Origin of the sequence: Kitasatospora albolonga, assembly GCF_039535905.1 — a bacterium.
Classification (GTDB): Bacteria; Actinomycetota; Actinomycetes; order Streptomycetales; family Streptomycetaceae; genus Kitasatospora; species Kitasatospora albolonga.
This window is the reverse complement of sequence record NZ_BAAAYB010000026.1, coordinates 1-57,213: the sequence shown is the minus strand read 5'-3', so window position 1 is coordinate 57,213 and position 57,213 is coordinate 1. Positions and strand designations below refer to the sequence as shown.

General features: G+C 71.2%; 49 protein-coding genes, 1 tRNA gene, 2 pseudogenes and 1 CRISPR repeat array (1 of these 53 only partly in view). Of the genes and pseudogenes, 25 read left to right on the top strand and 27 right to left on the bottom strand.

All coding sequences use genetic code 11. From position 1 onward, the window contains the following. On the bottom strand, positions 1-236 hold the 5' portion of the coding sequence (locus ABD946_RS06885; RefSeq protein WP_345281109.1) for a hypothetical protein. Its footprint begins 121 nt before the window's first position; 236 of the gene's 357 nt are visible here — the first part of the coding sequence; the start codon lies at positions 234-236; its stop codon lies off the left edge, out of view. A gap of 566 nt (positions 237-802) precedes the next feature. On the opposite strand from ABD946_RS06885, the gene ABD946_RS06880 reads away from it, so the two are divergent. After that, positions 803-1,339 carry a hypothetical protein gene (locus tag ABD946_RS06880; RefSeq protein WP_345281107.1) on the top strand — a complete coding sequence of 179 codons (537 nt, stop codon included), beginning with the start codon at positions 803-805 and terminating at the stop codon, positions 1,337-1,339. 162 nt (positions 1,340-1,501) lie between these two features. After that, positions 1,502-1,696: a YegP family protein gene (locus ABD946_RS06875; protein WP_345281106.1), complete on the top strand. Its 195-nt coding sequence runs from the start codon at positions 1,502-1,504 to the stop codon at positions 1,694-1,696. Between the two features lie 70 nt (positions 1,697-1,766). On the opposite strand, the gene ABD946_RS06870 is transcribed toward ABD946_RS06875, so the two are convergent. Both ABD946_RS06870 and ABD946_RS06865 read right to left on the bottom strand, forming a co-directional pair. Beyond that, positions 1,767-2,819 carry a S1 family peptidase gene (locus tag ABD946_RS06870; RefSeq protein ID WP_345281104.1) on the bottom strand — a complete coding sequence of 351 codons (1,053 nt, stop codon included), beginning with the start codon at positions 2,817-2,819 and terminating at the stop codon, positions 1,767-1,769. A 144-nt stretch (positions 2,820-2,963) separates the two neighbouring features. After that, the gene (locus ABD946_RS06865; RefSeq protein ID WP_345281102.1) at positions 2,964-3,647 is read right to left on the bottom strand and encodes a Type 1 glutamine amidotransferase-like domain-containing protein; all 684 of its coding nucleotides are present in this window, start codon (positions 3,645-3,647) and stop codon (positions 2,964-2,966) included. A 320-nt stretch (positions 3,648-3,967) separates the two neighbouring features. On the opposite strand from ABD946_RS06865, the gene ABD946_RS06860 reads away from it, so the two are divergent. Beyond that, on the top strand, positions 3,968-4,474 hold the full coding sequence (locus ABD946_RS06860; protein ID WP_345281100.1) for an SgcJ/EcaC family oxidoreductase: 507 nt from the start codon (positions 3,968-3,970) through the stop codon (positions 4,472-4,474). Positions 4,475-4,523: 49 nt separating this feature from the next. Here ABD946_RS06860 and ABD946_RS06855 read toward each other — a convergent pair whose 3' ends face one another. After that, complete coding sequence (locus ABD946_RS06855; RefSeq protein WP_345281098.1) at positions 4,524-5,342, bottom strand: hypothetical protein; 819 nt, start codon at positions 5,340-5,342, stop codon at positions 4,524-4,526. Between the two features lie 97 nt (positions 5,343-5,439). On the opposite strand from ABD946_RS06855, the gene ABD946_RS06850 reads away from it, so the two are divergent. After that, positions 5,440-5,511, top strand: a tRNA-Lys gene (locus ABD946_RS06850). 28 nt (positions 5,512-5,539) lie between these two features. On the opposite strand, the gene ABD946_RS06845 is transcribed toward ABD946_RS06850, so the two are convergent. The 3 genes from ABD946_RS06845 to ABD946_RS06835 all read right to left on the bottom strand — a co-directional run bounded on the left by ABD946_RS06845 (position 5,540) and on the right by ABD946_RS06835 (position 8,442). Next, positions 5,540-5,890 carry a hypothetical protein gene (locus tag ABD946_RS06845; protein WP_345281096.1) on the bottom strand — a complete coding sequence of 117 codons (351 nt, stop codon included), beginning with the start codon at positions 5,888-5,890 and terminating at the stop codon, positions 5,540-5,542. After that, positions 5,872-6,921: a terpene synthase family protein gene (locus tag ABD946_RS06840; RefSeq protein ID WP_345281094.1), complete on the bottom strand. Its 1,050-nt coding sequence runs from the start codon at positions 6,919-6,921 to the stop codon at positions 5,872-5,874. The genes ABD946_RS06845 and ABD946_RS06840 overlap by 19 nt, the downstream gene beginning before the upstream one ends. 102 nt (positions 6,922-7,023) lie before the next feature. Next, the gene (locus ABD946_RS06835) at positions 7,024-8,442 is read right to left on the bottom strand and encodes an NsdA family TPR-like regulatory protein (protein ID WP_345281093.1); all 1,419 of its coding nucleotides are present in this window, start codon (positions 8,440-8,442) and stop codon (positions 7,024-7,026) included. A gap of 304 nt (positions 8,443-8,746) precedes the next feature. Between ABD946_RS06835 and ABD946_RS06830 the strand changes: the two genes are divergently transcribed. Further along, entirely contained in the window at positions 8,747-10,072 is a 1,326-nt protein-coding gene (locus ABD946_RS06830) for a UDP-glucose dehydrogenase family protein (protein ID WP_345281092.1), read from the top strand. A 51-nt stretch (positions 10,073-10,123) separates the two neighbouring features. Here the strand turns inward: ABD946_RS06830 and ABD946_RS06825 are convergent, their stop codons facing one another. After that, a complete protein-coding gene (locus ABD946_RS06825) occupies positions 10,124-10,900 on the bottom strand; it encodes a hypothetical protein (protein WP_345281091.1) in 777 nt (258 codons plus the stop codon). A 239-nt stretch (positions 10,901-11,139) separates the two neighbouring features. On the opposite strand from ABD946_RS06825, the gene ABD946_RS06820 reads away from it, so the two are divergent. From ABD946_RS06820 to ABD946_RS06805, 4 genes are all read left to right on the top strand, one after another. Next, complete coding sequence (locus ABD946_RS06820; protein ID WP_345281089.1) at positions 11,140-12,546, top strand: NAD(P)/FAD-dependent oxidoreductase; 1,407 nt, start codon at positions 11,140-11,142, stop codon at positions 12,544-12,546. A 160-nt stretch (positions 12,547-12,706) separates the two neighbouring features. Continuing rightward, positions 12,707-13,180, top strand: a complete 474-nt coding sequence (locus ABD946_RS06815; protein WP_345281087.1) for a GNAT family N-acetyltransferase — start codon at positions 12,707-12,709, stop codon at positions 13,178-13,180. Between the two features lie 128 nt (positions 13,181-13,308). Next, the gene (locus ABD946_RS06810; RefSeq protein ID WP_345281085.1) at positions 13,309-13,677 is read left to right on the top strand and encodes a DUF6188 family protein; all 369 of its coding nucleotides are present in this window, start codon (positions 13,309-13,311) and stop codon (positions 13,675-13,677) included. A gap of 50 nt (positions 13,678-13,727) precedes the next feature. Next, complete coding sequence (locus ABD946_RS06805; RefSeq protein ID WP_345281083.1) at positions 13,728-14,879, top strand: DUF5685 family protein; 1,152 nt, start codon at positions 13,728-13,730, stop codon at positions 14,877-14,879. Between the two features lie 35 nt (positions 14,880-14,914). Here ABD946_RS06805 and ABD946_RS06800 read toward each other — a convergent pair whose 3' ends face one another. Both ABD946_RS06800 and ABD946_RS06795 read right to left on the bottom strand, forming a co-directional pair. Beyond that, positions 14,915-16,213 (bottom strand): YhgE/Pip domain-containing protein, encoded by a 1,299-nt coding sequence (locus ABD946_RS06800; RefSeq protein ID WP_345281082.1) that lies wholly within the window; start codon positions 16,211-16,213, stop codon positions 14,915-14,917. A 150-nt stretch (positions 16,214-16,363) separates the two neighbouring features. Further along, on the bottom strand, positions 16,364-18,934 hold the full coding sequence (locus ABD946_RS06795; RefSeq protein ID WP_345281080.1) for a collagenase: 2,571 nt from the start codon (positions 18,932-18,934) through the stop codon (positions 16,364-16,366). A 220-nt stretch (positions 18,935-19,154) separates the two neighbouring features. Here ABD946_RS06795 and ABD946_RS06790 point away from each other — a divergent pair, with 220 nt between their 5' ends. Beyond that, positions 19,155-20,042, top strand: coding sequence for an ATP-grasp domain-containing protein (locus ABD946_RS06790; protein ID WP_345281078.1), 888 nt, complete (start codon positions 19,155-19,157; stop codon positions 20,040-20,042). 60 nt (positions 20,043-20,102) lie between these two features. Here the strand turns inward: ABD946_RS06790 and ABD946_RS06785 are convergent, their stop codons facing one another. The 3 genes and pseudogenes from ABD946_RS06785 to ABD946_RS06775 all read right to left on the bottom strand — a co-directional run. After that, positions 20,103-21,629: a DUF2207 family protein gene (locus tag ABD946_RS06785; RefSeq protein WP_345281076.1), complete on the bottom strand. Its 1,527-nt coding sequence runs from the start codon at positions 21,627-21,629 to the stop codon at positions 20,103-20,105. Further along, on the bottom strand, positions 21,626-22,198 hold the full coding sequence (locus tag ABD946_RS06780; protein WP_345281074.1) for a LemA family protein: 573 nt from the start codon (positions 22,196-22,198) through the stop codon (positions 21,626-21,628). The genes ABD946_RS06785 and ABD946_RS06780 overlap by 4 nt, the downstream gene beginning before the upstream one ends. A 119-nt stretch (positions 22,199-22,317) precedes the next feature. Then, positions 22,318-22,845 (bottom strand): annotated as a pseudogene (locus ABD946_RS06775) (glycoside hydrolase family 18 protein); the annotation flags it as partial. A gap of 286 nt (positions 22,846-23,131) precedes the next feature. On the opposite strand from ABD946_RS06775, the gene ABD946_RS06770 reads away from it, so the two are divergent. Next, positions 23,132-23,284, top strand: coding sequence for a hypothetical protein (locus ABD946_RS06770; protein WP_345281072.1), 153 nt, complete (start codon positions 23,132-23,134; stop codon positions 23,282-23,284). Positions 23,285-23,310: 26 nt separating this feature from the next. Continuing rightward, positions 23,311-24,597, top strand: coding sequence for an IS256 family transposase (locus ABD946_RS06765; RefSeq protein WP_380148677.1), 1,287 nt, complete (start codon positions 23,311-23,313; stop codon positions 24,595-24,597). A 1,158-nt stretch (positions 24,598-25,755) separates the two neighbouring features. On the opposite strand, the gene ABD946_RS06760 is transcribed toward ABD946_RS06765, so the two are convergent. Then, a complete protein-coding gene (locus tag ABD946_RS06760; protein ID WP_345281068.1) occupies positions 25,756-25,947 on the bottom strand; it encodes a hypothetical protein in 192 nt (63 codons plus the stop codon). A 2,561-nt stretch (positions 25,948-28,508) separates the two neighbouring features. On the opposite strand from ABD946_RS06760, the gene cas6 reads away from it, so the two are divergent. The 8 genes from cas6 to cas2 are packed head-to-tail and all read left to right on the top strand — an operon-like array spanning position 28,509 to position 36,470. Beyond that, the gene (cas6, locus tag ABD946_RS06755; RefSeq protein ID WP_345281067.1) at positions 28,509-29,129 is read left to right on the top strand and encodes a CRISPR-associated endoribonuclease Cas6; all 621 of its coding nucleotides are present in this window, start codon (positions 28,509-28,511) and stop codon (positions 29,127-29,129) included. Next, positions 29,126-30,550, top strand: coding sequence for a hypothetical protein (locus ABD946_RS06750; RefSeq protein ID WP_345281065.1), 1,425 nt, complete (start codon positions 29,126-29,128; stop codon positions 30,548-30,550). The genes cas6 and ABD946_RS06750 overlap by 4 nt, the downstream gene beginning before the upstream one ends. A gap of 1 nt (position 30,551) precedes the next feature. After that, positions 30,552-31,613: a type I-B CRISPR-associated protein Cas7/Cst2/DevR gene (gene cas7i, locus ABD946_RS06745; protein ID WP_345281063.1), complete on the top strand. Its 1,062-nt coding sequence runs from the start codon at positions 30,552-30,554 to the stop codon at positions 31,611-31,613. After that, on the top strand, positions 31,610-32,320 hold the full coding sequence (gene cas5, locus ABD946_RS06740) for a CRISPR-associated protein Cas5 (protein WP_345281061.1): 711 nt from the start codon (positions 31,610-31,612) through the stop codon (positions 32,318-32,320). Before cas7i ends, cas5 begins: the two co-directional genes overlap by 4 nt. Further along, complete coding sequence (gene cas3 / locus ABD946_RS06735; RefSeq protein ID WP_345281059.1) at positions 32,302-34,698, top strand: CRISPR-associated helicase Cas3'; 2,397 nt, start codon at positions 32,302-32,304, stop codon at positions 34,696-34,698. The genes cas5 and cas3 overlap by 19 nt, the downstream gene beginning before the upstream one ends. Continuing rightward, the gene (locus ABD946_RS06730; RefSeq protein ID WP_345281057.1) at positions 34,695-35,216 is read left to right on the top strand and encodes a CRISPR-associated protein Cas4; all 522 of its coding nucleotides are present in this window, start codon (positions 34,695-34,697) and stop codon (positions 35,214-35,216) included. Before cas3 ends, ABD946_RS06730 begins: the two co-directional genes overlap by 4 nt. Further along, positions 35,216-36,196: a type I-B CRISPR-associated endonuclease Cas1b gene (gene cas1b, locus ABD946_RS06725; RefSeq protein ID WP_345281055.1), complete on the top strand. Its 981-nt coding sequence runs from the start codon at positions 35,216-35,218 to the stop codon at positions 36,194-36,196. The genes ABD946_RS06730 and cas1b overlap by 1 nt, the downstream gene beginning before the upstream one ends. Before the next feature lie 10 nt (positions 36,197-36,206). Next, positions 36,207-36,470 carry a CRISPR-associated endonuclease Cas2 gene (cas2, locus tag ABD946_RS06720; RefSeq protein WP_345281054.1) on the top strand — a complete coding sequence of 88 codons (264 nt, stop codon included), beginning with the start codon at positions 36,207-36,209 and terminating at the stop codon, positions 36,468-36,470. 89 nt (positions 36,471-36,559) lie between these two features. After that, positions 36,560-37,557: a CRISPR direct-repeat array (repeat unit 29 nt; unit sequence GTCGCCATCAGCCCAGGAGGGTTGGGAAC). Positions 37,558-38,833: 1,276 nt separating this feature from the next. Here the strand turns inward: cas2 and ABD946_RS06715 are convergent. The 7 genes and pseudogenes from ABD946_RS06715 to ABD946_RS06685 form a co-directional block, all read right to left on the bottom strand. Continuing rightward, complete coding sequence (locus tag ABD946_RS06715) at positions 38,834-40,846, bottom strand: hypothetical protein (RefSeq protein WP_345281052.1); 2,013 nt, start codon at positions 40,844-40,846, stop codon at positions 38,834-38,836. A gap of 36 nt (positions 40,847-40,882) precedes the next feature. After that, positions 40,883-41,167, bottom strand: coding sequence for a hypothetical protein (locus tag ABD946_RS06710; protein ID WP_345281050.1), 285 nt, complete (start codon positions 41,165-41,167; stop codon positions 40,883-40,885). 379 nt (positions 41,168-41,546) lie between these two features. Continuing rightward, positions 41,547-41,912 carry a hypothetical protein gene (locus tag ABD946_RS06705; RefSeq protein WP_345281048.1) on the bottom strand — a complete coding sequence of 122 codons (366 nt, stop codon included), beginning with the start codon at positions 41,910-41,912 and terminating at the stop codon, positions 41,547-41,549. A gap of 73 nt (positions 41,913-41,985) precedes the next feature. Then, complete coding sequence (locus tag ABD946_RS06700; RefSeq protein ID WP_345281046.1) at positions 41,986-42,297, bottom strand: hypothetical protein; 312 nt, start codon at positions 42,295-42,297, stop codon at positions 41,986-41,988. A gap of 71 nt (positions 42,298-42,368) precedes the next feature. Then, the gene (locus tag ABD946_RS06695; RefSeq protein WP_345281044.1) at positions 42,369-43,904 is read right to left on the bottom strand and encodes a terminase large subunit domain-containing protein; all 1,536 of its coding nucleotides are present in this window, start codon (positions 43,902-43,904) and stop codon (positions 42,369-42,371) included. After that, entirely contained in the window at positions 43,904-44,440 is a 537-nt protein-coding gene (locus tag ABD946_RS06690) for a hypothetical protein (RefSeq protein ID WP_345281042.1), read from the bottom strand. The genes ABD946_RS06695 and ABD946_RS06690 overlap by 1 nt, the downstream gene beginning before the upstream one ends. A gap of 1,238 nt (positions 44,441-45,678) precedes the next feature. Next, a pseudogene (locus ABD946_RS06685) lies at positions 45,679-47,448 on the bottom strand (glycosyl hydrolase family 18 protein); the annotation flags it as partial. A 251-nt stretch (positions 47,449-47,699) separates the two neighbouring features. Here ABD946_RS06685 and ABD946_RS06680 point away from each other — a divergent pair. Beyond that, complete coding sequence (locus ABD946_RS06680) at positions 47,700-49,364, top strand: carbohydrate binding domain-containing protein (RefSeq protein WP_380148402.1); 1,665 nt, start codon at positions 47,700-47,702, stop codon at positions 49,362-49,364. Positions 49,365-49,398: 34 nt separating this feature from the next. Here ABD946_RS06680 and ABD946_RS06675 read toward each other — a convergent pair whose 3' ends face one another. After that, complete coding sequence (locus ABD946_RS06675; RefSeq protein ID WP_345281040.1) at positions 49,399-50,058, bottom strand: 4'-phosphopantetheinyl transferase family protein; 660 nt, start codon at positions 50,056-50,058, stop codon at positions 49,399-49,401. Positions 50,059-50,089: 31 nt separating this feature from the next. Then, positions 50,090-50,932 (bottom strand): CGNR zinc finger domain-containing protein, encoded by an 843-nt coding sequence (locus ABD946_RS06670; protein WP_345281039.1) that lies wholly within the window; start codon positions 50,930-50,932, stop codon positions 50,090-50,092. Between the two features lie 176 nt (positions 50,933-51,108). On the opposite strand from ABD946_RS06670, the gene ABD946_RS06665 reads away from it, so the two are divergent. Then, positions 51,109-51,900, top strand: a complete 792-nt coding sequence (locus tag ABD946_RS06665; RefSeq protein WP_345281037.1) for an alpha/beta fold hydrolase — start codon at positions 51,109-51,111, stop codon at positions 51,898-51,900. 7 nt (positions 51,901-51,907) lie between these two features. Here the strand turns inward: ABD946_RS06665 and ABD946_RS06660 are convergent, their stop codons facing one another. Further along, a complete protein-coding gene (locus tag ABD946_RS06660) occupies positions 51,908-52,348 on the bottom strand; it encodes a GNAT family N-acetyltransferase (RefSeq protein WP_345281035.1) in 441 nt (146 codons plus the stop codon). Between the two features lie 229 nt (positions 52,349-52,577). Here ABD946_RS06660 and ABD946_RS06655 point away from each other — a divergent pair, with 229 nt between their 5' ends. Beyond that, positions 52,578-52,748, top strand: a complete 171-nt coding sequence (locus ABD946_RS06655; RefSeq protein WP_345281033.1) for a hypothetical protein — start codon at positions 52,578-52,580, stop codon at positions 52,746-52,748. Positions 52,749-52,846: 98 nt separating this feature from the next. Next, positions 52,847-54,316 carry an MFS transporter gene (locus ABD946_RS06650; protein ID WP_345281031.1) on the top strand — a complete coding sequence of 490 codons (1,470 nt, stop codon included), beginning with the start codon at positions 52,847-52,849 and terminating at the stop codon, positions 54,314-54,316. Positions 54,317-54,342: 26 nt separating this feature from the next. On the opposite strand, the gene ABD946_RS06645 is transcribed toward ABD946_RS06650, so the two are convergent. Next, positions 54,343-54,867 (bottom strand): NAD(P)H-binding protein, encoded by a 525-nt coding sequence (locus ABD946_RS06645; protein WP_345281029.1) that lies wholly within the window; start codon positions 54,865-54,867, stop codon positions 54,343-54,345. Positions 54,868-55,118: 251 nt separating this feature from the next. Then, positions 55,119-55,685: a DJ-1/PfpI family protein gene (locus tag ABD946_RS06640; protein WP_345280624.1), complete on the bottom strand. Its 567-nt coding sequence runs from the start codon at positions 55,683-55,685 to the stop codon at positions 55,119-55,121. Between the two features lie 327 nt (positions 55,686-56,012). On the opposite strand from ABD946_RS06640, the gene ABD946_RS06635 reads away from it, so the two are divergent. After that, positions 56,013-56,708 carry a tyrosine-protein phosphatase gene (locus ABD946_RS06635; protein WP_345281027.1) on the top strand — a complete coding sequence of 232 codons (696 nt, stop codon included), beginning with the start codon at positions 56,013-56,015 and terminating at the stop codon, positions 56,706-56,708. A gap of 185 nt (positions 56,709-56,893) precedes the next feature. Here the strand turns inward: ABD946_RS06635 and ABD946_RS06630 are convergent. Beyond that, positions 56,894-57,213 (bottom strand): VIT1/CCC1 transporter family protein (locus tag ABD946_RS06630; protein ID WP_345281024.1); only part of this gene is annotated, 320 nt, incomplete at its 5' end.

The window sequence follows — 57,213 nt, the reverse complement described above, 5'->3', positions numbered from 1 at the left end:
GCGAGCACCCACACGAACTCCAGCACGCCTCGATACGCGGAGAGGGCCATGGCCCCGGCCACCCCCACCGCCCCGACGTGCGCCCACCCGAGGTCGAGCGGCGCCGCGAGCCGCGCCGCCCTCCGCTCCTCCCTGACCGCGGCCCGCCTCTCCCGCGCCGCCACCTTCGCCGCCGCCCGCTCCCCGGCGAGCCGCCGCTCCCGCACGCCCTGCGGTTCGTCCTGGTCGAACTTCACGTGTCCCCCGATGGCTCTACAACTCACGACTCATCCGACTGCGGAGACTAACCCCCCTGACGCCCCGTCATCCGGGCGGGGCACCTCAGTCTCGCCGCCACGTGACATCCTGGCCGTCATCAACAGAGCGAGGAGGAAAACCTCACTTCATGCACAAGCCAACTGCAGCCCTGCGTACTCTTTCCGAGATCGTCATCAGCGCGAATGTGGGAGTGATTCACCTGAGGCGAGTCGGCGAACTACTGGTGGCGAGGGCCGAGCTGAGCAACCGGATTCTCTACTCAGACCGAAAAATCAATGTCCTGATGAATTCCTCGCTGATCTCATGTTCGGAACCGCTGCCGTCGAGCAATCCTATGTGAGCGCCTGGGAGGCGTGCGAATCAGGCACCGACGAATGGCGCACGAGCGAAGGGCTTCCAACCCTGGACAGTGCATTGCACCGCGCCGCCGAGTACTAGCTCGAGATCGCCGGGCAAGCATGGTCGACCCCTGAGGTGCAGTCTCGACCTTCTGTACGAAATCCAGCCATGGCCACGAAGGACGCTGTCAAGGGAGGGCTGACCAATGCTAAAAGGCATCCACGCAGTTCGATGGCATGAGCTCCAGGATGCCTGCGGCCCCGCCCGGGACGTTCCCGACCTGCTCTCACGGGCAGCCTGGGGCGACGCTCCGAGCTCTCGGGATGCAATCGATCGCCTCAAGGACCACATCTGCGAACTCGGCTTCGTCGTGAGAGAGGCGACCGCTCCGACCATTCCTTTCCTGGTGGAATTGGCCGAAGCGCCACACATCCAGTGCAGGCCGGAGATCCTTGATCTGCTGCTGAGCATCGCACGGGCCAACCAATGGAGCAACGCAGCGGCAGCCATGCCGTCGGATCGCGCCGGCGACTACGCGGAACCGTTGGACTGGGAACGTGCATGCCGCTCTGCGCTCCACGACGCCGCGCCCTCCCTGCAAAAGCTGGCGTCATCCCTGGAAAGCGACGTAGCACAACCGGCCCGTGAAATTATTCAGCTCCTGAAAGGGTCCGACGATTCGGGCCGACAATCTCATGAACATGCGCCTCGGCAACGGATGGATCCATGGATGTCGCAATAAGCGGACGGTCTGCGCAGAGCCTCGGCCGGGGTTCTCCAACCGAGCCTCCGGCAGGCCCTCCTGACGACCCGCCACCCGATCGGAGCGCTGCGGGTGCGGCGCGCCGACGGGCCGTCCTACGGTGCCGGGGTGGGGGCGGACCTACGAGAGGTGAGCAGTTCCATGGCAGCGAAGTTCGAGCTCTACACCGATGAGTCGGGTGTGCACCGGTTCCGTCTCAAGGCCAGCACGGGCGCCGTGATCATCACCAGCGAACCGTACGAGACCCAGGAACAGTGCATGAAGAGCATCGAGTCGATCCGCAAGGCCGCGCCGTACGCGAAGGTCTCCGAGGCCGGCGCGGCGGCACCGGCGTAGCCCGCCGCACCGGAGGCCGGCCCACGACGACGAGGTGGGCCGGCCTCCGGTGCGCGTGCGCGACCGTCCGTCAGTAGACGCTGACGCCGTAGGCGGCGAGCGCCTCGGTGACGGGCTGGAAGAAGGTGGTGCCGCCGCCGCTGCAGTTGCCGGAGCCGCCGGAGGTGAGGCCGTGGGCGGTGTTGCCGGAGAAGAGGGCGCCGCCGCTGTCGCCGGGCTCGGCGCAGACGGTGGTCTTGATCAGGCCGCGGACGCTGCCCTCGGCGTAGTTGACGGTGGCGTTGAGGGCGGTGACCTTGCCGCTGTGCACCTTGGTGGTGCTGCCGCTGCGGGTGACGGTGGTGTTGACCGTCGGGGTGGAGGCGGCGGTGATCCGGCGGGTGGTGCCGTTGTAGAGGTCCACGCTGGAGGGCGGCACCGAGCCGTTGGTGTACTTGACGATGGCGAAGTCGTCGCCCGGGAAACGGGAGTTGGTGGTGTCGCCCAGCTTGGTGGTGTGCCCGGAGGTGGTGTACCAGGACGGGGCGTCGTTGCCGCAGTGACCGGCCGTCAGGAAGTAGTAGGTGGTGCCCTTGCGCACGTTGAAGCCGAGCGAGCAGCGGAAGTTGCCGCCGTAGATGGCGTCACCCCCGGCCAGCTTGATGCTCAGGGTCCCGGGCACCCGCTCGACCCGCACCGCCCCGCCGAGCTGCTCCGCCACTCCGGCGACCTGGGCCAGCCGCTCCCCGCCCACGCTGTCGTCCACCGTCAGCACCACCTGGTTGCTCACCGGATCGACCGCCCAGGCCGTCCCGGGGACGGTGGCCCGGCGGTCCAACTCGGAGGTGGCCGAGGCCAGTTCGGCACCACTACGACTCACCAACCGGGGCAGCGCACCGGTCACCCGCACCTGCTGCGCGGCGGCCGGGTCGGTGACGTTGACCACCAGGCGGCCGCTGTCGTCCAGGTAGGAGCCGGCCGTGCGGCCCTCGCCCAGGCTCTGCTGCAGCCCCTCGGCGAGGGCGGTGACCTGGTCGCCGGTGGGGGCCGGGCGGGCGGTGGCGGTGGTGGGTGCGGCCAGTGCGGCGGTGGTGGCGAGCAGGGCGGTGGCCGCGAGCAGGGCGGCGGGGCGGCGGTTCCTCATGGGTCTCTCCGTGGGGGTTCAGGAGCCGGGGGAGGCGTTTCCTCCCCTCCACCATCCGGCCGCCCCATGCACACGTCAATCCGGGCCGCCCTGCCAATCCGCCCGTCAACTCGCCATTGCCTCACGAGAGTTCACCTTCCGTCGCTACCCCAGCCGCTCTGCTCCGTCCGGGTGCAGCGTGGTCACACCGCCCCGGACCACCAGCGCTTGGCCGTCCCGCAGCGCACGGTGCGGCACACCCGTCCGGCGGTACTCCGCGGCCACCCGCCCCAGCGCCTCGCTCTCCGGATGCCCGGGGGAATCCACGTGCGGCACCACCACGTAGTCCAGCACCCCCAGCCCGTCCCACCGCACGGCCGCCCCGTCCCCGTACGCCACCGCCACGTCCGCCGGGTCGTCGCACCCCTCCAGCCCCCGCAGGCTCCTCCCGAGCACCGCCGGCCCGGCGCTGTACCCGGCGTAGACCAGCTCGTCCCGCCGCACCATCCCGGTCAGCACCACGTCCGCCCCGCTGCGCGCCAGCGCCTCGCGCAGTACGAAGACGTTCCCACCCCTCACCCACACCACCGGGTACCGCGCCAACTCCTCCGCGACGGCTCCGGGTTCACCCCCGAACCACTCCCGGAGATCCACCTCCACCGGCGCCAGCCCCAACCCCGCCAACGCCACGAACTCGCGCTCCACCCCGGCCCGCCGCACCTCCCCCGGCGCGGCATCCATCGCGTTCGCCACCACCCCCACCGGGCACCCGGCCCCCACCCGCCCGAGCAGCCCCACCAACTCCTCCGGGCAGTCACCGAGCCGGAACGAAGACAGATACAGTCGCATCCGCCCACACTAGCCACCCGCCCGGAAGCCTCCGCGGACAGCTCGACCACCCTGGTCACGGCCGACCAGTACGACTCCTGGCCCGAGAGCCGCTGCTCCGCCCTCGAGATCGTGGACGGCCTCGCAACGCCCACCCCGCCCACCCAAACGCCACCGCCGACTGGCCCGTCCCCTCGCCAACGCCCTCGACACGGCCACCCCACTCGAGGACACGCTCGTCCGACGGGTCGCCAGTGATCGCTTGACCTCAAGTGCACTTCAAGTTGAAGGATGGTGCACAGCTCCCGGGAAGCCCGGGGCAGTCGAGGAGGGGTGTCGTCATGGAGCAGCCGCAGATCACCGGGGTCGCCGCGCCGCAACAGGACGTGGACGCGATCGTCGGCCTGGTCGCCGCCGTCGAGAAGGCCCAACAGGCCGCCGCCCCGGACGACTTCCTCGCGCACTTCCGGCCCGACGCGATCTGGACCACCGGGCACGGCAAGCTGCTGATCGGATTGGAGGAGATCGCCGCCTTCACCCGCGCCGTGCTGCCGCCCACCGCCACCGCCCTGGTCACCGCGAGCTACGACGTCGCCCACATCCTCTTCATCCGGCCGGACCTGGCCGCCGTGAAGGTCCGTCAGCGGCCGCTGAACCGCGCCGACGGCCGCCACCTCGACGAGATCTTCCGCGGCCACCCGGACCCGGCCGCCCTCGCCCAGGAGCACCCCGAGGCGCGCCCCGGCAACCCGACCTACGTCCTCGCCAAGGACGACGGCACCTGGCGCATCGCCGCCGCCCAGAACACCACCGTCCAGGACCCGGAGACCCTGGCCGCCCGTCCGTGAACAGCCGCGAGGTCCGGGCGGGCTGCCGTCCGGACCTCGGGGCACGGGCTCAGGCGCTCGGCTGCAGCCTGCCGATCCGGCCGAGGTGGCCGGCCAGGAGGTCCTCGTGGGCGATGGCGAAGTCACCGTTCGCCAGGTTCATGTACCCGGCGTGGGTGCCCATGACCGTGGGCGGGAGGTACTCGTGCAGCGCGGGCGGCATGTTGAAGGGGTAGCGCACGGGCGAGCCCCAGCCGTCCGGTGCCTCGTCGGTGCCGAACAGGAGCCAGTGGTCGACGGGTACGCGCGCGTCGAGGTCCGGGGCCCCACCGGTGTGACTGTCCAGGGACGGGGCCACGAGCAGGTCCGGGTCCAGTGGCTCGTACCAGAGCAGGAGCGGTTTGGCCTTCCTCGCCTCGGTGTTGTCGAAGCAGCACAGCGCGATCGTGTGGTCCGGGTAGTGGTCGGCGTAGAAGCGCAGCAGCTCGGGGTCGAGCGCGGGCCGTTTGCGCGCGGGCACCCGGCCGAGGGCGGCACGGATCAGCGTCGGGTCGTCGGCGAGCACCACCGTGTAGATGTCGTGGTCGAACACCTCGACCGCCCCCCGCGTCCGACTGTCCATCTGTACGGGCCCGACACCCCGGCTGACCGGAAGCAACGCCTCCACCATGCTCTCCAGGATGGTGGAGCACCCGCCCGCCGAGAGGAAGTTCCCCTGGGTCACGGACCGCGCGGGCAGGTGGAGCAGCATGGCGTTGGGGCCGGAGGCGAGGTTGACCGCCGTGTTCTGGTAGCCCAGGACGTGGATCAGCCCGTGCAGCGGGTGGTTCCGCCGTCCGACGAAGAGGGTGGTGCCGGAGAACTCGGCCCGGGCCGAAGAGACGCACATGGGCTCAACCTAGCCGCGCCGTCCGCTCCGTAGAGGACCGATCCCGGAAAAACCTGGTGCCCCGGAAGTCCCCGGCGGTCCACAATCGGTTCCGCGGACGGGTGTAGCTCAGTGCCAGAGCAGCTGACTCTTAATCAGCAGGTCGGGGGTTCAAGTCCCTCCACCCGTTCCGCACCCCAGGCGTCCGGCCCGAGGCGTCAGTCGCCCTGGGACCAGGCGGCGCGGGGCAGCGAGAGGTAGATCCCGAAGTCGTCGAGACCGGTGGCCGAGCCGATGGCCTCGTGGAGGGTGTCGACCCGTTCCTGGCGGTTGGCGTCCCGGCTCGGGAACCACTTCGACCTGATCTCGATCACCACGGGCAGGCCGCCACGGTCCAGCGCGCCGAACGCGCGGAAGCGGACGTCCACGTCCCCGGGCTGGAGGTCACCGTCGTACGGCTCCTCCGGACACTCCACGGCCAGGGACACCAAGTGCGGCAGCACTGCGGCCAGTTCGCGCAGCTGGGACTCCGGGACGGTGGGGGCGTGGGTCACGTCGACGATCGGCATGCCCGAACCCTAACTCCCTGGCCCACGCCACCCTCGCTCCCGGCCCGCTGCCCTCCGGCCTCCGGCCTCCCGGCTTCCTGGCCCCGGTGGAACCGGCCGGTCAGTTCGTGCCAGCGGTACGAGCCGGCCAGGGCCTCCTGCAGGGCCTCGACGAAGGCCACCGCGTCCGGTGGCACGGCCGCCGCCGCCCGGGCCAGGGTGTTCACCCGTGCGGTCAGCAGCGCGTCGACGAGGTCCTCGGCGCCGCGCAGGGGCATCCCGAGGGCCTTGCGGGTGACCTCGACGCCGTTGTTGCCGACGGAGCCTTCCTCGATCTCCCGCTCGTAGGAGACCAGGTCGTTGTGCAGGCTGACGGCGTCCACGAACGCGTCCAGGGCGGAGCGCAGTTCACGGTCGCGCAGCAGTTCCGGCCGGAGCTCGCCGCCCGCGTGCTCCATCAGCAGGGCGGTGAACTGCAGGCCGCCGAAGTCGCGGCGGGCGCCGAGGTACTCGACCAGGTCGTCGACCGCGTGGTCGACGTGCTCCAGTTCCCACAGCACGCCCTCCAGGAAGCGCCGCACGCTCCCGACGAAGCGCTCGCGCCAGAAGGGGCTCGCGGCCGCGGCGGTCTCGGGCCAGAGCTCGGCGAAGGCCCGCTCCACCGGGTTGGCCGGGACGGGCAGGTGCGGCGAACCGTCGAGCGGCAGGAAGCGCATCAGCCGCTCGGCCCGGACCTCGGCCGGCACCCGGTCGTGGTCGCGTCTCGAGAGCGGGAGGAAGAGGTCGTCGACGAACCAGAGCGCGACGTGCCAGGCGGTGACCAGGTCCAGCTCGCGGGGGTCGGCGTCCGGGTGGGTCAGGGCGATGAACAGCGGGAAGTCGGCCCGCCGGAAGGTCTCCTCGCTCCACCGCCGGGGCCACGCCAGGTACTCCTGGTCGAACATGCCCATCCGCCGCGCCCACTCCAGAGCACGTGAACGGGCCTGGTCGACGCTCGGGTTGAGGCGGGAGCGGAACGGCATGTGGAACGTCGGCCGCGCGAGGATGTCCATGATCGGCAGCCTCCCGTACCGCCGCACTCCGTGGTCGACTTCGATCGAAGATCGGCCAGAAGTTGGCCTGAACACATCACAGAAGAGCCCGCGCAGAGCACCTCAGGCTGCCGCAGCGGCTCCGAACGAGGCCCGGGCCCGCTCGATGAACTCCCCCACCCCCGGCTCCCGCCGCCATGGCCCCAGCGCCGCACCGAAGTCCCGGACGTAGTCGACCGCGCGGGCGGAGCGGACCCCGGCGAGGACGTCCAGCGCCTGGTGACCGACCGTCAAGCCTCGCTCCAGCTCCCGGGATTGGAGGTGCGCGGTGGCGACGACCGTCAGGCGCAGGCCGACGGAGCGGGTGAAGGCGCCGGTGGGGATCGCTGCCGTGCGGTCGTTCCAGCCCAGAGCGGCGGTGGGGTTGCGGAGGTCGCGGAAGACCTCGACCGCGTCGGCGGCGAGCCGGGCGGGGCCGTAGAAGTCGATCCAGGCCGGTTCGCCCGCACCGCCGCCCACGCGGGACTGGTCGAGCAGGCGCTCGGAGGCGGCGAGCGCGGCGGAGGCGGCCCGGGCGTCCCCCTCCCGCGCGTGGGCCCGGGCCTCGATCAGCTTGGTGAAGGCCAGCACCCGCGGGGCCGAGCGGCCCTTGGCCCGTTCGAAGGCGCCCTGGGTCATGTCCACCGCCTCGCCCGCGAAGCCGCGCAGCAGGGTCTGCATCGCCATGGTGGTGAGCACGTAGCAGCCCAACTGGACGTCGCCGCCCGCCCGGGCGAGCCGCAGGGCCTGGATGAAGTGCCGCTGTGCGGCGTCGTGTTGGCCGGTGTCGAAGGCCGTCCAGCCGGCCAGCCGGGAGAGTTCGGCGGTGACGGAGAACAGCCGGCGGCCGACCCGGTCGTCGAAGGAACCGTTCAACAGCGGGACGGCGCGCTCCCGCAGGCAGGCGGTCACGGAGCCGGCGCGCCAACTCCCGCCGCCGTACTTGGAGTCCCAGCGCCGCGCCTCCTCGGCGGCCTCGCCCAGCTCGGCGAGGTCGGCGGCACCGACCCGGCCCCGCGCCGTGTTCCGGCCCCGGTGGGCGGCGTCCTCGTCGGCGGGGTTGACCAGCCAGCGCGTCACGGGGGTGGCGAAGGAGGAGACCGCGAAGCCGGTGCCGGTGAGGAAGTCGCGCCGGTTGACCGAGCTCCAGAAGGCGGTGGCCACCCGGACGGCCTCGGCGGGGTCGCGGGGGAAGTCCAGTCCCGCCGCCGCGTCCGGCTCCGGCCCGGCCTCCGCCATCCCGATCTCGGCCAACGCGACCGGCCTGCCGAGCCGTTCACCGATCGCCCGGGCCAGCAGTGCGGGAACGGGCCACTCCGGCACCATGCCCCGGCGGCACCAGTTGGCGACCGAGGTGTGGGTGTACCGGGTGGTCAGCCCGGCCCCGGCCGCCAACTGGTTGACCCGGTGGGCGAGCGCCTTGCGGCTGGCCCCGTCGCAGGCCTCGATCATCCGGGCCAGCGCCTCGTTCGGCGGCTTGGCCCTGCGCGCGGTCGTTCCCACGGTCGGTGCCTCCTTGCTCCGCCCCCGCCACACCCGGCACGGGGGTTGGTATGTCCGGCGGCTGATGCCGGATCACCGAGGTTAGGACCTCTGCGGGCCCGGTGAGGTTCCCGCGCACCGTGCGAGCCCCCGTGTGAGCCCCCTGCCGATCCGGTGGGTCCGGCCCGGAACGAGTGGCACCGTCCGCCACCACCAGGCGCACGCGGCGGGCCGCGAGCCGTGAGCCTCCCTGCGAGCCCTCCCCCGACTCGCACCCTCCGGGTTGGCTGAGGAACGTCCGAACCCCGACGGAAGGACCCACCCCATGAGGCTCACCGTGATCGGCTGCGGCCACCTCGGCGCCACCCACGCCGCCGCGATGGCCGAACTCGGCCACCAGGTCCTCGGCCTGGACCTCGACCCCGACAAGGTCACGGCCCTGAACTCCGGCCGCGCCCCGTTCCACGAGCCCGGCCTCGACGAGCTGCTGACCCGTCACACCGCCTCCGGGCGGCTGCGGTTCACCACCGACCAGGCCGAGGCCGCGGCCTTCGCCGAACTGCACTTCCTCGGCATCGGCACCCCGCTCGGCCCGGACGGCGCCTACGACCTCGCCGCGCTGCGCGCCGCCGTCCGCAGCCTGGCCGCCCGGCTGACCGGCCCGGCGGTGGTCGTCGGCAAGTCCACCGTCCCGGTCGGCACCGCCGCCGAGCTGCTCGCCCTGCTCCAGGACGCCCCGCACCACGTCGAGTTGTGCTGGAACCCGGAGTTCCTCCGCGAGTCCCGGGCCGTCCAGGACACCCTGCGGCCGGACCGGCTGGTGCTCGGCTTCGCGGACCGCAGCGGAGGCACCGGGCAAGGCCGCCGCGCCGAGGCGTTGGTGCGCGAGGCGTACGAGGCGGTCATCGCGGCCGGGACCCCGGTGGTGGTCACCGACCTGGCCACGGCCGAGCTCGCCAAGTCGGCGGCGAACGCCTTCCTGGCCACCAAGATCTCCTTCGTCAACGCGATGGCCGAGGTCTGCGAGGCCGCGGGCGCGGACGTGGAGGTGCTGACCGAGGCACTCGGGTACGACGTGCGGATCGGGCGGCGGGGCATGCGGGCCGGGCTGGGCTTCGGGGGCGGCTGCCTGCCCAAGGACCTGCTCGGCTTCGGCCACCGGGCCGCCGAACTGGGCGCCGACTCGGCGGTGACGCTCCTGCGGGAGGTCGGGGCGGTCAACACCCGCCGCCGCGAACGGACGGTGGAGCTGGCTCGCGAGCTGCTGGACGGCACCCTCGCCGGCCGCCGGATCACCGTCTGGGGCGCCGCCTTCAAACCCGGCACCGACGACATCCGCGACTCCCCCGCCCTCGCCGTCGCCGACGCCCTCCACCGTGCGGGCGCCACCGTCACCGTCTCCGACCCCCGCGCCCTCGACAACGCCCGCAAGGCCCTCCCCCACCTCGGCTACCTCGACGACCCCACCGAGGCCCTCACCGGCGCCGACCTCCTCCTCCACCTCACCGAGTGGCCCGACTACACCCACCTCGACCCGGCCGCCCTCGCCCCGCTCCCGGCCACCCCCCGCGTCCTCGACGCCCGCCACACCCTCGACCCCGCCACCTGGCGCACCGCCGGCTGGACGTACCGCGCCCTCGGCCGCCCGTAGGGCCGGCCCCCGCCCGCGGGTGGCCCGCAGACGGCGGCACGTGGCGTCCCGTCAGCAGTGGCAGGAGACGTCCAGCACCACGGACTCCGGGTCGAGGGCGTCCAGGTAGGCGTTGGCGTCCCGCAGGTAGCCGTCCTCGCGCATGTCGGTCCACCTCCCGTCGAGCCGCAGCAGCGCGTAGCCGGGCACCGCGTTGGCGCGGGCCAGGGCGAGGTTCCCGGCCCGGTCCTCGGTGAACCGGAACGGCCAGTCGGCCGGCTCCTCGCCACCGGCCACCCACGCGTCGTGCCGCTCCCCGGCGAGGCGCTCGTGCGCGGCGCGCAGCGCCTCGAAGTCCAGCAGTCCGCGCGGGCCGCCGTCGCAGCGGTTCGGCAGGCCGGCAAGGAGGTCGCGGTGCCGGGGCACCTCGCCGTACTCGTACCGGGCCAGCAGCGGATCGTCGGCGGCGTCCGGCCGGTGCAGCAGCCGCGGGCCCCCGATGCGCAGGCTCAGGGCGTCCCATTCGCCGCGCGGGTTGCGGGTGGAGAGGTGGTACCCGCGCCCGGCCTCGTCGACGTAGAGATGACCGTCGTCCCCGGGGACCGTCCCCGCCCAGGCATTCATCACCTCGGCGACCTCGCTCCAGCGGAGGTCCGCCCGGTCCGGCAGGACGCCCCGCTCCTTGTTCACCCGTACCCAGTACACGTCGTTGGGATCCGCCGCCTCGTGGTCCCGGTACTCGGGCACCTCGAGCTCGCTGTAGTAGGGCGCCAGGGCCGCGACGACCGCCTCGTCGTAGCGCTCGGGTGGCATCGTCGGCAGGACGACCAGCATGTCGTACTTCGACACCAGACATTCCTCTTCGTTCATCGAGCAGCTGAGCAGCTGCGGAACCGCATCCTGTCGCAGGGCGGCGCCCCGCCGCATCCGGGTTCCGAGTGGTGCCGTTCCTGCCGTCACGTACCGCCCCGACACCCTGACACATCGGTGGCCCCGGAGTTGACAGGGTGTCGGGTCACAGGGGGTGGTGGCAGGGGGTAGCCTCCCGGGACTACGTCGAGGCAAGGCAGGTCGCAGCGGTGAGCACCGTGAGTTCCGCAACCAACGGTCCCGTGGTCAACGGGGGTGTGTCGTTCTGGTACTCGGCCCTCGGGCTGCCGGAGCAGCGGCCGCCGCTCGACGGCGACCGGACGGCGGACGTGTGCGTCGTGGGCGGCGGGTACACCGGGCTCTGGACGGCGTACTACCTGAAGAAGGCCGAGCCGACCCTGCGGATCGTGGTGCTGGAGCAGCGGTTCTGCGGCTACGGCGCCTCCGGGCGCAACGGCGGCTGGCTGTACAACGGCTTCGCCGGCCGCGGCGCCTTCGCCCGCCGCTACGGCAAGCCGCGCGCCCAGGCGATGCAGCGGGCGATGGACCAGGCGGTCGACGAGGTGGTGGCGGTGGCCGCCGCCGAGGGCATCGAGGCGGACATCGTCCGCGGCGGCGTGCTCGAAGTCGCCCGTACTCCGGCCCAGTTGGAGCGACTGGCGGCCTTCGCGGCCGAGGAGCACGGCTACGGCGAGACCGACCTCCAGGTGCTGACGGCCGGTGAGGCGGCCGCCCGGATCGGGGTGGCCGGGGTCCTCGGCGGGACCTGGACGCCGCACGGCGCCCGCATCCAGCCGGCCAAGCTGGCCCGGGGGCTGGCCGCCGTCGTGACCGGCCTCGGGGTGGAGGTGTACGAGGGCACGCCGGTGACCGCGATCCACCCGGCGCGCGGGACGGCCTCCGCGAGCGCCGAGACCCCGTACGGCACCGTCCGGGCGACCCACGTGCTGCGCGCGACCGAGGGGTTCACCGCCGGCCTGCGCGGCGAGCGCCGCACCTGGCTGCCGATGAACTCCGCGATGATCGCCACCGAGCCGCTGCCGCCGGAGTTCTGGGCGGAGACCGGCTGGGAGGGGCGCGAGGTGCTGGGCGACTTCGCGCACGCCTACATGTACGCGCAGCGGACCGCCGACGACCGGATCGCGCTGGGCGGGCGCGGCGTGCCGTACCGGTTCGGTTCGCGGACCGACAGCGACGGGAGCACCCAGCAGGAGACGGTGCGTCAGCTCCGCGAGGTGCTGGACCGCTTCTTCCCGGCCGCCGCCGGGGCCCGGATCGACCACGCCTGGGCGGGAGTGCTGGGCGTGCCACGGGACTGGTGCTCCACCGTCGAGCTCGACCGCCGCAGCGGCCTCGGCTGGGCGGGCGGCTACGTCGGCTCCGGCGTGACCACCACCAACCTGGCCGGTCGCACCCTGCGCGACCTCGTGCTCGGCGAGCACACCGAGCTGACCTCGCTCCCCTGGGTCGGCCACTCCGTCCGCCGCTGGGAGCCGGAGCCGCTCCGCTGGCTCGGCGTGCACGGCATGTACGCCGCCTACCACGCCGCCGACCGCCAGGAGGCGGACGGCCGCACCACCACCTCACCCATCGCCCGCGCCGCCGACCGGATCGCCGGGCGCTGACCTGGCTGCCGGGCGCCGATCCGATCACCGGGCACAGCCCCGATCGCCGTGCGCTGACCCTCCGTCAAGTGCTTGTCCGGGGGCCCGCTTCGGGTCGTCCACGACCCACCGCCTAGGCTGCCGGAAGGAAGCACAGGAGACGCCCCGAGGAGAGCACCCGATGGATCCGCGCCCGGCCACCCCCGCCGACATCCCCGAGCTGGTACGCCTGCGCGCCGTCGCGCTGGAGGGCCTCGGCGTGGACCCGGGCCCCGCGGACGCGCCGTGGCGGGCCTCGGCGCGCGACTGGTTCGCCGAGCGGCTGACCGGGCGGGAGGACCTGCGCTGCCTGGTGGTGGGCGGGGACCCCGGGGAACGGCTGGCCGCGACGGGCCTGGCCTGGGTGACCTACCACCTGCCCTCCCCGCCCCGCCCGGACGGGCGCCGGGGCTACGTCGACGGAATGGTCACCGACGTCACCGCCCGGGGCCACGGCCACGCCCGCCGGATCGTCGACGCGCTGACCGCCTGGCTCGGCTCGCTCGGGGTGCACTACGTGCAGCTGCACGCCAGCGAGGCCGGCGCACCGGTCTACCGGGCGGCCGGGTTCGTGGACGGCGCCTACCCGGGCATGGACCTCACCCTCACCCTCTGACGCGCGGGTCGCACCCGTCACCGCTTCACCGGCCTCCGGCCCGGGTACGTGACCGGGAGGGGGCGGGGCATGACAATGGCCCCCTGTACGAGCGAGAGCCGGGGCGTGAGCGAGTGCCTGGAGGTCGGATGACCGAGTCGATCGCCGAGGCCCTGACGGGCCGTCGGGTGGAGCGGGTGCGCGGCGGCGGCCAGGTCAGACTCGACCTCGACGACGGGCTGACGGTGCTGGTGGACAGCGACTTCCGGCTGCGCACCCCCGGCGGGGTGGAGCACTTCTACCCGCACCTGGGCGCCGACGTGGCGGGCGGCCTCGCCGAGTTGGCCGGGGCCCGGGTCACCGACACCACCGTCACCCCGGCCGGGGGTCTGGAGCTGGCTTTCGACTGCGGGCGCAGGCTCTCGGTGCCCGCCGACACCGTGCACCGCCCGTGGCAGGTGTCCGGCCCAGCCGGCCCGTTGTTCACCGCCGAGCCGGGCGGGTACCTTACGGGCTGAGGACGCTGACGGAGCGTCATCGCACGGGGTCAAACGGGGGAAGCACCAGCATGTTCGGGATCATCAGACCGTGCCGCCACAGCCTGTCCGAATCGCTGCGCACGGAGTGGCTGGCGCACCTCTGCGGCCTCTGCCTGGCCCTGCGCGACGACCACGGGCAGCTGGCCAGGACCGCCACCAACTACGACGGCCTGGTGATCTCCGTGCTGGTCGAGGCCCAGTCCACGGCCGGCCCGGACCGCCGCAAGGCCGGGCCCTGCCCGCTGCGCGGGATGCGCGGCGCCTCGGTGGCCAGGGGCGAGGGGGCGCGGCTGGCGGCGGCGGTCTCGCTGGCACTGGCGGCGGTGAAGGTCGAGGACCACGTGCTGGACGGTGACGGTGCGTTCGCCCGCCGGCCGGTGGCGGGGGCCGCCGGGATGGTGGCCCGGCGCTGGGGTCGGCAGAGCGGGCGGACGGGCGGGGCGGTCGGGTTCGACACCGCCGTGCTGGTCCGGGCCGCCGAGCGGCAGGGCGCGTTGGAGCGCTCGGCCGGTCTCGGCAGCCCGGTGCTGGCCGTCACCGAACCGACCGAGACCGCGACCGCCGAGGCGGTGGCGCACACCGCCGTGCTGGCCGGGCGTCCGGGGAACGCGGCCGCGCTGCACGAGGTGGGCCGGCTGTTCGGCCGGCTGGCGCACCTGCTGGACGCGGCCGAGGACCAGGCGGAGGACGCCCGTACGGGGGCCTGGAACCCGCTGACCGCGACCGGCACCGACCGCGCGGAGGCCGAGCGTCTCTGCCGCGACGCCGTGCACGGGATCCGGCTGGCCCTCGCGGAGGTCGAGTTCACCTCCCCCGCACTGGCGCACCGGCTGCTGGTGCACGAGACCGGCCGCGCGGTCGACCGGGTCTTCACGCCCACCGCGCACTCCCACCCCCACCAGGCCCCGCCGCAGGCGCCCGGCCAACCGCCGCACGCGCCCGAGCCGCCCCGCCCGAACCGCTCCCTCCCCGCCGCCTGTGCGATGTGGGCCTTCATGGCCTGCACCTGCCAGCTGCTCTGCTGCGAGCACGAGGACCCGTTCAGCGGGCAGCGCAAGGAGGGCGCCTGCGCCAACGCCGACTGCGGCAACTGCGACTGCAGCGGCTGCGGTGACTGCTGCAGCTGCTGTTCGGACGGGTGCTGCTGCGACGGGTGCGACGGCTGCGGCTGCGACTGCTGAGGGCCTACAGGATCGGGGCCCGCACCCGGGAGCGCTCAGGCGGGGTGCGGGCCCGGCTGCGGGACCATCCGGTCCAGGCCCTTGCGGTCGTAGTACCGGGTCATCGCGAAACCGAAGGCCAGGGCCACCACGAAGCCGATCGCGATCATGATCCAGCCCCGGGTCAGTCCGGCGTCGGCCCGGGCGTCGAAGTAGAGGATCGACCGGACCCCGGCGGCCAGTTGGCGCATCGGCTCGAAGACCGCCAGGAAGCGGTAGAAGCCGGGGACGGCCTCCAGCGGCACCGTGGCGCCCGAGGAGGGCAGGGCCAGCGCGATGAAGACGAACATCGCGACCAGCTGCCCGATGCTGCCGAAGGCCGCGTTGATCGCCTGCACGCCGAGCCCGACCGACAGGCAGGCGCAGTAGGAGAAGAGCCAGAGCAGCACCCCGTGCGGGGCGTCCATGCCGAGGATCGCGATGGTGGCGAGCATGACCAGACTGGTCGTCAGCACCGAGAGCCCGGCGGTCATCGCCATCTTCAGCACCAGGGTCTGGGTGCGGCTGATCGGCACCGTCGGGCGGCGGGTGTGCCAGGGACCGATCTCGGTGTCGGCGTAGCCGAGCGCGGTGTCGACGCCGCTGTGCACGATGTTGGCGCAGAGGAAGCCGGCCAGCACCAGCAGCAGGGTGTAGTAGAACGCGCTCAGGCCGAGCCCGGTGTGGGCGCCGATCGGGTGGCCGACCTGGGTCCTCACCTCCACCGGGTCGGCGAGCAGCAGCTGCGTGGTGGCGCTCGCCCCGGCCAGGGCGGGCGAGGCGGTGAGCTGCTTGCCGACCGTCAGCGACACCTGGTGGGCGGACCGCTGGGTGATCTGGGCGGCCAGCGAGGAGCCGAGGCTGCCCATCCCCGGGTTGGTCAGCACGGTGAGGGCGGGCCGGGCGGTGGCCTGAGCGGTCGTCAGCCCGGCCACCGTGGCGGTGAAGTCGGTGGGGACGACCAGGGCGCCGTAGACCTTGCCCGAGTCCAGCTGGTCCTGGGCCTGGGCCCGGTCGAGCAGCCGCCAGTCGACCTGTCCGGCCGGGGTGCCGCCGGTGACGGCCGCGGTCACCTGGGTGCCGAGGTTGGCCTGCTGTCCGGGCAGCGGGGCCCCGGTGTCGGAGTTCACCAGCGCGATCGGCAGCCGGTCCAGGCTCTCCGAGGGGGTGAGGATGCCGCCCATGTAGAGCAGCGAGAGCAGCAGGGTGACCAGCGCGCTCAGCACCCCGGGGGCGATCCAGAGCTTCCAGCGGCGCAGCACCCGCCCGGCGGTGGCCTGCGGTCCGGGGGCCTTCGGGGGGATCGCGCTGGACATTCCACTCCACGTGCTCGGAGGTCGACGGTCGCCGCTTCCCTCGACCATAGGCGGCCGCCACCGCCCTCCCCCGGCACGACACAGCCGCGCCCGGCGGCCGGTGCACGGGGCACCGACCGCCGGGCGCGGTGGGACTGAGGGGGTGTCGGGTCAGAACTGCGCGCTGACGGTGACGCCGCTGAAGTCCGTGACGGCGTGGAGGCTGACGTAGCGGTAGCCAGCCGTCGGGTTGTTCACGGTGATGGACTGGGTGGTGCCGGTCTGGGTCGACGAGGCCGTGAAGGCGCTCGGCGAAGCCCAGTTGTCGGCGTTGTAGTACAGCGCCGCGGTGCCGGTGCCGCCGGAGGTGGTGACCTTCAGCGTGGTGGTGCCGGCCGGCAGGTAGAGGTACATGTAGTCGGTGTTGCCCTTGGTGCGGGCGCGGTCGGACCGGGAGCAGTTCTTGCCGAGCTCGTCCAGCCGGGCCTGGGTGCAGGCCGGCAGGGTGACCGGGCCGCCGTCGACCAGGGTGGTGACGGTGGTCGGCGTGGTGGCCGAGCGGCCGGTGTCGTCGGTGGTGGTCAGGGCGACGGTGTAGGAGCCGGCCTTGGCGTAGGTGTGGCTCGGGTTGCGCTCCTCGGAGGCCGGGGTGCCGTCGCCGAAGAACCAGCTCCACTTCACGATCCGGCCGGAGCCGGTCTGCAGCGAGCGGTCGGTCAGCGAGACGGTGGCGCCGTTCACGGTCTGGTCGAACACCGAGGTCGGGCCGGGGGCGTAGCAGGCGCCGGCCGCGCAGGCGTCCAGCCAGGTGGTGAAGTCGGCGTCGTAGGAGGTGCCGAGACCGTTGTAGAAGGCGTAGGCGCCCTGGTAGTCACCGACCCGGAAGCGGTCCATGATCGTCTTCACGTCGGCGGGGTGCTTCTCGAGCATGTAACGGACCGCCAGGTAGCCCCAGGGGTAGACCCGGGTGGAGTCGGCGTTGCCGTACGTGGTCTGGAAGAGCTCGCTCAGCTTGTAGGTGTGCTTGGCCGCCTGCGCCATCGCGTCGACGTCGGTCGCGCCGCGGTAGGTGTAGGAGGTGTACTCGGCCAGGCCCTCGACCCACCAGATGGTCGGGACCGACATCTGGGTGGAGAAGTTGCCCTTCATGTCGTAGATCGCGTCGAGGTAGTGGGTGTACTCGTGGTTGAGGTTCCACACCCGCGCGGTGTCGTTGACGTTCCAGGCCTTCTGGTACATCACGGTCCGGGCCTGGTTGGCCGGGTCGGTGGCGTCCATCACGGTCTGGCCGCCGTTGTCGGTGCCGTTGTTGAAGATCGGCCACGAGTAGGTGGTGTAGTCGGCCTTGTTGGCGAAGATGCCGAACACCACGGTCTTGGCGTACTGGTTCGGGATCGCGCCGCTGTCCTTGACCACGTTGTGGAAGAAGGCGTCCTGGCCGCGCAGGCTGGCGCAGACCGCGTCCAGCTCGGCGCGGGACAGCGCCTGGGCCTTGAGGATGCGGTTGTCGCAGGTGAGCTGGTTGGGCAGGACCTTGGCGGTCATCACGGCCGGCAGGTCGCAGGTGCCGTAGGTGCCGCAGTCACCGGGCCAGCTGACGCTGATCTGGTAGGCGGTCTTCACCCACAGGGCGCCGTACGGGCCGGGGATCGGGGAGGCGTCGAGCACCCGCTTGACCTGCGGGCGGGCGACCGCCGCGATGGTGGCGTTGGCACCGGAGAGCTTGGCCAGGTTGTTGCCCGAGTTGGCGGCCAGCGCGCCGTTCGCACCGGCGAACAGGTCGCGGTGGTTGACCGCGAAGTCGGCCATCGTGACCAGCAGGCTGGTGTCGGCCGTGAGCGCGTTGACGAACTGCGGGTTGGAGGCGCCGCGCCAGGTGGGGGTGCGGAAGATGGTGTTGACCGCGCTCGACATCTTGACGCTGGCGTCGTACGCCTTGTCGTAGGCGTTCAGGTAGCGCTTGTAGACGTCGAGGAAGCTGCCCTGCAGGTTGATGCTGTCGGTGAGGACCAGCGCTTCCTTGAGGATGTCGGCGTTGGCGTCGGTGACGTCCATCGAGCGCGGGTTGGCGAAGTAGGCGTCCGCGCCGAGCTTGACCGAGTTGGTCAGGGTGGAGTCGTAACTGCCCACCGTGTTCGCGAAGTTGTACTGCGCGTAGTAGCCGGCCCGGAGGAACAGCACCAGCTGCTGGACGCCGTTGGCGTTGGTGCCGTTGTAGGCGGTGGCCTTCTCCTTGTACGCGGCGGCGACCGGCAGCATCTGGGACTGCTTGAAGACGCCGGGCGCGGTGGTGGCGTTGACGCCCTCGAAGAGCGTCGAGACGCAGTCGGTGGTCGAGTTGAGGACGAAGTCGACCAGGGCGGCGCCGGTGCGCGAGCTGAAGTCGGCGGGGGTGCAGCTGGCCGCGGCACCGGCGGCGGCCGCCAGCCCGGCGGCCTTGCCGGCCGGCTTGCCCGCGGGCTCGGCGGCCTTGGTCACGGCACCGGTGCTCTTCAGCTCGCTGGGCTGGCTGAGCACCTCGGGGGAGAGCGGGGCGGTCGACTCCTCGAAGCGCTCGGTGGCCTCGACGGTGTCGGTGAGGGCGCCCGCGGGCTTGGGGGTCGCGGGGGCGGTGACGGCCGACGGCTTGCCGCCGACCGAGGCGGGCGCGGCGGTCGCGACGGCGGGCATCAGGGTGCCCGCCGTGATACAGCCGGCCACCAGGCCTGCTGCGAGGGTGGGCAGGGGTATGCGCAGACGCACGGCCAAGTCCTCTTCTTGTGGGGGTAACTCACGGGACGTCAGGCGGGCTGATGGGGGAATTGGCATGCATCCTGCCACCACCGGGGCCATAGAACAATGTCACAGTTCATATGACATACCCCGGACCTCCCCGGGATGGCCCCTCCACGGACACCCCCGTACGCTTCGGGTCACAGCCGTCCTGACCAGGCAGTCCTTACCGAACCCAGGGAGCAGTACCGTGACCGCAGCCTCCGTAGCCGTCGTGACCAGCGGAATCGGCCTGGAGCTGGACGCCGACCTGCCCGAGGTGGTGAAGGCCCTGCGGGCGGCCGGCGCGAGCGCGGAAATTCTCATCTGGGACGACCCCTCGGTGGACTGGGGGCGGTACGACCTCGCGGTGATCCGTTCGACCTGGGACTACTCGGAGCGGCTGGCGGACTTCCTCTCCTGGACCGAGCGGGCCGGCCGGGCCACCCGACTGCTCAACCCCGCGGCCACGGTCCGCTGGAACAGCGACAAGCACTACCTCGCCGAGCTCGCCGCCCGGGGCGTGCCGACCGCACCCACCCGCTTCGCCGAGCCGGGCGGGGAGTTCGGCCCCGAGGACCTCCCCACCGGGCGGGGCGTGGTGGTCAAGCCCGCCGTCTCGGCGGGCGCCGTGGACACCGCGCGCTACGAGGCCGGGCGGGCCGGGGACGCCCTGCGGCACGTGCGGATGCTCACCGGGCAGGGGCGCGCGGCCGTGGTCCAGCCCTACCTGCGCCTGATCGAGGAGGGCGAGCGCGCCCTGGTCTTCTTCGCCGGCGCCTTCAGCCACGCGATCCGCAAGGGCCCGGTGCTCACCGAGCCGAACGTCATCGACAACGACCGCACCGCCCACCCCGGCGTGAGCGCGTACGAGCCCACCCCCGAGGAGCTCGCCACCGCCCGCGCCGCACTGGCGGTGGTCCCCGCCCCCGGCGCCCCGCTGCTCGCCCGGGTCGACCTCGCGCTGGACGACGACCGCCGCCCGGTGGTGATGGAGCTGGAGCTGATCGAACCCAACCTCTTCCTCGCCCACCACCCCGACGCCCTCGGCCGCTTCGCCGCCGCCGTCACCTCCCTCGCACACCACGGCGCCCCGTGACCGGGGCGGTCACGGGGCGCTGAGGGTGCGTCAGCCGGGCGTCGGCGGCGTCGGACGGGGTCAGACGGCGGCCGGCGCCGCCGCCTCGATGGTGCGGATGGTGCGGGTGGCCGGGGAGACCGTCAGGCGGACCACCGTGCCGGGGACGACGGTGGCGCGGCGGGCCGGCAGCGCCCAGGCCGTGGTGCGCTCGGCGTCGCCGGTGTCCAGGGCCAGGAACAGCGGGGCGTCCTCGTCCTTGCGCGGCTCCACCCGGAGCACCTCGCCGGTGAGCACCAGCGGAGCGCCCCGCTCCCGGACGGCGAGCACCAGGTACCAGACCGTCAGGAGCGAGAAGGCGGCGATCGCCACGCTCTCGCCGAGCAGCGGGCCCGGCGTCTCGAAGGCGTGCTCCATCCAGCCGTTGCCGCTGGCGAAGTTGCCCGGCATGGTCGCCAGGAAGGCGGCGAACAGCGTCCAGCGGCCGAACTTCTCGGCCACCGCGATCGCGGCCAGGGCGATCGCCACCCAGCCCAGGGTGAGCAGCAGGCCGGCCCGGCGCAGCGAGTGCTCCGCCTCCGGCCCGGTGACCGCCCACTCGGGGCGGCGCAGCGCCGCGAACAGCACCAGGCAGACCACCACCAGGGCGGTGGCGCCCGCGAGTTGGAGCAGCTTGCCGGTGCCGGCGCCGAAGCCGGGGTGCAGCCTCGGGTAGCGGATCCGGACCGGTCGCCAGGTGCCGCCGTAGGAGGACCAGACCCGGCGCTTGTCGCCGGAGTCGAAACCCAGCAGCCGGGCCGCGTCGCTGGTGACGCCGAGCGCGGCGCCGTAACCGAGGTAGCGGTCCCAGACCGTGACGGCGGCGGGCGGCAGGGCGCCGAACTCCTCGTGGGCGCGCAGCCAGCCCTGGACGCCGGCCCAGTGGCCGGCCCGCTCCAGGCCGCGCGGGGTGGCGCGTTCGTGGCCCAGCACCCGGGTGAGCACCCAGCTGAACGGGACCAGCGGGAGCAGGGCGGCGGCGACCACGCCGCGGATGCCGTGGTGACCGGCCAGTCCGGCCCCCGCGAGCGCCGCTCCGGGGAGGCAGGCCAGCACGCCGAGCAGGCCGATCAGCACCGGGCCGAACCGGGGGCGGGAGATCCCGCGCTGCCAGGCCTCGGTGACGATCTCCTTGCGCAGCGCGGCGTTCCACGCCTTGGAACGCTCCTCGGCCCGGAAGGCGATGGCCCCGATCGGGGCGCCGTCGGCACCGGCCCGCTCGGCGGTGCGCAGCAGCACCCGGCGCTCGTACGGGGTGAGGTCCTCGGCCGCCTTGCCGGTCAGGTGGACGGTGGTCCGGGCCGGCTCGTTGCCGGGCTGGCGCAGTTCGAGGTGGCCGCGGGCGGCCAGGTCGAGCAGGGTGGCGGCGGCCGCGTTGTCCACGGAGCACCAGCCGTTGGCCAGCAGGGCGACCAGGGCGGGCCGCTCGGGGTCCTCGCCGAACTCCTGGGTGGCGGGGCCGGGCCGCACGGTGCCGTTCCGGGTCGCGGCCAGCGCGGCGGCGAGCACCGCGAACCAGAGCACGGCCAGCCCGAGCGCGCCCCAGTAGAGCTGGGTCTCCAGGCTCACGCGAACCTCACCTCGGTGGGCGCGTCGGCGACCGGACCGGCCTCGAAGTACTCGCGGTGGCCGTGGGCGCCGCCGATGCCGGCGACCAGGTTGGCCGGGAAGCTCTCCAGGGCGTTGTGGTAGCTCTGCACGGCGCTGTTGTAGAACTGCCGGGCGTAGGCGATCTTGTCCTCGGACACGGTCAACTCCGCCTGGAGGTTGGAGAACTGGCGGTCCGCCTTGAGCTGCGGGTAGCTCTCGCCGAGGGCCAGCAGCTTGCCCAGCGAGGCGGTCAGCACGTCCTCCGCCGCGGCCTGGCCGGCCACGGTGAGGCCGCCGCCGGTGGCCGCGCCGCGGGCCGCGATGACCGCCTCGAAGGTGGCGCGCTCGTGCGCGGCGTACCCGCGGGCACCTTCGACCAGGTTCGGTATCAGCTCGTGACGGCGCTTCAGCTGGACGTCGATCTGCGCCCAGGACGCCTTGGTCTGGTTGCGCAGCCGCACCAACCGGTTGTAGGTCCGGACCACCCACCACACGGGGAGCACCACCAGGACCAGGACCGCGACGAGCACACCGATGAGGACACCCACGGTGTCGACCTCCAGAGGGGAAGAGACCTCGCACTCCGTGGAGGTCGGGCAAAGATCCCATGGATATCACGCCGGGGACACCGGCCCGAAGGGGGTTTCCTCCGGGCCGGTGCGCGGTGCTACTTGAGGCCGCTGTCGAGCGCGTTGATCAGGGTGCCCGACGGGGTGTCACCCGTCATCTCCCAGATCATCGCGCCGAGCAGGTTCTTGTTCTTGATGTAGGCCGCCTTCTTGCCGATCGACCAGGCGTCGTCGAAGGTCCACCACTGCCCGCCGGCCCCGGTGTAGCCGAAGGTGGAGACGGACTGCTCGTCGTGGACGACCGTCATCCCCGGGAAGGTGGTGATCAGATTGTTGTAACCGCGGGTGCCGGCCTCCTCGGCGAACTGCCCCGGCGCCGCGCCGGTGGCGGCCTGCCACTCGCCCTTCACCCCGCCGTCGGTGACGCCCTGCCAGCCCCGGCCGTAGAACGGGAAGCCGATGGTGAGCTTGCGCGGGTTCACCCCGGCGTCCAGGTAGGCCTTGACCGCCGCGTCGGTGGAGAACTTCACGGCGTACGGGTCCTGGGCGTCGGCGTAGAGGTTGGCCTGGTGGCCGGCCCGGTTGGGCTCCCAGGAGTTGTCGCTGCCCGCGCCGTGAACGGCGTAGCGTGCCTCGTTCTCCGGCAGCAGCTCAACGAACTGCTCGTGCTGAACTTGAATGAGTGAGCCTTTTCAGGCTGGGCACCGATCGGGTGACGGCTGCGCTGTCGGGGTGAGTGCAGAACGAACAAGGTTCCCGGACGGTTGAGCAAGATTGTCCCCGACCAAGACGATCAAGCTTCCGACACCCGACCCCACCTCACCAGGCCATCACGCTCCCACGCCACCCACAACACCCCACCCCAACAGCCAACCCCGCAACCAAAAGGACGAGCCGTCACACCTCACGGGCGTGCGACGGCCGCACAAGGAGCCGCTGGAGACCGTCAAGGTCGGGTCCGGCGGTGAAGAGTCCGTCGAGCTGGTCGAGTTCCCCCTCGGGGTCTGGCTCAACAACACCAAAGCCCGGCGCGAGGGTCTGTACGGTGACCGGTGTATCTCCTGATCAAGGAAGAGCACCTGATGAGCGACGTGATCGTCTCGGTTGAGGCGGTTGAAGAGGTCCGGCCGGCCGGGCTAGCGACTGACCTGCTGGACGAGCAGTTGATCGGGCAGTTGGTCGACCGGGCCCGCGCGAGCGGGCTCCAGTTGACCGGCGAGGGCGGGCTGCTGCAGCAGCTGACCAAGCGCGTGCTGGAGTCCGCTCTGGAGGGAGAGATCACCGACCACCTCGGCTACGAGAAGCACGACAAGGCCGGGGCTGGTAGCGGCAACTCCCGCAATGGTGCCCGCTCGAAGACCGTGCTGACGGACGTCGGCCCGGTCGAGATCGACGTGCCGCGCGACCGCGAGGGCTCCTTCGAGCCGCAGCTCGTCAAGAAGCGCCAGCGGCGGCTGTCCGGCGTCGACGAGATGGTGCTGTCCCTCTCGGCCCGGGGCCTGACGCATGGCGACATCTCGGCCCACCTGGCCGAGGTCTACGGCGCGAGCGTGTCCAAGTCGACCATCTCCACCATCACCGACAAGGTCATGGACGGGATGGCCGAATGGCAGAACCGCCCTCTGGACCCGGTCTACCCGGTCGTCTTCATCGACTGCATCCACGTGAAGGTCCGCGACGGACAGGTCGCCAACCGGCCGGTCTACGTCGCCCTCGCGGTGACCGTGGACGGCACCCGGGACATCCTCGGGCTGTGGGCCGGCGACGGCGGAGAGGGTGTCAAGTACTGGCTCCAGGTCCTGACCGAGATCAAGAACCGCGGCGTCGAGGACGTGTGCATGGTCGTCTGCGACGGCCTGAAGGGCCTACCGGACGCCATAGGCACGGTCTGGCCACAGGCGATCACACAGACCTGCGTGGTCCACCTCATGCGGGCATCGTTTCGATACGCGGCCCGCCAGGACTGGGACAAGATCTCCCGCGCGCTCAAGCCGATCTACACCGCGCCGACCGCCGACGCCGCCGAGGAACGCTTCCTGGAGTTCCAGGAGGAGTGGGGCGCCAAGTATCCGGCAATCGTTCGGCTTTGGTCGAACGCCTGGGCCGAGTTCGTGCCGTTCCTCCAGTTCGACGCGGAGATCCGCCGGGTCGTCTGCACGACCAACGCGATCGAGAGTGTGAACGCCCGCATACGCAAGGCCGTCCGCGCCCGCGGGCACTTCCCGAACGAGCAAGCGGCCTTGAAGTGCGTCTACATGGCCGTCATGAGCCTCGACCCCACCGGCCAGGGACGCAAACGCTGGACCATGCGATGGAAGCCCGCCCTCCAGGCGTTCGACATCGCCTTCGACGGCCGTCTCTCCATCGGCCGCCGGTAACTCACACAACACGAGATACACCAGTCACTGGACACACCCCCGCGCGAAGTTGACTCCGGATCAGCTCGCGCAGCTCGCCGAGCACGGCGTCGGGTGGGCAGTGGCGGGGGCGTGAGTCATGACCGCGCGTTGATCTGCATGGTGCTCCTTCCTCATCAGCTCTGCGGGGCGTACGAGAGCCACAGTCCCGCCGCGATGCCCAGCAGCATGAAGACCCCGAACCGGTCGCTCCGCCGCAGGCCAGGTCGTCATCCACCCTGGAGGGTTGGGAACTTCACCCCCGCGTGCAGCAGGACCACGTCCGGCTCGGGTCGTCATCCACCCTGGAGGGTTGGGAACGCCACAGGGCCGGGCCGTAGGCCGCCTCGTCGCCCGTCGTCATCAGCCCTGGAGGGATGGGAAGTCGGGGAGTTGATCTGTTGTCACATGAATCAGCATCGTCGTCATCAGCCCTGGAGGGTTGGGAACGCCGAGGTACGGGCGAGCACCGTGATGGACGGCGTCGTCGTCAACCCTGGAGGGTCACGAACCCGGTAATCTCCCAAAGGTTCCGGCGGTCGGCGTACCGGTCGTCATCCGCCCTGAAGGGTTGGGAACACTGACGATCTGCCCGTCCCGTATGACGCGCTGCTAGTCGTCATCAGCCCTGAAGAGTTGGGAACTCGTGCACCCATATAGTGAGTTGGGGGGGAGGCCGTCGTCATCAACCCCGAAGGGCTGGGAACCCGAGCTTGGCACCGCCCCACCACCAGGACCCGCGTCGTCATCAACCCCGGACCGGAGGGTTAGGAACGCCGGGCCCGGCACCTGCTCCCCCGTCGGTTACCGGGTCGTCATCAGCCCAGGAGGGTTGGGAACGCGTGCCAGTAACGGGCGGCCTGGCCGACCTGCTGGGTCGTCATCAGCCCAGGAGGGTGGGGAACTTCAGCCGGTCCTTGGCGTCCTACTCCATCGCCTGTCGTCATCAGCTCAGGAGGGTTGGGAACATCTGTGCCGCCATGGCGGAGGCCCCACCGATCGGCGTCGTCATCAGCCCGGGAGGGTTGGGAACTCGATGCCCGGGAGGTGGTCGGGCAGGACCCCGAGTCGTCATCAGCCCGGGAGGGTTGGGAACATCCAGGCAGGGAGCTCCTCCCAGGGGATGAGCCCGAGTCGTCATCAGCCCGGGAGGGTTGGGAACGCCTGGGCGATGGCGGCGGCCTCGGGGTTGAGGGCGGTCGTCATCAGCCCAGGAGGGTTGAGAACCCGGACCGCGTCCACCTGCTGTGCCTGCGCGACGTCGTCATCAGCCCAGAAGGGTTGGAAACGCGCGGGCTGCCCGCCCGCGCCCCACCACCAGGAGGTCGTCATCAGCCCAGCAAGATTGGGACACTAGGCTGCCTGGCAGCGGGCCGTCGGTCAGGCAGTCGACATCAGCCCAGGAAGGTTGGGAACAGCGGCTGGTCCTGGTAGCCGCGCTGGTTGGTGGCCGTCATCATCAGCCCAGGAGGGCTGGAAACGCGCAGTCCTCGCCGGCTTCCACCGGATGGACCCAGGTCGTCATCAGTACAGGAGAGTTGGGAGCTCCCACTGTCCATCCGCACCAAGACCGCCGAAGCCGGGCCATCATCCACCCAGGAGGGTTATGAACGACCACAGCCGGGCGGTGTATATGACGATGCTGTAGTCATCATCAGCCCTGGGAGGTTGGGAACAGGTCACGCACGGACTGGCCAAGATGTTGCAGGGTCGTCGTCATCAACACTGGCGGGGCGGGTTAGGAACAGGAGTGTGCCCCGAGACAGCCGACGATGCCGCCGGTCGTCATCAGCCCAGGAGGGATGGAAACATGCGTTCCTCCGACAGGCGGCGCTGGCCGTGCTCGCCATCATCCACCCTGGGGTTGGGAACGCATCCTGGTGGGCGGAGTAGAAGATCGTGGCGTCCGCCGTCATCAGCCCGGGAGGGCTGGGAACACCTTCAGCGCGCCGGACGGGGTGCGCTCCGTGAGCATCGTCATCAGCCGTGGGGGGTTGGGAACCTCATGGGCTTGCCAGCCTCGCCCCCGGATGCCATATCGTCATCAGCCCTGCAGGGTTGGGAACGGGTGAGGTCGAGCTCGAGGCATGGTCAAACCTCCCGGTCGTCATCAGCCGGGCGGGTTGGGAACGCGTCCGTCTCGATCCAGGCAGTGAACCGACCCGCCATTGTCATCAGCAGGCGGGTTAGGAATGTGTACGGCACGCATGAACCGAGCGTGCGCAGCGGGTCTTCATCAGCCTCCTCAGGGCGGGGAACCGGCCAGGACCACCCCGGCCGAGTCCCGCGATCCGGAGTCGTCATCAACTCCAACTCAGTAGGGTTAGGAACCCAGCCCACAGGGCGAGGGCCAGAACGAGCTCGCGGGTCGTCATCAGCCCGGGAGAACCCGGCCCGGCCCGGCCTGGCCCGGCCAGTACCTCGCCCTCCGCTCCCGTCGTCATCAGCCCTGGAGGGTTGGGAACAGGCCTCCCACTCCTGCATGGCCCACCGGGGCGCGCGTCGTCATCAGCCCTGGAGGGTTGGGAACAGGCCTCCCACTCCTGCATGGCCCACCGGGGCGCGCGTCGTCATCAGCCCAGGAGGGTTCGGAACCGGCCGTCCAGACTGCGACCCTCCGCCTCCCCGGCGGTCGTCATCAGCCCTGGAGGGTTGGGAACGCCCGCACCCCGGGCACCAGCAGCCAGTCCCGCGACGTCGTCATCAGCCCAGGAGAGTTGGGAACCCGGGCTCCAGGGCGAAGTGCCCGCCGTGCTCCAGCGTCGTCATCAGCCCTGGAGGGTTCGGAACGCGGTCCCGGTGGAGCGGCCGGCTTCCAGGTAGAGGTCGTCATCAGCCCAGGAGGGTTGGGAACGCGGACACCTGGCCGACGACGGCCGCCTGTACATCAGTCGTCATCAGCCCTGGAGGGTTAGGAACCCGTGGTCGTTCTCTGGTACGTGCTGATGACCGCACGTCGTAACCCGTAGACCAGGTTCCGCAGGGTGGATTCCTGCATCGTCGTCATCAGCCCAGAAGGGTTGGGAACAACAACTCCCGGGCGATCTGGCGGCGCCGGACGGGTCGTCATCAGCCTTGGAGGGTTGGAAACTAGAGGTACTGGGCCAGCTCCTCCTCCGACGGGTACGTCGTCATCAGCCCTGGAGGGTTGGGAACATGGTCTCGGCCGCGTAGGTCACGCTGACCGCGCCCGTAGTCATCAGCCGTGGAGGGTTGGGAACCGGACATCGAGGGCTGGTCGCTGGAGAACTCCCTGAGTCGTCATCAGCCCAGGAGGGTTGGGAACCCGGGGCGTAGAAGGGGCAGTAGGCGCAGTCCGGGGGTCGTCATCAGCCCTGGAGGGTTGGGAACCTGACCTCGTCGCGTTCCACGCGGGCCTCTCCCTCGTCGTCATCAGCCTTGGTGGGTTGGGAACTCAATCTCTAGCACGACGGGGGTGTCTACAGACGTCGTCCACTCTGAGGGCAAGGAGCCCACAGCGGCGTGGCAGCCGGTGGGGCGGTCGCGGAGCATAGCCGTATCGCGCGGGCTGCAGAGTGCAGCAACTGTCCAGTAGTGCGTTCTCGCTGGCCAGGGACCTTTGGATGGGTGGCCGGGAGCACGGGATGCTCTTGCTGCCGCCAGTTAGCTCTCCTGGAACCGTCTTGCGGCGGCTCGCAGGTGCCGCCCTTGGCGGCAATATCACGCGGCAGCGAGTGTTGGTGCGAACTATGAGGAACTGCGGCACTGGACACACTAGGACGTCTAGCTTTCGCTGCGCGCGGGTGGTTCCTGCAGGTTCCGGGTGCTGGCTATCGCAAGGTCTGGAGGGTGCGTTGAGGGTGAGGGTTGATGTGGCACCGGATTCGCCGAGCATTCGGTGGGAGGACGTCCACGGTGCAGCGCGGGGTGTGGTGTATCGGCTGCTCGAAGCCCAGGACGACGGTGCTCTGGCCCGTGAGCTGCACGACAATGGCTGGAACGGGATGCCGTTGAAGCCGGTGGGCGTGGCGGGGCCACTGTTCGTCGGAGCGCCGCCGCGCCGGGGGGTGTACACGACGTCGCAACAGGGTTCGGTGTGGTTCGGGTCTCCGGTTCCGGAGATCGCCTCTGCACTGATGAGGTCGCTGGCGTCGTGTGAGGAACTGGTGTGGGGCGCAACGAGGCTGTCGGTTCGTGGGATCGCTCTGGAGGGTTCGGCACCGGCGCCGGCTGGTGGTGGTCCGTTCGAGTTGGAGACGCTGACGCCGGTGGTGTTGAAGCACGAGAGCCGGAACCTGCTCCCTGGGGACGAGCATTTCGTGGATCGGCTGTCCCATAACCTCGCGCACAAGGCGGATGTGCTGGGGTTGCCGGCTCCGCGTGGGGTGCGGGTGTTGGAGGCGGGGCCGCGCCGGAGGTTCACGGTGCGTGGTGCGCCGCGGATCGGGGCGCGGGTTCGGGTGGAGCTGGACGCTGATGTGAGGTTCGTTGAGGCGCTCAGGTCTTGGGGGTTGGGGCTGGACACCATTCAGGGGTTCGGGTGGATCAGGTGAGCGTCCTCACCGCGTCGGGCCATCCCTTGCAGCGGGCGGGGGCGTGGGCGGTCGCGGTCATGGCCGGCCGCGCGGACCCGGAGGAGGTAAGTGCGGGGGATCTGGAGGCTGTGGCCGCTGTGCTGGTGGCGGATGTGGTCGCTGCTGGGACGGCGTCGAAGGACAGTGGCCGGTACGACTGGTGGAAGGTGCTGTTCGCGCTCTACCCCAACTCGAAGGCCACCCACAGCAAACGCCCGTCGGAGGCGGCAGTGCTCCGACCGGCGATCGAGGAGTTGTTCGCTCCTGACAGCGCGGGTACGGCGGCGTCGTGGCCGTGTACGTTCTGCGGCGCCGGGGCCGGGGTGGTGTGGTCGAAGTCGAATCTGCCGCTGTTCGACACGAGCAAGGCGCTGAACAACCTGCCGCCGAAGCTGGCGGGCTGGCCGGTGTGCCGGGGGTGCCGGGTCGCGGTGTGGGCGCTGCCGTACGGGGCGTGGGTGACGGCAGGGTCCGCGACAGTCCTGTCCTGCGAATCGCCCACTGCGGAGCGGGAGTTCGCCAGGCGCAACGTCCGCCGGGCCCGGATGGTGATGCAGGCCGGCTTCACCGGGCTGATGGCCGCGGCGAAGCCCGAGCGGGTGGTGCTGGCCGCGCTGCGCAACGCGGGGAGCGGTCTGTGCGCGAGCACGCTGTGGAGTTTCAAGAACGACAACCAGGAGCCGTGGCTGCGGGTGACCCGGGCCCGGCGGGCCGTGCCGGTGTTCTTGGCGATGGTGGACGGCAACGCGGGGCTGCGCCGTGGGTGGCGGCTGCTGTGCGGCTCGCTGAACCAGTACGACGCGGCGGGAACACTCGTCGCCGGCGGTCAGGGCGTGGCGGCGCGGCTGTTGTTCGAGGCGGAGGACGGCCGGAGCCGGCCGCTGCTGGGGCAGGTGCACCGTCTCCTGTCGGACACCGACGAGGCGTGGCCGCTGGCGGATCGCCGGGCTCTGGGCTCGCTCGCTTTCACCTATGCGAAGGAGGTCTTCGGAATGGACACGGACGTGGAGCCTGTGGCACAGGTCCTCGCCGAGTGGATTGCCCAGGGCACCAGCCCGCGCGGCCGGCTGGCGGAGTACCGCAACGCTGCGCTCAACGACTACCAGCTCGGGACGCTGCTGGTACAGGCGCACTTCCGTCTCCAGCTGGACGGATCGGCGGTGGCACTGGCCGGGCCGGAGGCGTGGAAGCCGCTGATCAGGCGTCAGTCGCGTTCGTGGGAGCTGCGGATGCTGCTGTTCGCGCGGGTGTGCGAGCTGCTGCAGGAGCGCGGCGTCGCCGTCAGCGCCGGCCGCTCCGGCAGGGGCCCGGACGAGGGAACCGAGGACGAGGACCGTCCGCCCTTCGCCGCGGGCGGCGATGAGGACGGCTACGACGAGTACGAGTTGGAAGGGGTCTGACATGGCTTACCTGGCAGGGACAATGGTGCTCGCGGTGCGGGCGGGTGCGCCGAACAACGGCCGCAGCGAGGACACGACGGCGCGGGTGAAGTACGCGCAGATGCACGATGGCCGGCATCCGTACGTGTCGGCGCAGGCCGCGCGCCGCTGGCTCCGGGAGACGATGGTCGAGCTCGGCATGGTGCCCTCCCCCGTGACCAGGGTCGGCAAGGCGCAGGGCAAGGCGCAGAAGGCGAATACGGCGGCGGACCCGATCCGGTTCGTCGATGATGATCTGTTCGGGTACATGCGGGCGGGGGCGAAGAAGGACGATTCCGCGACGACGTTGCGGGACAGTCCGTTCATGCTGGGGACGTTGCTGTCGGCGGAGCCGGTGCGGGTCACCTCCGATTTCGGTGTGATGTCCCGTGGTGTGCCGGAGCCGGTGTTGCACGGTCACGAGTTCTATTCGGCGGATCTGGTGGCGCCGTTTCTGCTGGACGTGCCGCGGGTGGGGACGTTCACGATGCCGAGCGCCGAGGGTGTGGGGCGGCCGAACTACCTGACGCAGGATCAGGCGATGCAGCTCGCGGATGCCTTGTCGTTGGGTGCTGTCAGCGGGGATTTTCGGGGGCAGCCGGCTGTGCGTTTGCCGATTGGGGAGCGGCGGCGGCGGGCGTCGTTGCTGCCCGGGGCGCTGGCGAACCTGAGCGGTGGTGCGAAGCAGGCCCTGCACTACGGTGACCGGGTTCCGGCGCTGCTGGTGATGGCCCCGTTCGAGGGCGGTGTGAACCCGTTCGGTCACGTCGTCGCCAGTGATCCGGATTCGGGTGTGCGGATCCGTGGTGATGTGCTGCGCAAGGAGCTGGCGGCGTGGGCGGGTGAATGGACGCCGCCGGTGCGGATCGGCTGGCGGCCGGGCTTCCAGGACCTGGCGCGCGAGGACTTCGAGAAGGAGTGCGCCCAGGAGATCGCGGAGGGCACCATCGTCGTTGACCATCCCCGCACCGTCCTGCTGCAGCTGGCCGCCGACCTGGCCGAGGGCCGGCTCGACGGCTGGTTCGATGACCCGGTCCGCCGGTGACCGCGCCCCTGTCCGGTCCGGTGCAGGCTGTGCGCGTCGAGTTGTACGCGCCCGTCGCCTCCTTCCGCGACCCGCTGTTTCCCGGGCTGACCCGCTGCCTTCCCGTTCCGCCGCCCTCGACGGTGCGCGGCATGCTCGCCGCCGCGACCGGCAGGGCCGCGGAGCCGGTGGTGTTCGGCATGGCAGCCTGGGCCGAGGGGCACGGCGTCGACACCGAGACCTACCATCCCATCGCCGCCGACGGGAGCCTGCCCGCGTCAGGGGGACGCGTGCGGTTCGGCAAAGGCGGCGCGACCGCCAAGGACCGGCCCTTCCTGGCCGGCGTCCACCTGACGCTGTGGCTGCCCGAGCCCGACGGGGAGCGCGTGGCCGCCGCGCTGCGCCGGCCCGTGCACGCGCTGCGCCTTGGCCGCTCGCAGGACCTCGTCCACCCCGTCGGCGCGGGAGAGGTCACGCTCGTGCCCGCGGCCACCGCGCTCGTCGGCCACGCCCTGGCTCCGCCCGGCGGGCACGAGCTCCCGCAGGCGCACCTTCACCGGCTCGCCCGCACCACTTCCGCCGACCGACTCACCACCACCTGGGCCGACCACCTGTGGTGCGACGAGCCCGCGCGTACGCCGGTGGCCGTCCACGGGGCCTACCGCGAGGCCCCCGCCCATGACCACATCCCCGAGGACACCCAAGCCGTATGGCTCCTTACCTCCTGACCCGGCCGCCACGCCGGCGCGCCCTGACCGACCTGCTCGCCAAATCCCGCCCCGTCAAGGCTCCCGAGCGCCTGACCACGCACTCGCGCACCGTTCATCTGATGGCCGCTCAACTCCAGGCCCGCATCGCGGACGCGGGCGTCATCGCCACCGACCCACGCTTTTGGACGCTGATTCGGGCAGCGGCCCTGCTCCACGACGCCGGGAAGATCGCCGAGGGGTTCCAACGCCAGGTGCGGCCCGGCGGTCGGCAGTGGGGGGAGCGCCACGAGGTCCTCTCGCTCGCCTACGTCGACCTCCTCGCACCGGCCGCCGGATGGAGCGAGAGTGAGCGGCTGCTGATCGCCACTCTTGTGGCCAGTCACCACCGGCCGCTGTTCACCTCCAACTCCCTCAGCGGCGGCAAGCCCGCCCTGGCGCAGCTGTACAACAAGCGCACCGACTGGATGCAGGCGTTCGGTGTCCTGGCGGCGCCCGAGCGGGGACCGCAGGTGGTGCGCGGGCTTCACCAGGAACTCCTGGCCTGGTTCGCCGGTTTCCTCGGCACCGACCCGCCGCCCGCCGCCGGCGGGCCGGCGCTGGCGGAGCGGGCCGGTGCGCTACTCGGCGAGGTGTTCGACGCCTGGGGCGGTGAGTGCGAGCCGGACCGCGGCCTGCTCGCGGTCCTGGCCCAGGGCGCGCTGACCCTCGCCGACCACGCCGGCTCCGCCCACGCCGACCTGCAGACCCACCTGCCCCTACCTGGCGACTACCTGCAGCGCCTTCCCTTCACCCCGCACCGCCACCAGGCCGAGGCCGCCCGTGCCGACGGGCACCTGCTGCTCACCGCCTACACCGGCAGCGGCAAGACGGAGAGCGGGCTCGCCTGGGCCGCGAGGCAGTTGGGCAGCATGCCGGGCCTGCCCAGGATCGTGTGGACCCTCCCCTACCGGGCCTCACTCAACGCCGCCCGGCGCCGCTTCGAGGAGGCCCTGGCCTACGGGGTGACCCCCGACATCGGCCTGCTCCACGGCGCCCTGGCCCGCACCCTCCTGACGGAGGCCCTCGCGGAGGACTGCACACCGACCAAGGAGGACGCGCAGAAGGCTAAGGCCCGCGCGAGTGTGATGCGCCTGTTCAGGCAGCGCCTGCGCGTGGCCACCCCACACCAGCTCCTCACCGCGGCGCTCGCCGGCCCGGCCCACTCCTCGCTGCTCCTGGAGCAGGCCAACTCCCTGTTCGTCCTCGACGAACTCCACGCCTACGACCCCGAGACCTTCGGCCGCCTGTGCGCGTCGATGCGCCTGTGGGAGCGCCTGGGCAGCCGGATCGCGGTCCTGTCCGCCACCCTCGCCCCGCCCCTCCTCGGCCTGATCACCGATACCCTCACGCTGCCGGTGACGCCCGTGCGTGCCGAGCCCGGCACCGCTCCCGTCCGGCACCGCCTGGCCGTCGACGACCTTCCTCTCACCCACCCCGCGAGCATCGAGCGCCTGCGCGGCTGGCTCACGGAAGGCCACAGTGTCCTCGTGGTGGCCAACACCGTCGCCGCCGCGCAGTGGCTCTTCGAAGCCCTCGCCGACGACGCCCGCGCCACCTGCCCCGGTAACACCGAGGCTTGGGAAGGGGACGATGCGGCGCTCCTGCTGCACTCCCGGTTCAAGAACCGCGACCGGGACGCCATCGAGGAACGCCTGCTGGCACGCCATCCCGAACGCCGCCCAGGCCGGCCGCGGCGCAGCGGCGGGCTGGTGGTGGCCACCCAGACGGTCGAGGTGTCGCTGCAACTCGACTTCGACCGCGGTGCGGCGGAGAACGCCCCCATCGAGGCCGTCGCCCAGCGCGCCGGCCGGGTCAACCGCCGTGGCCTGCACCCTCAAGGGCCTGTCGAGTTCCGTGTCCATCGCCCAGACAGCCACCGGCCCTACGAGCAGGCAGCGGTGGACGCCGCCTGGAGCGCCCTGACGACCCTGGCCGCGGAAGGTGCCACCAGCCTCAGTGAGCAGGACATCGACCGCCTGCTGCACCTCGCCTACGACACCGACTGGGGCCGCGGCTGGGCGCAGCGCGCCCGCGCCGCCCGCGACGGGTTCGCCACCGAGTTCCTCACCTTCCGCGAACCGTTCCTCGACCGCACCGAGCACGCCAAGACGCTCGGCGAGCGCTTCGACAGCGTCGAGGTCCTGCACCGCGACGACGAACAGGAGTACAGCGCCCTCATCAAAGGTGAGGCCGGCGACCCGCTGCTGGCGGCCGGCATGCTGATCCCGCTGCGCCACACCCAGTTGAAGACCTACCGGGCGAAGTACAGCAGGAGCCTTGGGCTGTATGTGATCGACGGCGAGTACGACACCGTCCTTGGACTCCTTCCGCCTGGCATGCCGGAGACGATCCTGTGAAGTCCCTTCCCACCGACCCGGTCCAGGACGAGCACGGCCTCGGCGGCGTCCACATCAAGTACCTGCACCACTGCCCCCGCCAGCTCTGGCTCTACATGCGCGGATACCGCCCCGAAGCGGGCAGCGACCTCGTCGCGTTCGGCGAAGCCGTCGACGCCACCACCTTCACCCGCCGGCGCGACGTCGACCTCGGCGAGGCCCGCATCGACTGGGTCACCACCGGCGCCGTCGTCCACGAGACCAAGTCCTCCCGCGCGCCCTCCCCCGCCCACGACGCCCAGGTGCGGCACTACTGCCTGCTGCTGGAGCGGCGCGGCGTCAACGTCCGCGGCGGCATCGTCCACTACCCCCTCATCCGCCGCACTACCGACGTCGCCTGGAACGACGAGGCCCGCGACCAGGCCGAGGACGCCGAAGCCGAAGCCCGCGCCATCATCGCCCGAAGCACCGCACCCGAGCGCCTCACCCGAGCCGCCTGCAGCGGCTGCTCCTACCTCGACTACTGCTGGGGAACCTGATGCCCGCCGCCGGCCGCACCTACTGGCTCACCGAACCCTGCCGCATCCGCCGCGAGAACGACAGCGTCCGCATCGAACGCCCCGACGGCCAACCGGTGCGCATCCCCGTCACCGACATCCGCGACCTTGTCGCCTTCGACCACATTGACGTCAACACCTCCGCCCTCTCCCTACTCGGGCGGCACAACATCACCCTCCACGTCCTCGACCACTACGGCAACCACACCGGACACTTCGCCGCCACCGAATCCATGTCTTCCGCCACCGTCCTACGACGCCAGGTCCACCTCACCACCGACCCCGAACACCAACTCCCCATCGCCCGAGCCCTCCTGGCCGCCACCGCCGAAAACCTCCGCTGGGTCCTCGACAACGACCTCCTCGACCCCGCCCTGACCACCCTGCGCGACAACCTCCCCAACTGCCACGACAGCGCCCAACTCATGGCCCAGGAAGGCAACTTCCGCCGCACCGTCTGGGCCGCCCTCGACACCCAACTCCCCACCTGGCTACGCCTCAACGGCCGCACCCGACGCCCGCCCACCAACGCCGGCAACGCCTTCGTCAGCTACCTCAACTCCATCGTCTACGCCCGCGTCCTCACCGCCCTGCGCGCAACCCCCCTCCACCCCGCCATCGCGTTCCTGCACGCCGACACCAACCGGCGCCGCAACACCCTGGCCCTCGACCTCGCCGAACCCTTCAAACCCCTCTTCGCCGAACGCCTCCTGCTACGAGCCGCCCACCAAAAGCACCTCAAGCCAAGCGACTTCGAGACCGGAGTCGGCCACGCCTCCCTCAGCACGGCAGGCCGCAAGAAGATCGCCGCCCTCGTCCGCGAAGAACTCGCCACCACCGTCCACCACCGCACCCTCAAGCGGAAAGTCAGCTACGAGGAACTCATCCACCTCGAAGCCCTCAAACTGGTCCGCCTCTGCCTCGAAGGCACCCCCTACAAGCCCTTCCGCCCCTGGTGGTGAACCCCCTCCCATGTTCGTCATCCTCGTCTACGACACCGCCGCCGAACGCAACCCCAAAGTCCTCAAAACCTGCCGCAGATACCTCCACTGGACCCAACGCAGCGTCTTCCAAGGCGAACTCACCCCCGCCCAGTACCGCGCCCTCACCAGCACACTCGAAACCGTCATCGACCCCACCTACGACAGCATCATCACCTACACCACCCGCTCCCCCGACTACATCAACACCGCCACCATCGGCACCCACCTGGGCGGCCCCGGAGACATCATCTGACCAGCACTGATGCACCACCGCCCAACCCCTGCACAAAGCACCGCTGGCCCGGCGCAGGGGTATTCTCTGACCTGCGGCTTTACCCTCGGGTCGCCATCAGCCCAGGAGGGTTGGGAACCGGCGCGACTCGACCAGATCGCCGCCGCCTTCCCCCGTCGCCATCAGCCCAGGAGGGTTGGGAACTCGCCGCAGGCGAAGAACGGCTGCGAGAGCTCGAGTCGCCATCAGCCCAGGAGGGTTGGGAACCCAAGCTTGTCCCACTCCCCCTGGAGCTTCTCCAGCGTCGCCATCAGCCCAGGAGGGTTGGGAACGCGACGCCGAGCCCACTCTCGACGCCGTCGAGACCCGTCGCCATCAGCCCAGGAGGGTTGGGAACGCGGCTTCTGCCGCCCCGCCATCACCCCGGCCACCCGTCGCCATCAGCCCAGGAGGGTTGGGAACGGCACATCCGCCTCCCGGAGGCCGGCCCGCTCGCCCTGTCGCCATCAGCCCAGGAGGGTTGGGAACGCAGGGAACTGCTCGGCTGGACCTGCCCCTCAGCAGTCGCCATCAGCCCAGGAGGGTTGGGAACACACGTTCTTCACCACGCTCCGGGCCGACGACGCCGAGTCGCCATCAGCCCAGGAGGGTTGGGAACCCAGCTCAGCGGGGGTCGTCATAAAGGCATTCTCCCGTCGCCATCAGCCCACGAGGGTTGGGAACTGGGTCTCCTGGGGTGGGGCCGGGCGGCAGGCGCCGTCGCCATCAGCCCAGGAGGGTTGGGAACATGTCCTGGCCGTCCTCGCGCACGAGCGAGAGCATGGTCGCCATCAGCCCAGGAGGGTTGGGAACGCGGTGGTCGGGTCCAGCTTCAGTCCGTCCGGGGTGCCGTCATCAGCCCAGGAGGGCTGGGAACCCGCTCATCTGCTGCTCCTCGTAGGGTGCGTCTGGTCGTCATCAGCCCAGAAGGGTTGGGAACTTGAAGGCGCCCGCGGTGCCAACGAGGTTGGCCCGCGTCGTCATCAGCCCAGGAGGGTTGGGAACGCGGCCTCCAGCGGCCAGCACGACGGATCGGCCACGTCGTCATCAGCCCAGGAGGGTTGGGAACACCGGCCTTGCAGGAGGATGATCCCGAGCCAGTCCCGTCGTCATCAGCCGGGGGGGGTTGGAACTTGCTGACGTAGCGCATCGCGTACCGCGCGCCGGCGTCGTCATCAGCCCAGGGGGGGTTGGGAACGTTCAACGTGCGGTTGTACACCAGCACGCTCCAGGGTCGTCATCAGCCCAGGAGGGTTGGGAACATGCTAAGGAGGCCGCTCTGCGGGGAGCAGGTCTCGCCATCAGCCCTGGAGGGCTGGGAACCCAGCTGGCCACCACGGCGGCGTCGGCGAAGCCCAGGTCGGTGACGAGCCTCTTCACGGCGCTCCGCTCGCCCTGCGACTTCTCCCGGGCAAGCAGACGCGACAGGGTGTCCTGGGTGATCAGAGTGCTGCCCGGGTCCGTGGCCGGCGGCTGAACAGGCGGCTCACTCGACGGAGCGCCCGCAGGCTGGGCAGGCTGAGGCAGAGCGTTCATTCGGATTCCTCCGGAGCAGCGCCCCCGCGCCGAAGATCAGTGTAGCCAACCACGCCATGAGGCGATGAGAATGGGCTTCTGCAGCTCACGGTGCTGACGCAGAAGGGGGGAGGCACGGATGCTGGTTCGTGCCCTAGCTCAGTGATCCCACCGCCACCCCAACGTAGAGCCCTGGCAAATCCCCAGGACCGGACGAAGCCGTTGGTAACGGCACCGGCGCGGACAGCCGAGGAGCGGTTAGAAGGCGATCCTCCCGTGGGTCTCGCCATATACGGAGCTAAGACATGGGAGGAGGTGTACAAGAAGGTCAACTCCGAGCTCACAGACGTCCGAGAGCAACCGCAGATAGCCCCCGCGTTCGAGGAGATGATCCGGCACCGAGTGCGGCACGCCGCGAGGTACAGCACCCCTGAACGGCTCGCGGAGATCGCACAGCAGTGGCAGTGGGTGGTCGTTGACGAGCTGCGGCAGAGCGACGCGGAACACCGCAGAGCCGAGGAGGAAGCCTGGCAGCTTGAGAGTCGCCTGCAGCGCCGTGCGCGCCGCGAACGAGTTCGAACCGCTCGGTTGCCCGCCGTCGAAGACATTCAAGCTATCTCAGCCCAGCGCCCCTTCGAAGTCGCCATCCAGCTCGTCTACGTTGTCGAGCACACCGAGCTACGGGCAGTGAAGGTTGGGATCGGTAGCTCCCTGCGGATTCTGGATCATCTGCGGCACGGCTGGCAGGAAGTGAACCGGTCCCGGATGCGACTAGATGCTCGCACCATCGAATCCGAAGTCCTCACTCGTATCCGTAACGCGGGCATCTCTCAGTTCCTCACCCGAGCCCAGATGCCGCAAGGGGGATTCACAGAGACGATGGACGCCTCCCTGATCTCCCCTGCCGAGGTGTGGGCGATGGTCGAAGGGGAGATCGCTGCTCGAGGAGCTTCCGGCCCCGACACCGGCAGGGCCGCCTTGAAGGAGCCATCAGAGAATGACGGCCCCCCGTGATCACGGGCCCAGAACGTCACCCAGCACCGGGACCTTAGGGATCTCCGGCCCTGCCTCGGGCAACCCCAGGTACTCGCGGACTGCCCCGTTATCGCCGGTAGCGTCGGCCAGGCGTGCGGCGGCGCGTCGAACGCCCTGGATTGGATGCGCTTCACCTCCTGTACCGCGTCCTCGATCGGGTAGCCGGCCGCGGCGAGCATCCGCACGCTCGTCTCCAGGCTGAGCACCCCGGCGCCGAAGCCCTTCACCACCTCATCCAGGACTGCGGCCCGGTCGGTCGGGGTGTGCGGGCCCCAGGTCAGCCGTGCGGGCAGCGTCTCCCCCGCCGGCCAGCCCTCGGCCTGTCCGGCTTGGTGGAGGCGGCACACCATCTTCAGCAGCAGCGAGTACTTGTGCGCCCGGGCCAGCCGCATCCCGCTAACCAGAGCGTCCAGCGGCCCCAGCGCCAGCTGGAGTGCGTAGCCGGACGGCACGGCAGACGGGTCGAGGGTGCCCAGGCCGGACGAGGTCAGTCGGGAGTTGCCCGCCAGCCGGTCGAGGAGGTGGTCGACCCGGGACCGCAGCTCGGCGAGCTGGTTGGACGTGTCGAGGGTGTCCATCGAGCCGCCCTCGGCCAGCGACCACACCGTTCCGGCTCGGACCTGGAGCGGGAGCGTCGCGCCCGTCACCCGGTCCTTGGGCAGCCGGACGCCGGACAGGCCGATGATCGGCGTGCCGGTGGTCGCGGACGCGGCGGCCGAGTCGGAGTCCGTCGCGGCGAGTTCGTCGAGGGTCTGCATGACCTTCGCGATGGACGGCTGCCCCCAGTGCTCGCCCGCGTCGGGGATCGAGTTGGTGACGTGGACGACCGGCAGGAAGTCCAGCATCAGGTCGAGCCGCTCCAGCACCTCGCCGTCGGAGCGGACGCGGTAAGCGGCCTTGTCCGTCGGCAGGTTGTAGACGTCGTGGTCCTTCTTCAGGTCGTCGAGCAGCCACTCGGCGTCGGTCAGGTAGCAGGTCAGCCCGGACTGCTGTCCGGGCCCCCACGGGTAGGTGCGCCGGATCGTGCCGGTCTCCGGGTCGAGGTGGTCGCCGGCGATCAGTACCGGCTCGCCGTCCGCCCCGTACATCAACTCCCGGGCTGGCTGCCCCGATCGAGTGCGGCCCGGCGTGCTGGCCGCGCTGATCGGCCCAAGCTCGTACGTGATCCGTCGCAGCCTGGCCTTCACCCCTCGACGCTCGTCCTCGGGCAGCTCCCACGCGAAGTGCACCCGCGGCGGGAACTCCGCCGCGTCGGCCTCGTCGTCGGGCCACTCCGGGAAGTAGAACCCGGCGTCCATCACCCGCAGGATCGGGCGGCCCTTCGACGGCTCCCACGCCAGGGTGTGCACGGTGTCGCCGCACCGAACCGCCGACCGCTCGGCCTGCTGGATGCGCAGCGGCAGCAGCTCCTTCTCCGCCCACTCCCGCAACCGGCTCTGCACCGACAGGGCTGCCACCGTGCCGGTCGGCGGTGCCTCGTCCTCCGAGTGCTCCGCCCCGGGCACCACGATGGTCTGCTCGGAGCCGAGCATGTAGCCGAGAGCGGTGTCGATCAGCTTCGCGGCGTCGCCGAGCTCGCGCCGCTCCAGTCCGGTGTCGTCGCCCGAGGCGGCGGCGATCTGTCCGGCCTGGTTGTTGTCGTAAGCGGCGAGCAGCTTGTACGCCTGGAGTCGGCGCAGATCCTCCGGAGGCACCCAGCCGGCGGCCAGCTCGGCGAACGGGCCCGAGCCGCGGCGGATCGGGGCGGCCATCACCGGCTTGTAGTTCAGCCAGCTCCAGCCGTCGATGACGAGTTCGCGCAGGCCCACAGTGCTCCTCCGAGCAACCAGGCCGCACGCCGATGGTCAGCGTAGCGGACTGCAGCCATCGAGGTCTCGCCTGCGTGAATCCTTCAACGGGAAAACGACCTCAAGCTTTCCAGCCGCCTCATAAACGGTTCCCATAGAAGGAACTTTGCCAGCTCTCGCGGCATCCAAGGTGGTTGCATTCAGAATCTGAACGGCCTCGGCTAGCTCGGTCGGCGTGGCATCAGGGAAGCACTCCAGGACAATGGCAGCAACGACCTCATCCGGACTCGCATCAGTGGGGAACTCGGCATACTCTTCGGCGTCAAGATCAACCTCGAACATGTGTACCCCTAGGTGGCGCGAGAAACTATTGCCCTTGGCTGCAGAGTAAAGCAGCCCCCGCGCTCGCAACGGACTGTAAGTGACGAGACGGTCTGGGTGACGCAGCTTGCCAGTGCGTACAGCTCACAGCATCGGACCAGGAGGTTATCGTCCGGGCAAAGCCTGGCCCGTGCGACACGGACAACGGTAGCGGCCCAGTGGTCGTTCGCCAAGGAGGAGGCCGACGCTGTGCCCAGATGGTCATGAAGTGCCAAGAACTGAGTTGCGAAGTGCACCTCCGTCTCGGACGACTCTGCATCATCGCGAAGGTCCTCAAGACTTCGCATTTGGATCTTCATCGCTGAAAGCCTGACATGCCGTTAGCTCCCGCCAGCTTCCCCTACCCTTCCTGGTTATGCTTCATCAACTCCTTTATCATCTCCTCCCGTTGCTCCTTGGTGAGCTGAATCCCGACCGGCTTGACTCGTCGAGCAAAGAATTCAGCTCCTACGATGCCAAAGGTGATCGGAAACGCGAACCAACCAAGGACGCCAAGGACACCGCCCACCCATCTCGCCGTCTCTCCACCCTTCATGCCCTTCGCAAACGGACTCGTCAGCCCCAAAGTCACGTCATAAGCCGCGGCGGGGCCAGCAAGGCAGGCCACCCAGATCCCAAGGCCCACCAAGATCGCAAGAAGACCGCCGAGAGTCCAAGCAGCCGCACGGCGATATGGGCTCAGGAAGAATGTCTTGATCCGTCCCATATATTCAAGCTAGTCCGGCCTCGTGACCCGAGCAATCCGAGTAGGACAACGGCAGCAGCACTGTCGTTGTCGCCTACTGGCCCGGTGGCTGGAGGATGCAGCCGGAGCCGAAGGCGATCTTGTCGAGCTTGGCCTGCTGCTCGGGCCAGAGCTTGCCCCACTCGGCGTCGCACAGCTCGCGGGAGCGTTCCTCGCCTCGCTGCACGATCGACAGCTGAGCGAGCCGACCGGCCACGATCGACTCCTTCTCCCAGTTGTCCCACTCCGGCGTACCGGGCTCCGGCCGACCGGCGGGTGACGCGGCATCAGGCCACGCCACCCACGCTGCTCCCCCGCCGATCGCCAGGACACCGGCCACGGCCGCGATGACGAGCTTCCCCCTCACTTCATGATCGGGAACCTACCGGCGGCTGACGGGCCCTGGTTGGCGGTAAACCTATTATGGTGATTCGGCGCTTACCGGCGGCCGTCGAGGCGGGCGTCGTCCAGGCCCTTGGGCAGCATCGCGAGCTGGTCCGGGTCGGCGAGTTCGGTGAGGCCGTGTACAGCTGCGTCCATCCGGTCCGGGCTGTCCATGCCGGCGACCCAGGTGACCATCTGCCCTTCCAGCTCCGGGTACTGGCCGACGTGGTGCACCCTGCCTTGCTCGTACAGCTGGGCGATCGGCTCGGCCCTGAGCCTCTTGCCGACCTTGGCGGTGACCTCCAGGATCATCGGCATCAGCAGACCGCGGGTGACGCCTTCGCGGGCCAGCTGGTCCCATGCCTGGGTGACGACCTGCCGGGCCATGTCTCCGCCGTAGTTGGACTCGACCACGATCGCGTCCGCCTTCAGCTCCATGGCCAGGTGGCAGGCGGTGAGGCCCCAGTCGTTGGCGCCCATGGAGCCGGACCGGTCGTCGAGGACGTAGAGGTTCTCGTCGTAGCCGGCGGCCATGCCGACGATGCCTGTCTCGTCGCCCACCAGGCTCTCGCCACCGGCTGGGTCGACGGCGACGATGACGCGCGCCAGGTCGAGGCCGCTGAACTGCACTGGCGTGATGCGGTGTTGGTCGATCCAGGCGCGCTGCCAGACTCCGCCTTCCTGCGGCCTGGGCTTCTGCTGGTATAGCGACCACCAGACTCGTTCGCCGACGGCTCGCCGGATCTTGGCGAGTGCCTTCTGTCCGTACCGGGCGGGCCACAGTGGTTCGCCGACCTGGCGGCCGAGTGCGTCGTCGGGGCTGTCCGCGATGGCGGGCAGGTCGATGATGATCCAGTCCTCGGCGGTCTCGCTGGCGAGGATGCGCCCGACAAGATCATCTTCGGACCACCTGGTCTGGATAACAATGACGGAGCCGCCGGGCTCGATGCGGGTCAACAGGACGGACTGCCACCACTCCCACAGGCGCTTGCGCATCGTGGGGCTCTGCGCCTCGGCGTCGTCCTTGATCGGGTCGTCCACCACGGCGAGGTGGGCGCCCTTGCCGGTCAGTCCTCCGCCGACGCCGGCGCAGACCAGGCCGCCCTCGTGGCCGAAGATGTCGAAGCGGTTCGCCGCCTTCGAGCCGGGGTGGAGTGCGATGCCGATCTGCTCGCCCCACGTGGTGATGGCATCCCTGATCCACCGGCCGTGGTCGTCCGCCGGTTCGGCCGAGTAGGAGGCGATCATCACCCGGTGCTCGGGGCGCTGAAGGAGGTACCACAGCGGCGCCCACCGGGCGGCCCTCCGGGACTTGCCGTGACGGGGCGGCATGGTGAGCAGCAGCCGGATGGACTCGCCGGCGGCGATGCGCCGGAAGGCGTCGTCGATCAGGTCCAGGTGCTCGGCCTGCATCTCGCGCCCGGCGGTCAGCACCGCGGCGAGCGAGCCAGGCGAGCGGCGCATCGCCATGTCCTTCTCGACCCGGGCCAGCTCGACGCGCAGCTTGGGCGAGGCCTTCGCGGCGATGACCCGGCGCCGGTCGGCGGGCAACGTCCGGTACTGGGCAAGGAGTTCGGCGGTGTCCGCCATCAGCCATCCTCGCCCTCGGTGGCTGCGATGAGCTGCGCCAGCTCGGCGGAGGTGATCGCCTCCAGCGTGATCGGCCCTTCGTCCGGGCCGGACAGCTCGGTGCGGGTCGGCTGGTCGATGCCGAGCAGCCGGGCGTCGCGCTCCAGGATGCGGACGGCTCGGTCGACCGCGGGAAGGTCTCCGTCCCTGACCGCGCGGCGGAACGCGACGAAGAACACGCGCTCCAGCCGCATGTGGTGGACCAGGCGCAGTTCGTCGACGGAGATGCCCAGGTTGGTGTGCCGCTCGGCCAGGGCGTGCTGAACGTCCTTGCAGGCGTAGCGGATCAGGGCGGCGTCGTCCGGCGGTTCCTTGCCCTTGGCGTACAGGTCGGCGCCGTAGCCCTGGGGGTAGGCGACCCGGTCGGTGTTGATCGACGGGTCGGCGGCGAGCTTGCGGCCGATGGTGAGCCAGTCGACGCCGGCCAGCTGCAGTTCGACGGCGTCGGCGCGGCGCTGCGCGATGGCAGCGCGCTGCGCCTTCGTGGGGCGGGCCATGGCGGGTCCTCCATCCGGAGCGCCCCCGCGCCACGTCCATGATCCCTCAGGCGCGAGCCGCTCCGCCCGTCGCCCCGGGTGGTTGCGGCGGACATCTTGCCGGTTTACTCACCGGCGAAGCGCCGCAGCTGCTAGCGTCAGTCGCGCGAAGTGCGCTTGGTCGCACCAACCCGTCAGCTCACCCAGTAGGTGCTTCTACCTAGCCAGTCGCAAGTAGCGACGGCGCCGAGTCTGGTCACTCGACCGGAGCTGGGGAACCACGTTTTTTGGGGTGAATCGCACAGTCATGCGGAACTCAACTGTTCCGGAATTTCTGTGTGCCACAAAAAGATGGTTCCCCGGTCAAAAGACCGAAGCATCAGGCGCCCAGACTTTCCGGCGAGGCTCGGAAAGGCCGCCCGTTCATGGAGCTGTGGCAGTACATTCTCCTCCCCCTTGCCCCGATCGTGGCCGTGCTGCTCGTGGCACTGCTGATCGGATGGAAGGCTCTCAGTAGCACCAGCGGATCGGAGCGCCCGGAGATTCTTCGGGCACTGGCCGACCTCCTGCGCGCTGTACGAGGCAAGCGGTAGGCGGTGAGGGGCCGGCATGAGCACCATGCCGGCCCCTCACTGGCAGCGGAGGGCGGAAAGAGTCGACCAGGAGCGGTCTAGCTCGGTGGTGCGAATTCGGAGAAGCACCGTCGGTTGGATGGCGTGGATGGCGACCAGGGCGACGCGGAGCTTGCGAGCCGGCTCGACGTGTTGTCGAGCAGTCCGGCGGCCTGGTCGCTGGGTACGGGGCGCGGCACGCTGGTTCTGCTGCCGAGGTGTACGGTGCGGGCCGGGTCGTGGAAGATGACGCGCTCGCGTTTGAGGGCGCGGAACAGTGAGCGCAGCCCGCTGTGTCTGGTGATCTCGTGAGCCTACTGATCAGTCGATGCAGAGCAGTGCCTGGCGGTGCGGAGAGCGTTGATCGTCAGCTTGCGCGGGGTCGCCATATTCTGGACGTCGTGGCCGGTGCGAATCTTGGAGGCATCACCGACGAGGGTGGCACCACGGCCGAAGTTCAGCCGACCTCTCGATAGCCTGTTGTCGGGTTGTCGTACCGGAGAGGCGCCGGGTTCCACAGTTCCGGCAGGGGATGTCTCGTCGGGTAAACCGGCGTCGGCAGTCCAGTCAGGGCGGTTCGAACGTCTCGTGCCCCTACACCTCACGGCACTCTCGCAGGTCAAGACCGAGGTCCCAGGTCATACACTTGCCGTGGAAGTCGTAGCCCTGGACGTTGGCGATGTCCAGGTACTTGAAGATCTGCGACAGGTCCCAGCCCTGGTTGATCTTGGCCGGGTCGGCGGGGGTGAAGGCGGTGAGCAGCTTGTGCGAGCCGCCCAGCGCGTCCAGCTGCTTGCGGAACTCGGCCAGCAGCGCGGTGTTGTTGGCCTTGTCGTTGACGCTCCAGTGGTTGCCGGCGTGGCCGTCGGGCGAGCCCGGCCACTCCCAGTCCAGGTCGATGCCGTCGAAGATCCCGGCCGCCACGCCCGGGCCGCCGGCCCCGTTGTAGGCGGGCAGGTCGCCCTTGATCCAGACGTCCAGGCAGGACTTGACGAACTTCTGCCGGGAGGCGTCGTTGGCCGCCACGTCGGAGAAGTACTTGGAGTAGGTCCAGCCGCCCAGCGAGACCACGACCTTGAGGTGCGGGTACTTGGCCTTGAGCTTCTTCAGCTGGTTGAGGTTGCCGCGCAGCTTGCCCCAGCCGTCGTCGGCCACCCCGTCCACCGACTGGGCGGCGCTGAACGGACGGCCGTAGTCGGCGTCCGCGTCGCCCGCGCCGGTGCCCTGGTCCGGATCCTGCGGGTTGGCGGTGGTGCCCTTGGTGACGCCCGCCAGGCAGGTCAGGTTGACCGGGTCGATGTTCTCGAAGGCGTAGTTGATGACGTCGAGCTTGGCGGCCGAGCCGGAGGTGTCGAGGTTCTTGACGAAGTACTGGCGGCCGTAGATGCCCCACTGGGTGAAGTAGCCGACCCGGGTGTACTTGCCCGGCCCGGCCAGGTCACCGGTGGTGGCGGTGAGCGGGGCGGAGAGCGGGGAGAGGTTGTCCACCGCGTCCCGGGCCCGCACCGTGAAGGTGTACGAGGTGGCGGGGGCGAGCGAACTCACCGTCGCCGTGGTGCCGGTGACGCTCTGGGTGAGCGCACCGTCCCGGTACACGTCGTAGGAGACCACTCCGACGTTGTCGGTGGAGGCGTTCCAGGCCAGCGCGATCGACCCCGAAGTCACCGTGGTGGCACGGAGGTTGGTGGGCGCGGTGGGCGGCACGGGGTCACTGGCCGGGTCGGTCGTGGTGAACTGCACCACCGGGCTGACCGGTCCGGCGTTGCCCCGGGTGTCCTTGGCCCGGACGGTCAGGCCGTACGCGGTGGCCGGGGTGAGCCCGGTCGCGGTGCCCGAGGTGCCGGTCGAAGTCCCCACCACGGTTGAGCCGTTGAGGATCTCGTAGGAGGCGACGGGGTAGTCGCCGGGGGTGGCGGCGGGCCAGCTCAGCGCGGCCGACTTGGTGGTCAGCGCGGTGACCACCGGCTTGCCGGGAGCGCCCGGCGGCACGTCGGGGGTGCCGTCGCACTTGTCGCCGTTGACGGTGCAGCCGGTCGGCGTGCCGATCGGGCCGTTGGCGACGAACCAGAAGCTGTACGGCTCGGTGGTCGCGTTCGGCTGGACGGTGGCGTTGTAGTAGGCGTTCTTGGCCACCACGTGACGGCCCGTCACGGTGGCGTCGCCGTTGTAGCTGCCGCTGATGGTGACGCCGGCCGGGAGGTCGAACTCCAGGGTCCAGCCGGTCACGGCGGCCGTGGTGGCGTTGCGGACGATGAAGGTGCCCTTCCACCAGGAGCCGTTGTCGGCCGTGGCGAAGGTGGCGGTCAGCCGTCCGGCCGCGTGCGCGGGTGGGGCCGCGAGCGTGGCGAGGAGGGCGACCGGGAGCAGCAGTGCGGTGCTCAACAACGCGAGCAGCCTGCTCCTGAGATGGGTGGGCATGGTTCTCCTGTGGGTGTGGGGGTTCCGTACAGGGGGTTGCAGAACCGTGCTTGCCGTCCGGTCGGGTGACGGCCGAATCGCACTGGGCGATGTGAGGATGAATGTAGGAGGACTGGACCACAGCGTCAACAGGTCCATACCATTTGCGCGACGCCGTCAAGCCCCGGGGCGTGCACCGACCATGCCCCGGCCCCCATGTCCTGACGGTCCGTCCGCTCGGTACCAACCATCCCCCACTGGAGGTACTCGTCTTGCGTACCCGTATCCGCCTGCTCTCCGTGGCAGGCGCCGGCATCCTGGCGGCCGCGGCGGCACTCACCGTGCCGACCACCGCCCAGGCGGCCAACCTGTTGACCAACCCCGGCTTCGAGACCGGGACGCTCTCCGGCTGGTCCTGCACCGGCGGCCTCGGCTCGGTGGTCTCCACCCCCATCCACGGCGGTTCCAAGGCCCTTGCCGGCGCGGTGAGTTCGAGCGACACCGCGAAGTGCACGCAGACCGTCGCGGTGCAGCCCAACACCGCCTACACGCTGAGCGGATGGGTCCGCGGCAACTACGTCTACCTCGGCGTCACCGGTGGCACCTCCACCTGGACCCCGTCCGCCTCCGCCTACACCAAGCTCTCGGTCTCCTTCACCACCGGGGCGAGCCAGACCAGCGCCGAGATCTACCTCAACGGCTGGTACGGGCAGGGGACTTACAACGCCGACGACATCAGCCTGGACGGCCCCGGCGGCAGCAACGACACCCAGGCGCCGACCACCCCCGGCACCCCGCTCTCCACCGGCAAGACCTCCTCCACGGTCTCGCTCACCTGGGGCGCGGCCACCGACAACGTCGGCGTCACCGCCTACGACGTCTACCAGGGCTCGACCCTGGCCACCACCGTCGGCGGCACCAGCGCCACCGTCTCCAACCTGAGCGCCAACACCGCCTACACCTTCACCGTGAAGGCCCGCGACGCGGCCGGGAACACCTCCCCCGCCTCCAACGCGGTGAGCGTCACCACCGACCCGGGCACCACCCCGCCGCCCGGCTTCAAGCAGGCCGCGCCCTACCTCTACAACGGCTGGGGCAACCCGCCGTCCCCGACCACGGTGATGAGCGCGACCGGCATCAAGTGGTTCACCATGGCCTTCATCCTGGCCCAGAACGGCTGCAACCCGACCTGGGACAGCCAGCGGCCGCTGCTCGGCGGCGTGGACCAGACCGTCATCAACCAGATCCGGGCGGCCGGCGGCGACGTCGTCCCGTCCATCGGCGGCTGGAGCGGCAACAAGCTCGGCCCCAACTGCTCCACCCCCGAGGCACTGGCCGGGGCCTACCAGAAGGTGATCGACGCCTACGGCCTCAAGGCCATCGACGTGGACATCGAGAACACCGACGAGTTCGAGAACGCCACCGTCCAGGACCGGATCATCACCGCCCTGAAGATCGTCAAGAACAACAACCCCGGCCTGCGGACCATCCTCACCTTCGGCACCGCCACCAGCGGCCCGACCTCCTGGGGCAACCGCCTGATCGAGCAGTCCAAGGCGCTGAACGCCAACATCGACGTCTTCACCATCATGCCGTTCGACTTCGGCGGCGGCGCCGACATGTACGGCTCCACCGTCAGTGCGGCCGAGGGCCTGAAGACCAAGCTCAAGTCGGTCTTCGGCTGGGACGACGCCACCGCCTACGCCCACCTCGGCATCAGCGGCATGAACGGCCTGAGCGACCAGCAGGAGCTCACCAGCACCGACACCTGGACCAAGATCCGCGACTGGTCCAACACCAAGCACATCGCCCGCCTCGCCTTCTGGTCCGTCAACCGGGACCGGCCGTGCCCCGGCGGCGGCGTGCAGGAGACCTGCTCCGGCACCTCGCAGGCCGACTGGCAGTTCACCAAGATCACGGCCGGCTTCACCGGCTGACGCTCCGGACGACCGGGCCGCGCCTGCCGGAGCGTCAGAGCTCCAGCAGGCGCGGCTCGGTGGCCGCCACCGCGCCGACCACCGCGCCGCGCGCACCGTCCTCCCAGTCCAGCAGGTGCAGCCCGTCCCACCGGCCGCGCAGCGGCGAGCCGTCCAGCGGCAGGGCGGAGAGGTCCACTCCGGCCAGGGTGTCCAGCGTGGCGCGGCCGACCTTGATCAGCGCCTCCTTGCGCACCCAGAGCCGAAGGAACGCCCGCTCCGGTTCCGGGTGCTCCTTCAGCCGCGCCAACTCGGCCGGGGCCAGCACCCGTTCGGCCACCTCGGCGACCATCCCCCGGGACGGCTGCTCCACGTCCACCCCGACCGGGCCGGGGCCGGCCGCCGCGGCCACCACGCCCTTCCCGTGCGAGAGGCTCACGTGCACCTCCGGGTGCTCCGCCAGGTACGGCCGGCCGTGGCCCTCCTCCTCACAGTCCGGGCAGCGCTGGAGCAGCGTCAGGGCGGCGGCCTCCGTACCGAGCAGCCGCGCGGCGCACTCGCGCACCAGCACGTGGGCCGCGACGAAGTCCTCCCGGGTCGACGCGTGCCGGAACCGCGCGGCCCGGGCCCGCTCCACTCCGGTCAGCAGCCCCTCCCCCGCACCGGCCCGCGCCAGCACCTCCGCACTGCCCGCGACCACCACCAGCGGCTCCACCACACGCCTCCCTCACTCGATCCGCCCGAGCCTACCCCCCGCCCACGCACCACCGGCCCTGGCCGGACGCAAGCGACCAGCGGCAGGACGCGCGACCCATGACGCGGGCGGCAAGGCCCACGACGCGGGCGGCAAGACGCAGGACACGCCAGGCGGCAAGCGGCAAGCGGCAAGCGGCAAGCGGCAAGACGCAGGACACGCCAGGCGGCAGGCGGCTGAGCATTGCCCCGCCCCTGCCGGCCGCGGCCCGGCCCGTCGTGCGCGGCCGCGTCCAGACTGACACCGCCTCAGTCCCGCCCTCCCCCCTCCCTCTCCTCTCAACTCCCCTCCCGCCGACGGCGGTAGTGCCGGGCCACCCGGGCGCGGTTGCCACAGGTGGCCGTGAGCACCAGCGGCGCCGGGGGTTCGCGGGCACGAACATCAACGCGCAGTCCTCGGCGGCACAGTCCCGCACAGCGGCCAGCACCTCCCCGCCGGTCACCAACTCGGCCACCGCCTCCGCGAGTTCACCTGCCAGCCGGGCCGAGGCCGGGCCGGTGCGGCGCAGCCGGTAGACCGGCCCGGCCGGGCCGGGGAGCAGCTCGCCCACCAGCGGGGCCGCCAGCAGCCTGGCGTTGAGCGCGTCGAGCACCGCCCCCGGCACCGGCTCGCCCCGCCGGACCCTCCCGACCGCGACCACCGCCAGCTCCCGCACCTCACGGACGGCGGTCAGCTCGGCCGGCCCGGTCACCGCCGGGACCTCCAACAGCCCGCGGGCCTCCTGGAGTTCGAGCCAGCGCCGGAGTGCCGCCGGATCGGCGAGCTGGTCACCGTCCCGGGGACGGGTGTTGAGCAGATCCAGGGCGAGCGGTTCACCGATCAGTGGGTCAGCCATGCCGCTAATGCTAAATCAATCCCTTGACACATTAGAAGACTCTGCGAGAAGCTAACGCCACTAGCCACCAAGGAGGCATTAGAAATGATCGCCCGCGTCCGCCACCGCCACCTCGACGTCGACGGCCTGCGGCTCTTCTACGGGAGAGCCTGCCCACCGATCCGGACGCCCCGGTGATGCTCCTGCTGCATGGCTTCCCCTCCGCCTCGCACCAGTACCGCCGCCTGATCGACGTCCTCGGCACCCGCTACCGCCTGATCGCCCCGGACTACCCGGGCTTCGGCCACAGCGACGCCCCCGCACCGGCCTCCGCCGGCGGCACCTTCGTCTACGACTTCGACCACCTCGCCGAGGTCACCGAGCGCTTCGTCGAACTCCTCGGCCTGGAGCGCTTCGTGCTCTACGCCTTCGACTTCGGCGCCCCCGTGGGCTTCCGGCTGGCGCTGCGTCAGCCGCACCGCATCGCCGGCCTGGTGGTGCAGAACGCCAACGCCTACACCGAGGGCCTCTCCCCGATGGCCCGCGACTTCATCGCCCTGCGCCCCGGGCAGCCCGGCGCCGAGCAGACCGTCCGCGAGCTGCTCACCCTCCCGATGACCAGGGGCCAGTACGAGGGCGGCACCGTCGACCCCGAGCTGATCGCCCCCGAGGGCTGGACCCTCGACCAGCACTTCCTCGACCTGCCCGGCCGCACCCGGCCCCAGCTCGACCTCGCCTTCGACTACCACTCCAACGTCGCGCAGTACCCGGCCTGGCAGCAGTGGCTGCGCGAGCACACCCCGCCCACCCTGGTCCTCTGGGGCCGCAACGACGCCTTCTTCCCCGCCACCGGCGCCGAGGCCTACCTGCGCGACCTCCCCGAGGCCGAGCTCCATCTCTTCGACACCGGCCACTTCGCCCTCGAGGACCACCTCCCCGAGATCGCCCCCCTGATCGCCGACTTCCTCGACCGCACCTGGAAGCCCTGACGACCGCTCAGCCCGTCCCCACGGTCCGCCGGTAGACCACCGAACCCCGCACCTCGAACCCCGCCCGCTCGTACAACCGGTTCGCCGCCGCCCGCGAGGGCCGCGAGGTCAGGTCCACCGTCCGCGCCCCGCCCTCCTCCGCCAGCCGGACGGCCTCAGCGGTCAACGCCGCGCCCACGCCGTGCCCACGCGCCCCCGCGTCCACCACCACGTCCTCGATCCGGGCCCGCAGCCCGCTCGGCAGCGGGAGCAGTACGAGGGTCAAGGTCCCGACGATCCGCCCGTCCAGCCGGGCCAGCAGCACGGTGTTCGCCGAGCAGGCCAGCAACCCGGCCACCGCCTCGCGGTCCAACGGCTCGGCGCTGCCGGACAGTTGCGGCAGCAGACGGGCGAAGGCCTCGACCAGCTCGCCGTCCGCCTCCCGGGCGATATCCACAAGAACGCTCATGACCGCACAGCCTAGGGGAGGCGCCCGGTCAGCGGCGGTTCGCGGCCTCGGCAGTGCCGGTCCGTCCACCGCCGCCGCCTCCGCCTGCCGCGCCGCCCCGTGCGCCGCTGCCGCCCGGACCGGCCGGGCTCTCCCGCAGGGCTACGACGCACGGCGTCCCGTGCCGCGCCGCGGGTGTCGTCCCGGAGGTCCGGGGTAGGTGCCCGTACACAGACCGAGGGAGGCCGCCATGACCGTGCCCGTGCCCCCGAACCCGGACACCCACCCGCCGTTCCCCGAGCCGCCCCGCCCGGACCCCTTCCCCGGGCCGCCGCCCGGACCGGGCCCGCGCCCGCCGCTGCCCGACCCGGACCCGGGCCCGCCCCCGGCACCCGATCCCGCACCTCCGCCCCAGGAGTGACCGCCCTCCCCCGGGAGTGGCCACGGCAAGGTGCGTGAGTACGCGACGGACCTGACCCACCCCTCCCCCACGCGGCCGGCACCCGCTAGCCTCCGTCAGTGCACAGAACAGCGAAGAAGCAGAACCGGATCCTCGCGGTCTGTCTGGCGGGCGGCTTCACCACCATGCTGGACAACTCCGTCCTCAACATCGCCGTCCCCGCGCTGCGCAGCACCCTGGAGGCCTCGGCCACCCAGATCCAGTGGATCGTGGCCGGCTACTCGCTCGCCTTCGGCCTGGCACTGATACCCGGCGGGCGGCTCGGTGACCTGCGCGGCCGCAAGCAGTTCTTCGTCGCCGGGATCGCCCTGTTCGTCGCGGCCGGCCTGCTCGCCGCGGCCGCCACCGACCCGTGGCTCCTGGTGGTCCTGCGGCTGCTCCAGGGCGCGGGCGCCGGCCTGGTCAACTCCCAGATGATCGGCACCCTCCAGGACGTCTTCACCGGAGCGGCCCGCACCAAGGCCCTCGGGCTCTACCAGGTGACCTGTGCGGTGGCCATCGCCCTGGGCCCGCCGCTCGGCGGAGCCCTGATCGCGCTGGCCGGGCCGGAGTGGGGCTGGCGGCTGGCCTTCCTGATCAGCGCCCCGTCCGGACTGGCCACGCTGGTCCTGGCGGTCCGTCACCTCCCGCGCCCCGCCCCGCGCCCCGCCCCCGCCGCCGGGGCGGCGCACGGCCTCTCCTCCCTCGACCCGCTCGGCCTGCTGCTCACCGCCGCCATCACCGTCGCGGTGATGCTCCCCTTCGTCACCTCCGCCGCGCTCCCCGCCCAGCTGGGCCTGGGCGCCGCCGCCCTGGCCCTGGCCGTCCTGCTGGCCTGGTGGCAGCGGCACTGCGCGGCGACGGGCCGTCAGCCGCTGATCCACCCCTCGCTGCCGCGCTCCGCGCCGTACACCCTGGGCACCCTCACCGCGATGGCCCAGTTCGGCGCCTCGCTGGCCGGCAGCCTGGTGCTGGTGATGTTCCTCCAGGACGGGCTGGGCCTGACGCCCCTCGCGGCGGCCGCCGTCACCCTGCCCTCCGCGGTGGCGATGGCCGTGGTCTCCTCCGTGGCCTGGCGCGCCGTCCAACGCTTCGGGGCCCATCTGGTGCCGCTCGGCCTCACCCTGGCGCTGGCCGCCGTCCTGCTCAGCGGTCTCGCCGCGCTCTGGACCTCGGGGCCCTGGCTGCCCGTGCTGCTCGGCCTCGGCCAGCTCTGCACCGGGGCCGCGGCCGGCCTGGTGGTCTCCCCCAACCAGGCCCAGGTGCTCCGCTACGCCCCCGCCGAGGCGGCCGGGGTGGCGGGCGGCATCCTCCAGATGTCGCAGCGGATCGCCGCCGCCGTCGGCATCTCGGCGATCTCCGGCATCTACCTCAACAGCTCCGCCGCCACCCCGGGCGCCGCCTACTTCCAGGCCGCCCTGGCCTGCACCGCGGTCTTCGCCGTGGCCCTGCTGCTCTCCGTCCTCGCCAACCGCAGCACCCCCGAGCCGCCGACCGCCGCCCCGGCCGCCCGCCCCGAGGTCCGGGAGGGCGCGGCACGGGGCGACTGATCCCGGCCGGAGCCGGTGACCCGCCGTCAGGCGCTGGCCAGCGCCACCCGGACGGCCTCGGCCACCGGCTCCGCCCCGGCGGTGAGCTCCAGGGTGCGGCCGATCGCCGCATGGGCGTCCAGCAGCTCCAGCAGCACCCGGGCCACGTCCTCCCGGGGGACGGGCGCCAGCGGCAGCGCCGGCACCGCGAGCCGGACGAAGCCGCTGCCCGGCTCGTCCAGCAGCGGGCCCGGGCGCAGCACCGTCCAGCCGATCCGACGGGCCCTCAGGTCCTCCTCGGCCGCGCCCTTGGCCCGCAGGTAGTCGGTGAACTCCTGGTCCATGCCCGGCGCCCCGGCCCGTTCGATGCCCATGGTGGAGACCATCAGGTAGCGCGGCACCCCGGCCAGTTCGGCCGCGTCGGCGAACAGCACCGCTGCCGCCCGGTCGACACTGTCCTTGCGGGCGCTGCCGCTGTTCGGCCCGGCGCCGGCGGCGAACACCACCGCGTCGGCCCCGCTCAGCCCGCCCGCCAAGTCCTCCAACGAGACGGACTCCAGATCGCAGACCACGGCCGGGCCCCGACCGCCTGAGGTCCGCGGCCTGGGCGGCGGAGCGGATCAGGCCGGTCACGGTGTCCCCGCGCGCCGACAGCAGCCGCTCCAGCTGGAGCGCGATCTTCCCGTGCCCACCGGCGATCACCACGTGCATGCCCCGACGCTAACCCGCCGCCGCCGACGGCGCCCGCCCCCACGCCGAACGGCCGGTGCCCCGGCCCTCACGAGGAGGACCGGGGGCACCCGGGGCCCGACGCCGTTTCAGCTCACTCCACCGGCGCCTTGTCCCGCAGGATCCGCACGAACTCCCGCATCCAGCCCGGGTGGTCCGGCCACGCCCGGGCGGAGACCAGCTGGCCGTCGACCACGGCCTCGGCGTCCTCGTAGACCGCGCCGGCCCCGGTCACGTCCAGCTCCAGCGCCGGGTACGCGGCCGTGCGACGGCCCGTCAGGGCGCCGCCCGGCAGGGTGATCAGCGGGCCGTGGCAGATCTGCGCGACCGGCTTGTCGCCCTCGAAGAAGTGGGCCACGATCCGCTTCACCTGCGGGTCGTTGCGCAGGTACTCGGGGGCGCGGCCGCCGGGGATCACCAGCGCCACGTACTCGGCCGGGTCGACGTCCTCGAACGCCACGTCGGCGGGCCAGGTGTAGCCGGCCTTCTCGGTGTAGGTGTCGAAGCCGGGCACGAAGTCGTGCACCACGAACTGCAGCGTCTTCCTCGACGGCGCGGCGACGACCACCTCGTAGCCCTCCTCGCGCAGCCGCTGGTACGGGTAGAGCACCTCCAGCGACTCCGCCGCGTCACCGGTGACGATCAGGACCTTCGCCGTCATTCCACGCCCTTCGCAGACCGGCCGCCCACCCGCGTGGACGGTCCGCCCCCACCCTTCCGCGCCGGGCCGTCCACGGCAACGGACCCTGGTGATCACGCCCGCTCCGTGCTTCCGCGCGCCCCCCGTGCGCTCCCTGTGTGCGCCCCCTCCTTCCATCCCCGGCGCCCCTCTCGCGCCGCCTCCGCCCGGCCCGTACCGTCAGCAGCGGACCGACCGGAGGAGAACCCGTGCCGTACTCGCTGCCCATCGAGGCCGCCACCGTCCCCAATCTGCGCGAACCTCGGCAGCATCCCCCTCGCGGGCGGACGCACCGTCAGACCCGGCCTGGTGCTGCGCTCCGGGCAGCTCGACCGCTTCGCACCCGGGGCCGACCCGCTCTTCGACGCCCTGGGCGTGCGCACCGTGGTGGACCTGCGCACCGACCGCGAACGCGCCGCCCGGCCCGACGTCATCCCGCCCGGCGGCCGCCTGGTGGTCGCCGACGTCCTCGCCGACCTGGTCAGCTCCGGCGCCGCCTCCAAACTCGGCACCGTGATGGCCGACCCGCTCGCCGCCAACCGCCTCCTCGGCGACGGCCGCGCCGCCGAGGCACTGATCTCCGACTACCGCTCCTTCGTGGCCGGCGACTCCGGCCGCGCCGCCTACCGCACCCTGCTCACCGAGCTCGCCTCGCCCGCCGACGGGCCCGTCCTCTTCCACTGCACCGCCGGCAAGGACCGCACCGGCTGGGGCGCCGCCCTCCTGCTCCTCCTGCTCGGCGCCGACCCCGCCACCGTCGAGGCCGAGTACCTCGCCGTCAACCCGGCCGTCCGCGCCGCCTTCGCCCCCGTCGTCGAGGCCTTCACCGCGGCCGGCGGCGACCCCCGGGTCACCGAGGAGCTGCTCACCGTCCGGCCCGCCTACCTGGCCGCCGCCCTGGAGACCCTCACCGACGGCTGGGGCGACGCCGAGACCTACGCCCGCACCGCCCTCGGCCTCACGGACGAAACCCTCGACGCCCTCCGGACCAACCTGACGGCCTGATCCGGCACCGCGTGGTCGTCCGCCGGCGGCCGCCCTTCTGGGGGCGCGAGGCTCTGCTGATCTGCGGCTCCGCCGCGGGGCGCGAATCGGAAGACGGCCCACCTGCCGCTGAAGCTCCGTCAGCCAGTTGCACGTGCTGCCGTTCCCTACCTGTAGTTCTCCGCGCCCCGGGGTGGCCACTCTCCCTAGGTCACCGAGGTCCCCGCCACGGCGCCCAGGCCGTACGTGACCGCCGAGGCCAGTGCCACGATCAGCAGTTGCCGCCCCGCCGTCCGCCACGCACCCCGCCCCGAGCCGCGCCCGAGCGCCCCGCCGACCACCAGCGACGCCACCGCCGTGATCACCACCGAGGCCACCACCGCGCCGTTGCCGCTCGCGAAGAACCACGGCAGCAGCGGCAGCAGTGCCCCGACCGCGAACAGCAGCAGCGAGGAGACCGCCGCCACCATCGGCGAGCCGGCGTCCTTCGCGCTCACGCCGTACAGGATCCGGGTGCTCGTCTCCG

What these genes read in the sequence shown, in the direction of transcription:
- ABD946_RS06710 (WP_345281050.1), bottom strand. Translation starts at nt 41,167, where the DNA reads ATGTTCGAGGTTGATCTTGACGCCGAAGAGTATGCCGAGTTCCCCACT.
- ABD946_RS06870 (WP_345281104.1), bottom strand. Translation starts at nt 2,819, where the DNA reads ATGAGGAACCGCCGCCCCGCCGCCCTGCTCGCGGCCACCGCCCTGCTC.
- ABD946_RS06875 (WP_345281106.1), top strand. Translation starts at nt 1,502, where the DNA reads ATGGCAGCGAAGTTCGAGCTCTACACCGATGAGTCGGGTGTGCACCGG.
- ABD946_RS06695 (WP_345281044.1), bottom strand. Translation starts at nt 43,904, where the DNA reads ATGGCGGACACCGCCGAACTCCTTGCCCAGTACCGGACGTTGCCCGCC.
- ABD946_RS06760 (WP_345281068.1), bottom strand. Translation starts at nt 25,947, where the DNA reads ATGACGACCTCCTGGTGGTGGGGCGCGGGCGGGCAGCCCGCGCGTTTC.
- ABD946_RS06705 (WP_345281048.1), bottom strand. Translation starts at nt 41,912, where the DNA reads ATGGGACGGATCAAGACATTCTTCCTGAGCCCATATCGCCGTGCGGCT.
- ABD946_RS06655 (WP_345281033.1), top strand. Translation starts at nt 52,578, where the DNA reads ATGACCGTGCCCGTGCCCCCGAACCCGGACACCCACCCGCCGTTCCCC.
- ABD946_RS06840 (WP_345281094.1), bottom strand. Translation starts at nt 6,921, where the DNA reads ATGGACATCCTCGCGCGGCCGACGTTCCACATGCCGTTCCGCTCCCGC.
- ABD946_RS06690 (WP_345281042.1), bottom strand. Translation starts at nt 44,440, where the DNA reads ATGGCCCGCCCCACGAAGGCGCAGCGCGCTGCCATCGCGCAGCGCCGC.
- ABD946_RS06830 (WP_345281092.1), top strand. Translation starts at nt 8,747, where the DNA reads ATGAGGCTCACCGTGATCGGCTGCGGCCACCTCGGCGCCACCCACGCC.
- ABD946_RS06855 (WP_345281098.1), bottom strand. Translation starts at nt 5,342, where the DNA reads ATGTGCGTCTCTTCGGCCCGGGCCGAGTTCTCCGGCACCACCCTCTTC.
- cas2 (WP_345281054.1), top strand. Translation starts at nt 36,207, where the DNA reads ATGTTCGTCATCCTCGTCTACGACACCGCCGCCGAACGCAACCCCAAA.
- ABD946_RS06660 (WP_345281035.1), bottom strand. Translation starts at nt 52,348, where the DNA reads ATGAGCGTTCTTGTGGATATCGCCCGGGAGGCGGACGGCGAGCTGGTC.
- ABD946_RS06880 (WP_345281107.1), top strand. Translation starts at nt 803, where the DNA reads ATGCTAAAAGGCATCCACGCAGTTCGATGGCATGAGCTCCAGGATGCC.
- ABD946_RS06640 (WP_345280624.1), bottom strand. Translation starts at nt 55,685, where the DNA reads ATGACGGCGAAGGTCCTGATCGTCACCGGTGACGCGGCGGAGTCGCTG.
- ABD946_RS06865 (WP_345281102.1), bottom strand. Translation starts at nt 3,647, where the DNA reads ATGCGACTGTATCTGTCTTCGTTCCGGCTCGGTGACTGCCCGGAGGAG.
- ABD946_RS06815 (WP_345281087.1), top strand. Translation starts at nt 12,707, where the DNA reads ATGGATCCGCGCCCGGCCACCCCCGCCGACATCCCCGAGCTGGTACGC.
- ABD946_RS06810 (WP_345281085.1), top strand. Translation starts at nt 13,309, where the DNA reads ATGACCGAGTCGATCGCCGAGGCCCTGACGGGCCGTCGGGTGGAGCGG.
- cas7i (WP_345281063.1), top strand. Translation starts at nt 30,552, where the DNA reads ATGGCTTACCTGGCAGGGACAATGGTGCTCGCGGTGCGGGCGGGTGCG.
- ABD946_RS06845 (WP_345281096.1), bottom strand. Translation starts at nt 5,890, where the DNA reads ATGCCGATCGTCGACGTGACCCACGCCCCCACCGTCCCGGAGTCCCAG.
- ABD946_RS06670 (WP_345281039.1), bottom strand. Translation starts at nt 50,932, where the DNA reads ATGGCTGACCCACTGATCGGTGAACCGCTCGCCCTGGATCTGCTCAAC.
- ABD946_RS06800 (WP_345281082.1), bottom strand. Translation starts at nt 16,213, where the DNA reads ATGTCCAGCGCGATCCCCCCGAAGGCCCCCGGACCGCAGGCCACCGCC.
- ABD946_RS06860 (WP_345281100.1), top strand. Translation starts at nt 3,968, where the DNA reads ATGGAGCAGCCGCAGATCACCGGGGTCGCCGCGCCGCAACAGGACGTG.
- cas3 (WP_345281059.1), top strand. Translation starts at nt 32,302, where the DNA reads ATGGCTCCTTACCTCCTGACCCGGCCGCCACGCCGGCGCGCCCTGACC.
- ABD946_RS06805 (WP_345281083.1), top strand. Translation starts at nt 13,728, where the DNA reads ATGTTCGGGATCATCAGACCGTGCCGCCACAGCCTGTCCGAATCGCTG.
- ABD946_RS06665 (WP_345281037.1), top strand. Translation starts at nt 51,109, where the DNA reads ATGCTCCTGCTGCATGGCTTCCCCTCCGCCTCGCACCAGTACCGCCGC.
- cas1b (WP_345281055.1), top strand. Translation starts at nt 35,216, where the DNA reads ATGCCCGCCGCCGGCCGCACCTACTGGCTCACCGAACCCTGCCGCATC.